Below are 57,671 nucleotides of genomic sequence, written 5' to 3' on the forward strand. Positions count from 1 at the left end.
TTCATCGCCTTTGACAGTGTGGCGGTCATTGCCATCGCCGGCATGGCGCTGGCCACACTGCTGACCCGCGTCGGCGGCTTCTGGCTCATGAGCTATGTCACCCTGTCGCCGCGGCTGGAGCGCTTTCTGCGCCATACCGCCGGCGGCGTGCTGGTCGCCATCGTGACGGCCGCCGCCATGAAGGGCGATCCCGCCATGTGGGCAGGCCTTGCCGCCGCCATCGGTGTCATGCTGATGCTGCGCAAATCGATGACCGCCATCCTGATCGGCATGGCCATCGCCATCGGCATACGGTTACTCGGACTTTTTCCGGCATGAAGCCAAAGCCGCTGTTGCTGCAGGCCGTGACCGCTGCCGACCGTCATCAGGCGGTGACAGCCGCCTGCGACAGGCTCGCTACCCACAGCGGCTGGGTCGTGGATGCACATTTCTACTCCAACAAAGCGGCGACAATCCGCTTCATGATCCCGACAGCCGCGTTGACCAACTGGCTCGACGATCTGCGAAAAGCCGGGTTATGCGTTGATGAACCAGCCCCACCTGCGCAGGACAAGGCAGAAGAGATCTCCGGCAGCCTGGCGATCACCTTCATTCACGACGAGCCGGATCTGGCGCGCGAGATTCCCAGCATTCCGGGTTAAGCGGAATCAATTGCTGGCAAGCATGTTCACGGTCAGCGCGATCACCGTGGTGTTGAAAAAGAACGACACCACGCTGTGCATCAGGGTCAGGCGCCGCATGCCGCGCGACTGCGTGGTCACATCCGAGACCTGGCAGGTCATGCCGATGACAAAGGCATAGTAAAAGAAATCACTGTAATCGGGCTCGCGCCCGCCGGGGAAGTCGAGGCCACCATGCTCCTTGCGCTTCCCGTCCCCCGGCCGGTCGCCATAGTAAAGATGCGCGTAATGCAGGGCGAGCACCGTATGGATCAGGAACCAGGCGCAGATCATGCTGGCGCCACCCAGCCCAAGGCGCAATATCCTGATGCTGCCCGTCGCATCATCCTTGGCATAGATCATCATGCCGAGCGCCAGCAGACTGATGGCTGCGGCAACCACCACCAGCAGCGAAATGATCCAGGCGCTGTCATCCAGATCACGGGCCCGCTTGCGCAGCATGGCGATGGATACACCGCTGACCGCATACCAGGTCCAGGCAAGGAACAGCAGCACGCCCGCCAGCCAGGCCGCACCGGCATGGATCATCGGGTCGTCGGGGTCGAACGGCCACAGAAAAATGGCGGCGCCGATACCCAGGCAGATCAGCAGGCGCCAGCCGGCCGACATGTGTTGCAAAATCTCAAATAGCCTGGCCATCGCATCCCCTGCCGCAGAGTCGGTGCTGGAGCAGTGTACAACGCGATGCCAGCCAAGGCAGTTCCGTCAGCGCCAGTCTGGTCTCAACGTATGGGCGTCGGATCGCCGGGCTGTGACTGCCAGTCCAGCACCTGCCAGCGGCCGGCCACCTGCTTGAGGCGATAGCGGGTCGGCGGCGCCGGTGTGGTGCCGCAATCGGGCTCGGCCAGCTGCAGGCCGCAGTTGCGGCCGGCAACAGCAATCACCGCCTCATCGGCTGCCGGCTGCTCGGCAGACGCGATGCGGTAGCTCCACCAGTAGCGCGAGGCCGTCATCGTGCGGAGAAAACCGGCAGCGCCTTCACTGCCGGCCCAGACCACGCGGCACAGATCGGTGTCGCGGCGGGCGAAACAGGCCAGCAGGGTTTCAACGGCGCATAGCGGGGTTTCAGGGCTGCCGATACAGCGGCTGTCGCTGCGGGCCACAGGGCCGATCAGGCGATACTGGCCGGCGGGATCGACAGATGGAAGCTGGGCCGAAACCGGGCCGGCCAAGGCAAGACCCAGAAGAACGGCGACGAAACTGCGCATGACGCTCCTCCCCATTTGTTATGGGGAGGAGCTTAGCACGGTTTTTTGGATTTTTCAGTGCAGGATCTGGCTGAGGAACAGCTGGGTCCGCTCGTTCTGCGGATTGGAGAAGAACTCTTCCGGCGTGTTCTGTTCGATGATCTCGCCGCGATCCATGAAGATCACGCGATCGGCCACCTTGCGGGCAAAGCCCATTTCATGGGTGACGCAGATCATGGTCATGCCGCCCTCTTCGGCCAGGCCGACCATGACATCCAGTACTTCCTTGACCATTTCCGGATCGAGCGCCGAGGTCGGCTCATCGAACAGCATGATCTTGGGGTTCATGCACAGCGAGCGCGCGATGGCGACACGCTGCTGCTGGCCGCCCGACAGTTGGCCAGGATACTTGTTGGCCTGCTCGGGGATGCGCACGCGGTTGAGATACTTCATCGCGGTCGCCTCGGCCTCGGCCTTGGGCTTTTTCAGCACCCAGATCGGACCGATGGTGAGGTTTTCCAGCACGGTGAGATGCGGGAAGAGATTGAAGTGCTGGAACACCATGCCGACCTCGCGACGGATGGCATCGATGTTCTTCAGGTCGTTGGTCAGTTCGGTGCCATCGACGATGATATGGCCCTTCTGATGCTCTTCCAGCCGGTTGATGCAGCGGATCATGGTCGACTTGCCCGAGCCCGACGGCCCGCAGACGACGATGCGTTCGCCCTTCTTGACGTTGAGGTTGATGTTCCGCAACACGTGGAATTCGCCATACCACTTGTTGACACTTTGCAGTTCGATGATCGGCGCAACCATGGTCATGGCCCCCTTAGCGCTTATGTCCGGTTGCCAGACGCTTTTCGAGATTCTGGCTGTATTTCGACATGGAATAGCAGAAGACGAAGTAGATCACCGAGACGAAGATATAGGCCTCGATGGAGAAGCCGCGCCAGGCCGGATCGGTCAGCGCCACCTTGGTGGATTGCATCAGATCGTAGATGCCGATGATCACCACCAGCGAGGTGTCCTTGAACACCGCGATGAACAGGCTGACCAGCGGCGGGATCACGATCTTCAGCGCTTGCGGCAGGATGATGAAGCCCATCTTCTGGCCATAGCTGAGGCCAAGCGAGTCGGCGCCTTCATACTGCCCCTTCGGGATCGCCTGCAGGCCGCCACGCACCACCTCCGCCAGATAGGCGGCGGCAAACAGGATGATGGCGATCTGCGCGCGCAGCAGCTTGTCGATGCTGAAGCCTTCCGGCAGGAACAGTGGCAGCATCACCGACGACATGAACAGCATCGAGATCAGCGGCACGCCGCGGATCAGCTCGATATAGAGCACGCAGAGCGTCTTGATCGCCGGCATTTTCGAGCGCCGCCCGAGCGCCAGCGCGACGCCGAAGGGAAACGCGATGGCAATGCCGAAGGTGGCGAGGATGAGGGTGAGCGGCAGGCCGCCCCACAGCGTGTCCTCGACATATTTCAGGCCGAGGATGCCGCCCCACATCAGCACAGACACCAGGATCAGCCCGCCGACCCAGATCGGCAGCAGGATCACGGTCCAGAAGCGCGGGATCGTGCTGACCACGATCATGGCGATCAGGATGATGGTGGCCAGCAGAGGCCGCCACTGCTCGTCGTAGGGATACAGGCCAAACAGCATCAGCCGGTATTTGACGCCGATGAAGGCCCAGCAGGCACCGCCACCGGCGCGGCATTCCTGCGAGGTTGCCGCCGTGAAGTTGGCCTTGATCAGGGCCCACTCGATGAACGGCGGCAACGACATCAGCAACAGCCAGACCGACAGGATGGTCAGGATGGCATTGAGCGGTGAGGAGAACAGCCGTTCCTTCACCCAGGCAATCGGCCCGGTGGTGGTGTTCGGCGGCGGCAGGGATTCGGTTGCTGTCGTCATCTTACCGCTCCACCAGCGCAATATGCTTGTTGTACCAATTCATGAAGAGCGAGATCGACAGACTGATGGCCAGATAAACCGCCATGATGATCAGGATGCCTTCGATGGCCTGCCCGGTCTGGTTCAGCGTCGTGTTGGCAATCGAGACGATATCGGGATAACCGATCGCCACCGCCAGCGAGCTGTTCTTGGTCAGGTTCAGATACTGGCTGGTCATCGGCGGGATGATGACGCGCAGCGACTGCGGCAGCACGATCAGGCGCAGCGTCTGGGTGCGGCTGAGGCCGAGCGCCCCGGCAGCCTCCCATTGGCCGTAACTGACCGCCTGGATGCCGGCGCGCACCACCTCGGCGATGAAGCCCGCGGTATAGAGCACCAGGCCGAACAGCAGGGCGGCGAATTCCGGCGTCAGTGTGGCGCCGCCGACGAAGTTGAAGCCCTGCAGCTTCGGTACATCGAGTTCCAGCGGTGCGCCGCCGATCAGCCAGCCGAGCAGCGGCATGCCGACAAGCAGGGCCAGAGCAGTGCGGTAGATCGGGAACGGCTTGCCGGTGGCGTCCTGCCGTTTCTTGGCCAGATTGGCCATGATGCCGATCAGCACGAAGGCGAGCAGGAAACCGATGGCGGCCAAATCGAAGGCGCCGTGGTCGGTCGGGGCCGGCACCTTGATGCCGCGGTTCGACATGAACACGCCGGGCATCAGGTTGATGGCAGAGCGCGGACCAGGCAGCGTCTCGGTGATCAGCGCATACCAGAAGAACAGCTGCAGCAGCAGCGGCACGTTGCGGATCACCTCGACATAGATCATCGACAGCTTGGCGATCAGCCAGTTCTTCGACAGCCGGGCGATGCCGACAATCGTGCCGATGATGGTGGCCAGGATGATGCCGATCACCGCCACACGGATGGTGTTCAGCAGGCCGACCAGAATGGCGCGGGCGTAGGTGTTTTCCGGGCCGAAAGCGATCGGCGATTCGCCGATGGCGAAGCCCGATTCACGGCCGAGGAAATCGAAGCCGGTGGAAATGTTGCGGATCGAGAGATTGTGCAGCGTGTTGGAAATCAGAAACCACGCCACTGCAACCACGATAGAAACGGCGACGACTTGATACACCACGGAACGAACATCGGGATCGTTCCAGTTCAGACGCCGCGGCGGCGCGGCTTGCGCGCCTTTACTTTGATGGTCTGCCATGTGCCCCCCATGGCTAAGAGAAACTTATAAACGCTGAAGTGAAGCGATGGGCCGGCGGTGCCCTGTACACCGCCGGCCCTGCTTACGACTTAGCGGATCGGCCAGGCGTAGAGCGCGCCGCCCTTCGACCACTGCTGATTGACACCACGTGCCAGCTTCAGCGGGCTGCCCATGCCGACATTACGTTCGAAGCTTTCGCCGTAATTGCCGACCTGCTTGATGATGTTGTAGGCCCACTTCTCGTCAAGGCCGAGCGCCTTGCCGGCACCCGGGGTGACACCCAGGATGCGCTTGATGTTCGGGTTGTCGCTCTTCAGCATCTCGTCGACATTGGCCGACGTAATGCCGTATTCCTCGGCCTCGATCATCGCGTTGAGCGCCCAGCGGACCACGACCAGCCACTGGTCGTCACCCTGACGCACCATCGGGCCGAGCGGCTCCTTGGAGATGATTTCCGGCAGGATCAGATGATCGTCGCCATTCGGCAGCTGGGTCGCGCGCGTGGCGGCCAGACCGGAGGCGTCCGTGGTGTACACGTCGCAACGGCCGGAAGCGTAAGCGGCAACGACTTCGTCCAGCTTCTCGATGACGACCGGCTTGAAGGTCATCTTCTCAGAGCGGAAGTAATCGGCGAGGTTCAGCTCGGTGGTGGTGCCCGGCTGCACGCAGACGGTGGCGCCGTTCAGCTCCTTGGCGCTCTTCACGCCGAGCTTCTTGGTCACCATGAAACCCTGGCCGTCATAGTAATTGATGCCGGCACCGATCAGACCCAGCGACGCGTCGCGGGTCAGGGTCTGCGTGGTGTTGCGCGACAGAAGGTCCACTTCGCCGGACTGCAGCGCGGTGAAGCGCTGCTGCGCAGTCAGGCCGGTATACTTCACCTTGGTGGCATCGCCGAACATCGCGGCGGCAACCGCACGGCAGACATCGACGTCGAGACCCTTCCAGACGCCTTGGCTGTCCGGGGCGGCGAAACCGCCGAGACCGGTATTCGTGCCACACTGCACAAAGCCCTTGGCCTTGACGGAATCAAAGGTGGCGCCCGCCTGCGCGCCCTGTGCGACAAACACAAGCGCCGCCGCGGCAGCGGCCGTTGCAATAAGTTTCATAGGTTAACCCTTCCCTGTTGTGACTGGGTTCTGCGTTGGGGCAGAACTGCCTAAAATTATCACGACGCTGTAAAAACCGGCAAGATAACGTCAGTTATCCACAGGATGGCCGCATACCGCGCTGCCTTGCCGGCAGTCACCACAATCAAGAATCGGGCCAAGGGGTAACGGAGTGCGCCTGCAGCAAAGGTCAGCGGGTCACCCACCACCGGAATCCAAGAAAAAAGCAGGATCCAGCCGCCCCAGCGCGCGAAGCGGGTCTCGGCTTTATGCAGGCGGTCGGGTGTGATGGGAAACCAGCGCTTGTGCTTAAAGCGCAGGCACCAGCCGCCCAGACCCCAATTTATGAGTGCACCGCACACATTGCCGGCGGTGGCGATAAGGAAAAGTTGAACGGGCGGTGCCGCCGCCATGGCATGGGCCGTCGACAGCGCCACCTCCGACGACAGCGGCACCAAAGTGGCGGCCAGCAAGGACCAGAAAAACAGGCCGCCGAGGGTGAAGCTCTGCTCTATGACGCGCTCCGGGTCTTTGCCGCGGCCGGTGTCACGACGTCAGCTTCACGGCATCGGCCTCGCCCAGATCCCACAGCAGGCCGGCCATCATCGCCAGTCCCTCGCGCATGACCGGCAACAGGATATGCTCGTTCGGCGCATGCTGCGAACAGGCGGCATAGGAATGCGGCATCCATACGGTGGGCAGGCCGAGCGTTTCGGCAAACACCTCGTTGGGCAGCGAGCCGCCCAGATTGGGCAGCAGCGCCGGCTTGCGGCCCATGGTCTTCTCGACCGAGGCCACTGCTAAATGCACATAGGGATGATCGGGATCGAGCCGCGTGGCGGTGAAGATCTCGGCCCGCGCCTGCGTCACCTGCACCTGGGGGAAACCGTGACGATCGAGATGACGGCGCAGGGCCGGCAGGAACTGCGACGAATCCGGCCCGACGACGAAGCGGATCTGGCAATGCGCAGTGGCGATGCCGGGAATCGCATTGACCGGGAATTCGGGATTGCCGGTCTTGAAGGCCAGCACATCGAAGCTGCACCAGCCATAGACGCGCTCTGCCGGCGTCAGGCCCGGTTCGCCCCACCAGGTATCGACCTGCGGCCCGTCGCTGCCGCCGCCGACTTCGCAATCGGCGAGCGCGCGCTTCACCCCGGCCGGCAGTTCCTTCGGCACCCATTCCGGCACGCGGATCTGGCCGGTGGGGCCGGCGATGCTGGCAATGGCATGGGCCAGGATGATGCCCGGATCGGCCAGCAGGCCGCCCCAGTTGCCCGAGTGATGCGCGCCCTCGCGCAGGTTCACCGTGAGGTCGAAATTCATCGCGCCACGCGCGCCGCAATACAGCGTCGGCCGTTCCGGCGACAGGCGCGGGCCATCCGAGGCCAGAAACAGGTTAGCCTGCCAGGCATCCTTCTGCGATTTGCAGAAGGCATCAAGGCCGGGCGAGCCGACTTCCTCGCCGGTTTCGATCAGCAGCACGACATTGAAGCCGAGCTTGCCGCCGCGCGCCTTCAGCACGGCGGCCATGGCGGCGATGTTCACCGTATGCTGGCCCTTGTTGTCGGCGGTGCCGCGACCGTAGAGCTTTTCGCCTTCCTGCACGATCTGCCAGGGCGACAGGCCGCTGCGCCATTGCGCGTCCTGGCCGCGGATCACATCGCCATGGCCATAGGAGAACAGTGTCTTGCTGGCGCCAGCCTCGCGGCGGATGGCGACCAGGAAAGGCCCGCCCTTGGGTGAGGGATTGGGATGCACCGTGCACTGGAAGCCGAGCGCTTCCAGCGAACCGCGCATTTCCCGTTCCAGGTAATCGCCCAGCGCCCCGGCGCGATCGGGATTCTGGCTTTCGGTGGGGATGGCGACGCGGCGGGTGAGATCGGCGAGGAAACCGCCCTCATCCAGATAGGTGGTGGCAGCGCGGATCGCGGCATCGCGGGTCATGAAACAGCCTCTTCACTCGGAAATACGAAGCGGCAATGTTAGGCCCCCTGCCCGGCTGCCGCCAAGGCCCGCCGGGCCGGACCAAAGCAAAGTTACGCAGGAAATTGGTTCGGGCGGCGTGCAGCATTCCAACGCTTACGCTCGGGGGACTTCATGCTGCGACCGCTCTGCCTGTCCATCACCAGCCTGGCCGCGCTGGCGGCGGCGCTGATCGCCGGTTTTTTCTATGCCTATCATTGTTCGGTCATGCCCGGCCTGGATGCGGCCGATCCGATGATGGCGATAGCCGCCATGCAGGCGATCAACGCCACCGTGCGTAACATGACCTTCGCCTTCAGCTTTTTTGGCGCGCTGGGCTTCGGCCTGCTCGCCAGCATCACCATGGCACTGCGTCAGCCGCGCGATCCGGCCGCCTGGCTGGTCTGGAGCGGCACGATACTCTACGGCTGCGGCGCCTTTGCCGTCACCATGGCCTTCAATGTGCCATTGAACGAAGCCCTGGCCGCCGCAGCCCCCACCGCCCAGTCAGCGGCGGCGATCTGGCAGGAGTATGCCCAGCCCTGGATCACCTGGAACACCCTGCGCATGATTGCCAGCCTGCTGGCCCTATTCTGCTTTGCTGCGGCATTATGGCTGGAAGCCGGGGCCGCCAAGTCTTCTCATTGATCCGGGGCTTTGCGATAGTTGGACCCCAGATTGGAGTCCGCCATGAAAGACGAAACCAAGCTCGCCACACTCGGCCGCGATCCGGAAGGCCATCACGGCGCCGTCAATATCCCGGTCTACCGCGCCTCGACCATCCTGCAGCCGAGCCTGAAGGCCCTGGCTGACGTGTATACCGCTCGGGCGGAAGACAAGCAGGTCACCTCCTATGGCCGTGTCGGCACGCCGCTGACCTATGCGTTTGAGAATACCGTGGCGGAACTGGAAGGCGGCTATCGCGCCATCGCCTATCCGTCGGGCGCCGGCGCCTGTTCAGGCGCCATCCTCAGCGTGGTGAAGGCCGGCGACCATATCCTGGTGGTCGACAACATCTATGGCCCGACCCGACATTTCTGCGACACCGTGCTGAAGCGGCTCGGCGTCGAGACCGAGTATTTCAAGACCGCCATCGACATGGCGAGCTTCAAGGCGCTGTTCCGCCCCAACACCACACTGGTGTTCATTGAATCACCGGGCTCGCTGACCTTCGAGATGATGGATGTGGCGGCGATCGCCGAGGTGACGCACAAGCATGGCGCCAAGCTGGCGATGGACAACACCTGGGGCACGCCGCTCTATTTCAAGAGCTTCAGCCATGGCGTCGATCTCTCGGTGCATGCCGCGACCAAGTATATCGTCGGCCATTCCGATGCCATGCTGGGCATCGTGATCGCCACCAAGGAGATGTGGCCGACCCTGCGCGACACCGCGCGCACCATCGGTGCCAATGCCGGCCCCGACGAGGTCTATCTCGGCCTGCGCGGCCTGCGCACCATGGCGGTGCGGCTGCCGCGCCATATGGAGAGCGGTCTCACCGTGGCCGACTGGCTGCGCAGCCGCGAGGAAGTCACCAGCGTGCGGCATCCTGGCCTGCCGCAGGATCCGGGCCATGGCATCTGGAAGCGCGACTTCCTCGGCGCCTGCGGCCTGTTCGCCTTCGAACTGCAGAAGAAATACAGCGATGCAGCGGTGGCCGAATTCGTCGACCATCTCGAGCTGTTCGGCATCGGCTATTCCTGGGGCGGCTATGAAAGCCTGGTCTCGGTGCCGGCGATCAAGAGCGTGCGCACCGCCGAACCCTGGCAGGATCACGGTTCGCTGATCCGCCTGCATATCGGCCTGGAGGATACCGGCGACCTGATCGCCGACCTGAAGGCCGGCTTCGACCGACTGAACAAGGCACAGGGATAAACGTGACCATTCGCCTTCTCACCCCGCAGGACCAGCCGCAGCTTGACGCCTTCCTGCGTGACCATACCGCCGAAACCATGATCCTGCGCTCCAACCTGGCGCAAAGCGGCATCGTCGACGGCACCGAACCCTATCAGGGCCGCTATGCTGCCGCCTTCGATGGCGCGCGCATCGTCGGTGCCGCCGCGCTGTATTGGCAGGGCATGCTGGCGGTCTATGCGCCGCGGCATGCTGGCGCCGTCGCCCGCATGGTGGCCGATGGCCGCGCAGTGGCCGGCATTATCGGTCCGTGGCAGCAGGCGCTGGATGCCGAGGATGCCATCGCGCAGGATGGCGCCCACCACAAGCTGCGCTCGCGTGAAATGCTGATGGCGCTGGCGCTGGACCGGCTGGTGCTGCCGCCGCCGCTGCTGCAGGGCCAGAGCCTGCACTGCCGCCGTGCCACGCCTGCGGATTACGAGCTGCTGTACCAGTGGCGGCTCGATTTCTGCTGCGAGAGCCTGGGCGCCACGCCGTCGCAGGCCCTGGCGGAAAGCGCCGCCGGCGAAGTGACTCGCTGGATTGCGGAAGGCAGCCAGTTCATCCTGCTGGACAACGGCCGGCCGGTGGCCGGCTGCTGCTTCAATGCGCGCCTGCCCGATACCGTGCAGATCGGCAATGTCTGGACCCCGCCGGAAAGCCGCAGCCGGGGCTATGGCCGGGCCGTGGTTGCCGGCGCGCTGGATCTGGCGCGGCGCGACGGCGTCACTCAGGCCGTGCTGTTCACGCCGGAGGATAACCCGGCAGCCCAGACGGCTTACCTAGCGATAGGCTTCACGCGCATCGGAGACTATGCCATTTTGCTGCTCGCCGACTGAAACCGGCTTCCGGGGAGCAAACAATGACCGAGATCCTGACTGCACAGGCCGATGGCATCCTGACCATCACCTTCAACCGGCCTGAAAAGAAGAATGCGCTGACCTCGGCGATGTATGCCACGCTGGCCGATGCACTGGAGGCCGCCGAGACTGACGCCGCCGTGCGCGTGATCCTGTTCGCCGGCAATGGTGGGGCGTTCACGGCCGGCAACGATCTGCAGGACTTCCTCAACAATCCGCCGCAGGGCGACAACACGCCGGTCTTCCGCTTCCTGCGCGCCATCAGCACGGCCAGCAAGCCGCTGGTTGCCGCCGTGACCGGCGTGGCGGTTGGCGTCGGCACCACCATGCTGCTGCATTGCGACCTGGTCTATGTCGGCGCCGGGGCCAAGCTGTCGCTGCCCTTCGTCAACCTGGCGCTGGTGCCGGAAGCCGCTTCATCGCTGCTGCTGCCGGCCATGATCGGCCATCACCGCGCCGCCGAGCTGTTCCTGCTGGGCGAACCCTTCGATGCCGATACGGCGAAGGCCTATGGCATCGCCAATGCGATCTTCCCCGATGCCCGTGTGGTGCCGGAAGCCCTGCAGATCGCACAGAAGCTGGCGGCCAAGCCGCCGACGGCGATGAAGCTGACCAAGCAGCTGCTGAAGCGCACCAAGGGCGATGTGGCCGGGCAGATGGCGCTGGAAGGCGAGCATTTCCGCAGCCAGCTGACATCGGCCGAGGCCCGCGAGGCGATGACTGCCTTTTTCGAGAAGCGGCCGCCGAAATTCGGCTGAGACTACATCCGTTTCAGATCAGAGCGCGCGGCAGTCGCGGCAGACGCCGACCACCTCGATGGTCTGGCGTTCGACCTGGAAACCCAGCGCCCGGGCATCCTGCTGGATGCGGGTGCCGAGTTCAGGATCGTTGATCTCGGTGGCGGTGCCGCACTGGCGGCAGATGAAGATTTCCTGTTGCACGGCATGGCCGGGCGCGGTGCAACCGATGAAGGCATTCAGGCTTTCTACCCGGTGCACCAGTCCCTGTTCGACCAGGAAATCGAGCGCGCGATAGACGGTGGGTGGCGCCACTTTCTGGCCATCGCCGCCCAGCTGGGCCAGCAGGTCATAGGCACCGGCCGGCTTGTGGCTCTGCCAGATCAGCTCCAGCACCCGGCGGCGGATCGGCGTAAGCCGGGCGCCGGTGTTGCTGCAATGGCTTTCGGCTGCCGCCAGCGCATCGCTGATGCAGGCGGCATGATCATGGCCATGGGAATGGGAGCTGTGCTGATGGGCGTGGCGGGACATGCCCTCAGTATAGGGCGGGGCCGGGTTCCGGCCAATGGCCCCTATTCGGCCAAAAACGCCGCGATCAGGGCGATCTGCTCCACCGTATCCAGGGCCGGGGCATGGCCGATGCCCGGCATGTCGATGCGGCGCGCCTTCGGTCCGCGCCGGGTCATTTCGGCGGCGGTTTCATCGCTCAGCAGGTCGGATACCGCGCCTCGCAGCAGCAGGGTTTTCGCCGTGATCTGGTCATAGAGCGGCCAGGCATCGCCGGTGACGGTGGCGGCCTGGCGGCCCAGCACGGCGGCGATCTGCGGATCGTAATGCGGGGTCAGACGGCCATCGGGCAGCCGGCGGGCCGAGGTTTCGGCCAGCTTCTGCCAGCCGGCATCGGTGGCAATACCGAAGGGCGCATAGATGGTGCGGAAATACTGTTCCAGCTCAGGCAGCGTGGCAAAGGCCGGCGGCGTGCCGGCATAGCTGAGGATGCGGCTGACCGCCCCGGGCGCGATGGCCGGGCCGACATCGTTGAGCACCAGGTGGCTGATGCGGTCCTTCAGCGCCGTGCCCGCCACCGCCATGCCGATCAGGCCGCCCATCGAGGTGCCGACCCAGCGCGCGGTGGTCAGGTTGAAATGATCGAACAGTTCGATGGCCTGCCGCGCATAGAAGGGCACGGTGTATTCCGCATCCGGCTGCGGGCTCCATTCGCTGAAGCCCCGGCCGATGGTGTCGACGGCCAGCAGGCGGTACTGCGCGCTGAGCGCGGCGGCCAGATCATCGAAGTCACGGGCGTTGCGGGCAAAGCCGTGCCACAGGATCACGGCCGGCGCATCCGCCCTGCCCCAGTCGAGCAGATGGACGCTGCGGCCGGCGAGCGTGAGATAGCGCGAAACCGGCGCGTTCATGAGCGCATTTGCCTGAGCTTGCCGACAATGCCGACCGGGAAGAAATAGACGCTGAGCACGAACAGGATGCCGAGCCAGAGCAGCCAGCGGTCGGCATGGAACAGGCCGGGCAGCAGGGGAATGCCGGCGGCTTCCAGCATGCCGCTGAACTGCCCCATCAGCACCTGCAGGTAATTCTGCGCCAGGATGAAGATGGTGGCGCCCAGCACGGCGCCATAGAGCGTGCCCATGCCGCCGATCACCACCATCAGCAGGATGTCGATCATGATGGCGAAGCTGAGCGTGGTGTCCGGCCCGGTATACCGCAGCCACAGTGCCATCAGCACGCCGGCCAGGGTGGCCATGCCGGCCGACAGGCAGTTGGCGATCGAGCGATAGACCACGACGCGATAGCCCAGTGCCTCGGCACGGAAATCGTTTTCGCGGATCGCCTGCAGCACCCGGCCGAAGGGCGAGTTCACCACCCGCAGCGCCAGCAGGAACAGGATGAGCGCCGACAGGAAGATCAGGTAGTAGGACAGGATGCGGCCATTGATCATCACGCCCATGACCGGTTCGTCGAACAGGCGGAAGGCCGGCCGCAGCATTTCCGGAATCCGGTAGCTGCGGCCATCTTCGCCGCCCGTGATCTCGTTGAGCTGCGAGGCCAGGATGGCGAAGGCGGATGCCACCGCCAGCGTGATCATGGCAAAGAAGATCGCCCGCACCCGCAGGCTGAACAGGCCGATCAGCAGCGCCAGCAGGATGGCGAGCACCAGGGCGACGACCACGCCGATGCCCAGCGCGCTCCAGGTGGGGCTGAAATTGTACATGGCGATCGCCACGCCATAGCCGCCGATGCCGTAGAACATCGTATGGGCAAAGGAAACAATCCCGGTATAGCCGAGCAGCAGGTCATAGCTCGCCACCAGGATGACGAAGACGCAGATCTTCGCGGCGACGTTGAGCGGCTGGCTGCCCGGGAACAGGAAGGGCGCAAAAGCCAGGCAGATCAGCACGACGAACAGCAGAACACCCAGCACGCGCGAGCGCGGATAGTCGCCGGACAGCAGGCTGTGGATCGGATTGTTGGGCAGCATCGACATATCTCCCCTCACCGCTTGGCCACGGGATAGAGGCCCTGCGGCCGCCACAGCAGGATCACCACCATCAGCAGGATGCTGCTGCCCAGTGCCAGCTTGGGCGCCAGGAAGCCGGTGTAGTTGGCCACCAGCGCCACCAGCAGCGCGCCGATGAAGCAGCCGCCGACCGAGCCCAGGCCGCCGATGATGATGACGATGAAGATCAGCACGTTCACTTCCATGCCCATGCCGGCGGTCAGCGTCTGACGATAGAAAGCCCAGAGCACGCCGCCCAGACCGGCCAGCGCCGAACCGGCGATGAAGACGCCGACGAACAGCCGGCGGATCTTGTAGCCCAGCGCCTCGACCATTTCGGCATTCTCCACGCCGGCGCGGATCAGCAGGCCGATCTTGGTGCGGTTGAGGATCAGATACATGGCGCCGAACACGGCGAGCCCCAGCACCACGGCAATCACGCGATATTTCTCCATTGCCGCATCGCCGATCACGATGGCGCCGCGCAGGCCCTCCGGCAGCCGCAACGGGATCGGGCTGGCACCCCAGATCACATGGATCATCTGTTCGGCCACGATCATGCCGCCCATGGTGATCAGGATCTGCTTCAGATGCTGGCCATAGACCGGGCGGATGACGATACGCTCGAAGGCATAGCCGAGGCCGCCGGTGACCACCATGGCAACCAGGATGCAGGCCAGCAGCACGCCGATATTGAGCAGCAGGTTGTCGGACTCCACCCAGCCGGCAAGCGGGCCCAGTGCCACCAGGCTCATATAGGCGCCGAAGGAAATGAACACGCCATGGCCGAAATTCAGCACGTCCATCAGGCCGAAAACGAGGGTCAGCCCCGAGGCCATCAGGAAGATCATCATGCCCATGGCCAGCGCCGCCACGGTGAGTGTCACCCAGGTCGACACGCTGCCGACGAAGGGCAGCGCCACCAGCATCAGCAGCGGCACCAGCAGCATCGGCAGGTAATCGATCTTCACCTTCGGCAAGATGGCGGCAGGCGTATCGGCAACAGCGGTCATTGATGCGCCTCCATGCTCAGGCCCAGCAGTTTCTGCTGCAGCGTCGCGTCTTCCGCCAGCGCCGCCATGGCCCCGGTATGGACAATGTGGCCATCATCCATCACCGCGACATGATCGCCGAGCAGCTTGGCGGCAAGAAAATTCTGCTCGACCAGCAGGATGGTGGCGCCGGTGGCTTTCAGTTCCTTGAAGGCCTGCACCATGTTCATGATGATGGCCGGTGCCAGACCCTTGGTCGGTTCATCGATCAGCAGCAGGTCGCGCGGCTCGACGATGGCACGCGCGATCGCCAGCATCTGCTTCTGCCCGCCCGACAGCACGCCGGCGGCCAGCGACCAGAATTTCTCCAGCGCCGGAAACAGGCCGAAAATCCACTTCAGACGCACCGGATCGATCTCGCCACCGCGGGCGGCGAGGATCATGTTCTCGCGCACCGTGAGGTCGGCGAAGATGCCCATATTCTCGGGCACGTAGGCGATGCCGGCCTGGGCGATCTCGGGCGTCGGCGTTTTCGTGATATCGCGACCATCGAAGGTGATGCTGCCCTGGCTGGCCTGCCACAGGCCCATGATGGTGCGCAAGGTGGTGGTCTTGCCGGCGCCATTGCGGCCCAGCAGCATGGTGAGCTGGCCGCGCGGCACGACGAGATCGACGCCATGCAGGATGTGATACTGCCCGATATGGGTGTGCACGCCCTGCAGCTTCAGCATGTCGGTCATGCGGCCGCACTCCCCTCTGGCGGCAGGCCCAGATAGGCTTGCTGCACCACGGGCGATGCGATCACCGCGGCCGGTTCGCCATCGGCGACCAGCTGGCCGTTATGTAAAACAATAATGCGATCCGCGAGACTGCGCACCACATCCATCTTGTGCTCGACCAGCAGCACGGTCTTGTCGCCGCGCGCCTTGATGCCCTGGATCAGGTCGAGGATGGTCGGCACTTCATCGACCGACATGCCAGCGGTCGGCTCGTCGAACATGAAGACGTCAGGTTCCAGCGCCAGCAGCAGGGCGACTTCCAGTTTGCGCTGGTCGCCATGGGGCAGCGCACCGGCGATGGCATTGCGCTTGTCGAGCAGGCGCACCTGCTCCAGCAGGCTGTCGGCCTTCTCGATCAGGTCGCGGCGATGGCTCCACAGCTGCAGCAGCTGCAGGCCGGCACCGGCGCGCGACTGCACGGCCAGCCGCACATTCTCCATCACGGTAAGATTCGGGAACAGGTTGGTCAGCTGAAACGCCCGGCCCATGCCGCGCTTGGTGCGCGCCGAGGCCGTCAGGCCGGTGACATCCTCGCCACGCAGCAGCACCTGGCCCGAGGTGGATTTGAGCTGGCCGGAAATCAGATTGAAATAGGTGGTCTTGCCGGCGCCATTGGGCCCGACGATGGCGGTCAGCGTGCCGGGCTGGAAGGCGCAGCTGACGGCATTGACGGCGACATGGCCGCCGAAGCGGATCGTCAGGTCGCGGGTTTCAAGTGTGGGTGTGGCGGACATCTGTCTGAACAAAAAAGACCGCCGGGACATGACGTCCCGGCGGCAGGCGTAATCAACGCTTGTTGCGGATCGGCAGCGGCATGGCCGATTCCTGGATGGTCTGCACCAGATCCAGAAGGTCGTTCTCGTCCTTGCCGTCCTTCTTGACCTTGAAGTGATACATCTGCTGCATCGCCTGGTGGTCTTCCTTGCGGAAGATCATCGTGCCCTTCGGGGTATCGAAGGCCATGCCTTCCATGGCAGCAATCAGCTTGTCGGTGTTGGTGCCACCAGCCTTCTGCACGGCGGTCAGTGCAGCCGAGGCAGCGGCGAAACCGCCGGCGGTGAAGAAGTCCGGCGGGTTGCCGTTGTTGCGCTTCTTGTGTTCGGCCACGAACCAGTCGTTGATCGGGTTCTTCGGGAAGTCGTGATAGTAATAGACGGCGCCTTCCATGCCCGGATAGGGCTTGTAGAGCTTCATCACCGGCAGGATGTTGCCGCCTGGCGCGATCTCGATGTTGAAACGCTCCGGCTTCAGGTCGGCGATCTTGGGCAGCGGATGCGGACCGGCCCAGATCACGGCAATGATGCGCTTGCCCGGCTTGTCTTTCAGCGCGTCGAACATGCGCTGCGCCGAAGCCGTGAAGTCGGTGGTCTGCTGCGGTGCGTATTCCTCGAACACGATCTTGACGTTCGGGCGGATCTGCGCGAGCGCATCCTTCATCGCCTTCACGCCATCGCGGCCGAAGGCATAGTCCTGTGCCAGCGTGGCAATGCTGACCTCACCCGAGGCCGGGAAAGAGGCGGCGCCGGCAATCGCGTCCTGAGATGAATTGCGGCCGGTGCGGAAGATATACTTGTTCCACTTCTCGCCGGTGATCGCGTCGGCCACGGCCGGCTCGACGATCAGGATCTTCTTGTGCTCCTCGGCGACCGGCAGCATGGCGAGCGCGCCGCCCGAACCTGTGGTGCCCACCGCCAGGTCGACATTGTCATCGGCATAGGCCTGCTCGAGCAGCGACTTGGCCAGGTCGGGCTTGAGCTGGTCGTCCTTGGTGATGACCACCACCTTGCGGCCCTGCCAGGTCATGGTGCCCTTGGTCAGGTATTCCAGGCCCATCATGAAGCCGGTCTCGGTCTGCTTGGCATAAGCCTCGAGCTGACCGGTCTTGCTGGTGATCAAAGCGATCTTGAGGTCGGCGGCCTGCGCCGACAGCGCCAGACCGGCGGTCAGTGCGGCGGCCACGGCCACTGTCTTCATCACGCGCTGCATGTATCTCTCCCTTGCGATGCGGGCATGGCGACGGAGACGCGAGTATTGGCATGCGACATGCGCGACATCGGCTCCTCCCTCTGCTTGGCCCGGGTTGTCCCGGTGCCGCTGGCAGACCGCGCCCGCTGGACGGCCCACAAACATGACAGTTGATTCATGTTTCATAGATTTGTACTGTCCGCCCGTTGAGCCGTCAAGCTGCATTCCGGCAAATCACCCCCGGACCGCATGCGGAGGGTTCCAAAAAAGTGAATATGACAAGAGATTCATGGCTCACATGAACGCCAGGAAACGCGCCCTGCCACTGCCCAAAACCGGCCGTGGCGAACAGACCCGCCGCAAGATTCTCGATGCCGCCCAGCGCGAGATCGGCCGGCGCGGCTTTGCCGAGGCCTCGATCAGCACGATCACGGCCGAGGCCGGCGTCGCCCAGGGCACCTTCTACATCTACTTCCGCAGCAAGGAAGATGTGATGCGCGAGCTGGTCCTGCATATGGGCCGTATGCTGCGCCACCATCTGACCGAGGCGACCGAAGGCGCCCGCGACCGCATAGAAGCCGAGCGGCTTGGTCTGCGCGCCTTCCTCGATTTCGTGCGGCGCAATCCCGATCTCTACAAGGTGGTGGAAGAGTCGCAGTTCGTCGACGAGAAGGTCTACCGCCAGTATTACACCGACTTCGCCAAATCCTATCGCATCGCACTGGCCGCCGCCGAAAAGCGCGGCGAGATCGCGCCGGGCAAGAATGACACGGCAACAGAAGTGCGCGCCTGGATGCTGATGGGTATTTCCGTCTTCCTCGGCCAGCGCTACGGGTTGTGGGATCCGAAAACACCCCTCGACCCTATCATCGATGTCGCCTCCGCCATGGTGGCGCATGGCATCGCCGCCAGGGCACCGCGCTGATGGCCGCAACGCTGCTCGATATCACCGATGGCGTGGCGCGGCTGACGCTAAACCGCCCCGAGCGGCACAACAGCCTGGTGCCGGCGCTGCTCGACAGCCTGAATACCGATCTCGAGCGTATTGCCGCCAATAAGGACATCCGTGCCGTGGTGCTGCAGGCGGCCGGCCGCAGCTTCAGCACCGGCGGCGATGTCGCCGGTTTTCAAGCCGTGCCGCGCGGCGAGCGTCGCGCCTATGCCGCAGGGCTGGTCGGCAGCCTCAACCGCGCCATCCTCGCCCTGCTCGGCCTGACGGTCCCGGTAATCGGCCGCATCCATGGTCCGTTGACGGGCGGCGCACTGGGCTTCCTGCTCGCCTGCGATCTGGTGGTGATCACGCCGCAGGCCTTCATCCAGCCCTATTATACCGAGGTCGGCTTCAGTCCCGATGGTGGCTGGACCGCCATGCTGCCCGCCCGTATCGGCTATCAGCAGGCGCGCGAGATCCAGCTGCTGAACCGCCGCATCATGGCGCTGGAAGCCGTCCAGCTCGGTCTTGCCACCACGCTGGCCGAGCCCGACAGTCTGGACAGCACCATTGAAGGCTGGCTGCTGGAGCTGCGCAGCAAGCAGCCGGGCAGCGTCGCCTGCACCAAGCGCCTGCTGGCACAAGACTGCGCCGCTGGCCTGCTGGCCGAACAACGTGCCTTCGTAGACCAGATTGACAGCGCCGAAGCCGAGGCCGGCATGGTGCGTTTCCTGGCAAAGAGCGCCTAGCCATGCAGATGGTTTTCGACATTGCCGCCCGCCGCGCTGAGCTGAGCCCTGACAAGATCGCCTTCATCGAGCGTGAAAGTGGTCGCCGCCTGACCTATCGCGACCTTGATGATCGTGCCTGCCGCTTTGCCGCCTGGCTGCAGGCGAACGGCATCGCCCGTGGCGATCGCATCGCCATCCTCTGTCAGAACAGCACCAGCTTTTTCGAGATCCTGTTTGCCTGCGGCAAGCTGGGGGCCATCCTAGTGCCGCTGAACTGGCGTCAGCCGGCACCGGAGCTGATCCCGGTGGCGCAGGATGCCGCGCCGAAGCTGCTGATCCATGATGCCGAGCATGCCGCCCTGGCGGCAGAACTGAACCTGCCGCTGCTGTCCTTCGCCGCTTACGAACAGGCTGTCGCCACCGCGGCGCCGGGCCAGTACGACACGGCATGGGAGCCGGATCGCATCTGGTACATGCTCTATACCTCGGGCACCACCGGCAAGCCCAAGGCGGTGATCCAGACACCGCGCATGGCCTATGCCAATGCGATCAATATCGGCCAGGCCATCGACCTGACCTCCAGCGATACGACGCTGAATTTCCTGCCACTGTTCCATACGGCCGGCATCAACCTACATACCCTGCCGCTGCTGATGTGGGGCGGCACCATTCAGGTGCTGAAGAAATTCGAGATCGATCCGGTGATGACCGCACTGCAGACCGGCGACTGCACGGCCTTTTTCGGTGTGCCGGCCATTTATCAGGCGATCAGCCTGCATAAGGATTTTGCCACGGCCGAGTTCACCAAGGTGCGCAGCTGGGGCTGTGGGGGCGCGCCGCTGCCGGCCAGCCTGATCGAACTGTTTGCCGGGCGCGGCGTTCTGGTCTGCAACGGCATGGGCATGACCGAGACCGGCCCCACCGTGTTCCTGATGGATCGCGCCCATGCCCAGACGAAAATTGGCTCCGTGGGCAAGCCGCAGATTCTCGCCGAAGTGCGCGTGGTGGATGACAATGACCAGCCCCTGCCCGTCGACCACGCCGGTGAGCTGCAGATCCGCGGTCCCGGCATCACGCCGGGCTACTGGAACAACGAGGCGGCGACCAGCGCCGCCTTCACCAGCGATGGCTGGCTGCGCACCGGCGATGTCGCCCGCCGCGATACGGACGGCTATTACTATATTGTCGACCGGATCAAGGACATGTTCATTTCCGGTGGCGAGAACGTCTATCCGGCCGAGGTCGAGATCGCGATCTACAAATTCCCGGGCGTCCTGGAATGCGCAGTAATCGGCGTGCCGGATGAGAAATGGGGCGAAGTCGGCTGTGCCTATGTGCTGCCCCACCCAGATGCAGCGATGGATGCCGAAGCGCTACGCGCCTTCTGCCGACAGAACTTGGCGGCCTACAAGGTGCCCAAGCATATCCGCATCATCGAGGATTTCCCGCGCACGGCCGCTGGCAAGGTGCAGAAACACGTGCTGCGCAATCGGTTTGCAGGAACGCCATGATCAGTCTCGACCGCAGCCTGAGCCAGGACGAGTTTAACCGCTTTGCCACTGTCAGCGGTGACAACAACCCGATCCATGTCGACCCGGCGTTTTCAGCCCGCACCCGCTTCGGCCGCACGGTCAGCCACGGCATGCTGCTCTATACAGTGCTGTGGGGCATGATCCAGAAGCAGTATCCCGGCGCGCGCCAGATCAGTCAGGCTTTGATGTTTCCCAATCCGGCCTATGCCGGGGATATGCACCGCTTCACCCTGACCGAGACCGCGGCGCTGGGCGGCAGCCGCGTGCTGACTACGCAGGTAACCCGCGTTGCCGATGGCGCAGTGGTGCTGGATGGCCAAACGGAGATCGCCCTGCCATGAGCGACGCATCCATCAGCCATAAGGGCATGCGGGTCGGCGATCATGCCGAAATTCGTCGCAGCTTCACCGCCGATGACCTTACCGCCTTCCAGGCACTGGCTGGCGGCACGGCGCCGCTGACCACCGTGCCCGAACCCCTGATCGGTGCGCTGTTTTCCTACCTTCTGGGTGTCGAACTGCCCGGCTTCGGCACCAATTATCTGAAGCAGGAGCTTGGCTTCGAGAAAGCCGCGCCGGTGGGCACGGAGCTGATCGCGCGGGTCGAGATCACGCGCCTGCGTCCCGACAAGCATCTGGTCGATCTCGCCACCACCTGCTCTGATGCCGCCGGCACAATTTACTGTCGCGGCCGCGCCCTGGTGCTGGCCAAGGATGTCGGGGCCTGACGGCGTGATGCATGTCCTCGACAAGGGCCACGGCCGGCCGCTGATCTTCCTGCATGGCTGGTCCAGCCATGGCGGCTATTTTGCCCCCCAGGTGGAGAGCCTGAGCAGCAGCTGCCGGCTGGTGATCCCCGATCTGCCCGGCCATCGCAACAGCTGGGCGCCGCTGAACGAACTCAATATCCGGAAATTAGCCGACGACCTGCATGCCTTGATCGTGGAGCGCAAACTGAATGACGCGGTCCTGATCGGCTGGTCGATGGGCGCCATGGTGGCATTCGACTACATCGCCCAATACGGCAGCGACCAGATCGGCGGCCTGGTCATCGAAGATATGACTGTCAAGATCACCAACGAGCCCGGCTGGCGCTTCGGCATTCGCAACGGTTTTGACGCCGCGCAGAGCGAAGCCGCGGTTGAGGCCATGCGCAACGACTGGATCTCCTACAGCCAGAATGCCATGCCGCGTCTCTTCGCCCGCGGCCGTATTCCCGATGCCAAGACCGGCGGCTGGGTCGCCAACGAGATCATGAACAATGACGGCCAGGCCATGGCGGCACTGTGGTCGTCAATGGCCCAGCAGGATTTCCGCTGCCTGTTGCCGCAACTGGCCCTGCCGGTGCTGGTACTGCATGGCGGCGAGAGCCAGCTTTACGAACCCGCCGTCGGGCAGTGGCTGGCCGCCAACATCGCCGGCGCACGGCGATACTGCTTCGACAATGCCGGCCATACGCCGCATCTCGAGGTGCCGGACGACTACAACCGCGCACTGACCAGTTTTATCACGTCCCTGTGACCGGACCGACTTCACTCTGAACCTGTAACGGCCATCACTTGCCTGCAGTCTCGCATCGGAAAACACTCGCTGCGATTTCACAGGGAGGCCGGAAGGCAATGTCGTACTGGATGAATGGCTGGCGTCTGACTGGCCTGCTGACGGCCCTCCTCAGCCTGATGGTGCTCGGCATCGTGGCCGCCGACGGCTTTTCCGTCGATGCCATCCGCACCGCGATCCGTGCCACGGCACGCACGTCGCTGCTGCTGTTCCTGCCGACCTTCATCGCCTCGGCGCTGGTCGCCTTGTGGCCTGGCAGCAAGACACGCTGGCTGCTGCGCAACCGCCGCTATATCGGCGTCGGCTTTGCCGCATCGCATGGCCTGCACGCCATTGTCATTATCGCCTTTGCCATCCGCGATCCTGCACTGTTCAGCAGCATGACCAGCATCGGCACGCTGGTCAGCGGCGGCTCGGCCTATCTGTTCATCCTGCTGATGGCGGCCACATCCTTCGACCGCGCGGTGGCGTGGCTGGGCGCGCGCAACTGGCGCATCCTGCACTGGTGCGGCGCCTGGTATATCGCGCTGTCCTTCATCATCACCAATGCCAAGCGCACACCAGACATGCCGCTCTACTGGCTGCCGGTGGTTCTGGTGCTGCTGGCCATTGCGCTGCGCATCGCCGGCTGGTGGCGCAGGCGGGGAAAACTGCGCGCGGCTAGTGTGCCGGCCTAGACCGCAGCCGCCGGACCGCCCAGCTGGCCAACGGCCAGAACAGGATGGTCATGGTGGCAACGCCAAGACCGGCGGCAATCGGGCGTTCGAAGAAGATCATCAGGTTGCCATCGGACTTGATCATCGAGGTGACGAAATTTTCCTCCAGCATGGTGCCCAGCACCACGCCCAGGATGGCGGGTGCCACCGGGAAGCCATTCTCCTCCATCACATAGGCCAGCAGGCCGAAGACCAGCGTGATGGTGACGCCGAAGACTGTGTTGTTGATGGCAAACGAGCCGACCGCGCAGAACAGCAGGATCACCGGCATCAGGATATTGCCCGGCACGCGCAGGATATTGGTCGACAGCCGGATCGCCAGCCAGCCGAGCGGCACCATGATGATATTGGCCACGATGAACACCAGGAAGATGGCGTAGACATTCTCCGGGTTGTTCAGGAACAGCGTCGGGCCGGGATTGAGTCCCTTCAGATACAGCACGCCAATGGCAATCGCCGTGATCGAGTCGCCCGGAATGCCGAAGACCAGGGCCGGAATCCAGGCCCCGGCCAGCGAGGAATTGTTGGCCGCACCGGACTCGACGATGCCTTCGACATGACCGGTACCGAATTTCTCCGGCTCCTTGGAGAATTTCTTGCTGACGGCATAGGACATCCAGGATGCCATATCGGCGCCGGCGCCCGGCTGGATGCCCACCAGCGTACCCAGCACGCTGCCACGCAGGATGGCGCCGGGATATTTCAGCAGCAAATCCCACATGCCGGTGAAGACATTGCCCAGCCGCTTGATCACCAGACGCGCCGGCGGATCGGTGTTCACGACAAAACGCAGCACTTCCGAGATGGCGAACATGCCGACCATCATCGGAATCATGCTGACCCCGCCCATCAACTCGGTATTGCCGAAAGTAAAGCGCGGATAGCCACCCGGATTCTCAAGGCCGACACAGCCGACCAGCAGGCCGATCAGCAGTGAAATGATCGCCTTCAGCACGCTGCTGCTGCCGATGAAGACGGCCGCGGACAGGCCAAGGATCACCAGCCAGAAGTATTCGAAGGATGAGAATTTCAGCGCCACCTCGGCCAGCGCCGGTGCCGCCGTGATCAGCACCGCCGTGCCGAACAGGCCGCCAATCGCCGAGAAAACCAGTCCGGCCCCCAGCGCCGTCTCGGCCTGCCCTTTCAGGGTCATCTGGTAGGCTTCATCGGTATAGGCGGCCGAAGCCGGCGTGCCGGGAATGCGCAGCAAGGCACCGGGGATGTCGCCCGAGAAGATCGCCATGGCGGTGGCGGTGACAATGGCGGCGACAGCCGGCACCGGCGGCATGAAGAAGGTGATCGGCACCAGCAGCGCGGTGGCCATTGTGGCCGTCAATCCCGGGATGGCGCCGACAAACAGGCCGAAGGCCGCCGAACACAGCATGACGAGCAGTACATAGGGATCGAATACCAGCTGGAAAGCCTGCGCGACGTAATCGACAAAACCCATGGCTCCGCTCCTTACCAGTGCAGGCCCTGCAGCAGCCCCCAGGGCAGCGGCACGCGGAGAAGTTTGTAGAAGATGGTGTGGATCAGCAGAGTCACGCCAACCGCGATCGGCAGGATCAGCACGATGCGCACGCCCAGCGACAGGAACAGTGCCGCCAGGATCAGCGTGCTGCTGATGATGAAGCCGAGAAAATTCGAGCAGAACACATAGAAAAGCAGCGCGCCGATCACGAGCAGGAAGTTCACCACATGCGGCAGCGAGCGTGTCCATGCGCCGAGGCTGACCAGGGCCTGGCGCTGGCCGCGGATGCCGCGCCAGATCAGCAGCAGCGAACAGCCGAGCAGCAGGAAAGCCAGCAGGGCCGGGAATGCCGAGGGGCCGATATTCTGCCCCGGGGTGGGTGGATACTGGCTCACGGTAACCAGGACGGCGACAGCCAGAATGGCGAGCACAAACCCGCTCAGAGCATCATGAATTCGCATTGCGCCAACCTGCCGGACGGGGAAATCTCCGGTGCGGCATTGCGCGCCGCACCGGCAGTTTTCAGAAAACGCGGATTACTTGGCGATCCCGACCGCCTTCATCACCGCGCCCAGATCGGCATCGGACTTGGCCATGAACTTGGCGTAATCCTCCGGCCCGGCCCAGATAATGCCGAAGCCGCGCTGTGCCATGAAGCCCTGGTAGTCCTTGCTGTCATAGACCTTCTTCAGCACGGCGAGCAGCTTGTCGGAGACTTCCTTCGACACGCCTTTCGGTGCGGCAATGCCGCGCCAGGCTGCCATGGTCCAGTCACTGCCCACTGCACTCTTCAGCGTCGGGACATTGGGGAACAGCGCCGAGGGCTTGGGGTCCATGATGGCCAGGCTCTTCACCTTGCCGGCTTCGATCAGCGCGCGCGCCTCGGGCAGCGAGCACGGCACGATCTGCACACCGCCGGCGATCATATCCTGCAGGCCCGGTGCTGCGCCGTTGCTCGGCACCCAGGCCACGGTGGCCGGATCGATCTTCTGGTCGCGCAGCAAACCGGCAATGGCGAGATGCCAGATGCCGCCCTGGCCGGTACCCGAAGCCTTGAACTTGCCCGGACTGGCCTTGATCGCCGCCAGCAGCTCGTTGACCGTCTTGTAGGGCGAGTCAGCCGGCACATGGATGCCAGCCGGATCGGCATTGACCAGACCGATCGGCGTGTAGGAGGACGGCGTCAGCTCGGTGAGGCCCTGCCAGTGCATCATGGCGATCTCGACCGTGATCATGCCGATGGTGTAGCCATCGGGCGCGGCCTGGGCGATGGCGGAGTGGCCGACCACGCCGCTGCCGCCGGTGCGGTTCACCACATTCACCGGCTGGCCGAGTTCCTTTTCCATCAGGCTGGCAATGATGCGCGCAGTGGCGTCGGTGCCGCCACCAGCACCCCAGGGCACGATCATGGTGATCGGACGATCCGGATAAGCTGCCTGTGCGCCGGCCGCAACGAGCATGGCCGCGCCTGCCACCAGTCCGGTGACGAATGCCTTGAACCCACGCATGGGTATCCCTCCTGCTGATTGACGTTTCCTCGATGCCTGTCGCGTCGTTCAACCGCGCGTCAGTGCACCATCAGGGTACTATCTCCCATCTGATATGTCAGAGCAATGTGGAAACGCGCGGGCCTGCCGGCGCTTTGCAGCGCAGCATCACTTGTATTGCGGGATGACAGGTAGGTTTTAGGCCAGGCCGTGGCCGCTCTGGCGCACATCCAGCCGCACGATCGCCTGTTCCAGCGCGCCGCGGTCGGTCAGATAGTAGGTCTTGTCCTTGCGCGTGACCTGACCGCCATGCAGCAGGTTGGCCAGCACGCGCGCCACCGTCTCGCGCGTGGTGGCGGCGCGGCGGGCGATCTCATGCTGCTTGGGCATCGGATAGATCATCCAGCCATCGGCATTCAGTGGATCCTGACGCGCCAGCTTCAGCAATTCGCGATACACGCGCTGGATCGCGCCCAGCGTGGCAAGATCCATGATGCGTTCGTTGTTGGCGCGGATGATCGCGGTGAGCCGGCGCATCACCTTGAGACCGACCATCGGCTCGCGTGCCACCAGCGCCTCGAAGGCCTTGGGCGGCAGGGCCGCCAGCCGGCAGGTGGTCTGCGCCACCACGCTGGCCGAACGACGCTCGCCGTCGATGGCGGCGATCTCGCCGAAATAGCTGCCGGCGGAAACCAGCGCATAGGAAATCTCGCGGCCATTGCCGGAGAAGTTCACCACCTCGACGGTGCCATCGACGACGAAATAGACATCGCGGCTGTCGCTGTTGCGATCCAGAATCTGTTCATGGGCAGCGAAGCGGCGCCACTGGCAGGCGCGCTCGACATCGGCGCGCGCGGCCGGGCTGAGTTCGCTCAGCAGTTCGATCTTTTCCAGACTGTCGGGCGCAGTGGCGCCAACGGCTGCCTTGGCCATGAAATTCCCCCTGCCCAATGATACCGACTTCAGCCTATACCGGCGTCAGCGCGCTGCGGCTGACCGCCCGAGGGCGGCAAACAGATTGAGCAGCATCTGCTTGCGGTCGAGATTGACCGATTCCCCGCGGTCGAGCAAGCGACCCAGCTGTTCCCAGTCCTCGGCCCAGCGGGCCGGTCCCTGCCATTGCGCCAGACGCTGGGCCAGGGCGGTTTCGCCGGGGAAGATTTCTGCCCAACCGACGCCGCCGATCCGGCCGGCGGCGGCGGCACGCACCAATCGCGCCAGCCACCAGCGGAACAATTCAGTCATCAGTTGAAAACCGGCACCGCTGCGGTCGCGCGCCAGGGTATCGCCAAAGGCATGCAGCTTGGCAATATCGGGCTTGGGCAGCTGGGCCACCATGTCGAGCAGGCCATGCAGCAGCTTGAGGCCGCCCTGCGCCGCCAGCGTCACCGCCCGGCCGGGCGAGCCTTCGGCCAGCACGCCAAGACCACGCCGTTCGGCCGCATCCAGATCGGGTAACAGGCCGGTCAGTGCCTGCTGCATCGCCGCCTCATCCAACGGCTTGAGCGCAAGGCGGCGGCAGCGCGAGCGGATGGTCGGCAGCAGGCTGCCCGGCGCATGGCTGACCAACAGCAGCACCGCATTCGGTGGCGGCTCTTCCAGGATCTTAAGCAGCGCATTGGCAGCATTGATGTTCATGTCATCGGCGGCATCGACGATGCAGACGCGATAGCCGCCTTCGGCAGCGGTCTTGCCAAAGCGGTCGATCACCGCACGCACGTCCTGCACCACGACATCGCCGCGCCAGCGATCATTCTTGTCGTCCCAGCTGCGCTCCACCGTGATCAGGTCGGCATGGCCGGCATTGGCGACACGACTGAAAACCGGATTGTCTTCCGGGATCGCCAGCGTGTCGGGCAGCACCGGTGCATCACCGAACAGGCTGGGTCCGGAATCGAAACCGCTGGCCGGGCCATGCGCGAGCAGGAACCGGGCGAAGCGGAAGGCCAGTGTCGATTTGCCGACCCCGCGCGGCCCGGTGATCATCCAGGCATGCGGCAGGCGGCCAGAACCCCAGGCTTCCAGCAGTGCCGTCTCGGCCGCCGCGTGGCCGAACAGGGCGGCATTGTGCCGTGGCCCCCAGGAGGCGGCGTCCTGTGGTTCGTAATCGCTCATGGGGTCAGGTTAAACTTTGCCGCCACCGCCTGCCAGAGCGCGGCAGCAACCTGGTCTGGATCGCCGCCGGCATCGATCAGGCGGCAGCGCTGCGGTTCGCGCGCCGCGATGTCGTGGAACGCCTTACGCAGCGTTTCATGAAACGCCAGGCCCATACGTTCGTATCGGTCTTCAGCCACGTCTAGGGTCTGCCTGATGCCACCCTGCATCCGGGCTTTGGCGCGGGCCAGTCCGGCTTCCACCGGCAGATCCAGCACCAGGGTCAGGTCAGGCTGGAAATCGCCCAGCACCAATTTGTGGAGATCGGCGATGGCTTCGCGACCGACCGCGCCGGCATAGCCCTGATAAGCCATCGTGGAATCGGCAAAGCGATCGGAGATTACCCAGGCGCCGCGCGCCAGCGCCGGCTTCACCGTCTTTTCAACATGGGCACGACGGGCGGCATAATGCAGCAGGGTTTCGGTCATCGCATCCCAGCGATCGGGATCGCCAGTGACCAGCAATGCGCGGATGTCTTCAGCACCCGGCGTGCCCCCCGGTTCGCGGGTCAGCACGGCCTCGATCCCATGCGCTGACAGCGTGGCAGCCAGACGTTTCACCTGGGTGGATTTGCCGGCGCCCTCGCCGCCTTCAAGCGTGATGAAGCGGCCGCGCAGGTCACCGCCCTGGGCGGTCACTGCTTCTTCGCGCCCCAGAGCAGATAGCTGACGGCGGCACTGATACGGCCACTGAAGCCGAGCTGCTGCACATCGGCACCCGCCAGCAGCGGCACTTCCATCAGCGTGGCGTCCTTGTTGGCGACAACCAGCTTGGCGACGGGCGTGCCCTTGGCGATCGGCGCCGGGATCGGATTCTCGTAAGATACCGTAACCTTGATGTTGCCCTTGGTCTGGCGCGGCAGGGTCAGGGCCAGGTTGCGGTCGATCACCAGCGGAACGCGCGGCGCATCACCGAGCCACACATCGGCCTCGTCCACCACGGCACCAGCAGTGAAGAGCTTGTAATTGTCGAACTGGCTGAAGCCGAGCTCAAGCAGGCGTTCAGCTTCGCGCGAGCGCTCGTTCATGCTCTTCAAGCCGTTGAACACCATGATCAGGCGGCGGTCGCCGCGCTTGGCCGATGCCGTTAGGCCATAGCCGGCTGCTTCGGTATGGCCGGTCTTCAGGCCATCGGCGCCCCCGTCCTTGTAGAGCAGCGGATTGCGGTTGCCCTGGGTGATCGGCTTCTTGGTCGCACCATCGATGCCGTAGGTGAACTCCTTCTCGGAGTAGAAATGGTAATACTGCGGGAAGCGGCTGATAATGTAGCGGGCCAGCAGGGCCAGATCGCGCGCCGTGGTCAGATGTTGCGGATCGGGCCAGCCGGATGCATTGCGGAAGGTGCTGTTTTTCAGGCCGATCTGACGACCGCGATCGGTCATCATCTCGGAGAACCGCTCCTCGGTGCCGGCGATGCCTTCCGCCAGCACGATGCAGGCGTCATTGCCTGACTGGATGATCACGCCGCGCAGCAGGTCTTCCACCTTCACGCGGCCACCAATCGGCACGAACATCTTCGAGCCCTGGATGCGCCAGGCTTTCTCGCTCACCGGCAGCATATCGTCCAGGCGCAGTTTGCCGGCTTCGAGCTGTTCGAACACCATCAGGGCGGTCATCAGCTTCGACATCGACGACGGCGGCATTAGCTCGTCGGCATTCTTGTCGAAGATCACCGTGCCGGTGTCGTAATCCATCAGGATCATCTGGCGGGCGAGCGTCTCGACCTGGCCGAGCTGCGCCGCAGCCGGGCGCACCACACTCACCGCGATCACCGCCGCAACAGCGACGACGACATACTTACTCCACAACGATACGCGCATTGGTTTGTCCGTTATTGATCGCCTGCTGCAGGGCCTGATCGGCCGCGGCGACCTGATTGAACGGGCCGAGGCGGACGCGGAAGAATTCCTGTCGATTGATAAAGGTCGAGCTGACATTGGCCGGGCCGAGCAACGACATCTGGGCCGCGAGCTTATGCGCATTCTCATGCAGCGTGAAGGCTCCGACCTGCACATAGATCTGGCCGCCGCGCGCCGGGCCGTTCTCGACCTTCTGCTGGTTCAAGTCAGATTTCGTCACCAGTGCGGTACCGCCAGCCGCTTGCGGATTGCCGGCATTCTGCGCTGCCAGCACCTGCATCGGCGACACCTGCGACGGCGCGGTCTGCACCACATCGGCGCTGCGGCCCTTGGCACCCGGCGGTGGCGGCAACGCCTCGGCCGAAACACCGCCGCGCGGTGCAGCCGAGGGCCGCTCGTCAGCGCCGGCGCGCGAGGCAAGCTGCGCGCCGGGCGCATCGCCGGCCAGCGGCGCCGGGCCGATATACTGCACGCGAACCTTGGCCGTGCCCTGCCGATCATACCCGAGCAACTGGGCGCTGCGGCGTGACAGGTCAATCACGCGGCCATTGGCATAGGGGCCGCGATCATTCATCCGCACGACAATGGAGCGCCCGTTTTCTAGATTGGTGACACGCACCAGCGACGGCATCGGCAGCGTCGGATGCGCCGCCGTCACCTCGTTCATATCAAAAACTTCGCCGTTGGCGGTCGCCTTGCCGTGGAACTGCTCGCCATACCACGAGCCGATACCGGTCTCGTCGTAGTTGGGATCTTCCTTCGGGTAATACCAGACACCGTTGATCTGGTACGGATTGCCAACCTTGTAGATGCCACCCTTGGCGATCGCCGCCTGGCTCGGCTGATCGCTGCGCATCACCGACTTGCTGGCATGATTGAACAGGGTGACCTCAGAACAGGCCGACAGGCCGAGCAGGAGCACAACCGGGGCTGCCCGCGTCAGGGTGCGCGTCAGGGCACGGGGCTGCGATGTGGTTCGGGAGTCCCCCCGAGCCCCCCGGTCCGAGCAAGGGATGGCGTGCCGACGACGATTCATGGCCTATATGTGGGGTATTTTAACCGTCACCCAGCCGATCGGCAAGCAGGCTCACCGTCAAAGCATAGTGATGGGCGCAGTTATACCGCAGGACCGAGCGGTAGTTGCCATAGACTAGGAAACTGGGCCCGCCGGGGCCGTCCGGCTGCACCAGGGCCCCGCTCTGCTGGGCCTTGGGCAATTCCCCGCCATCGGCCCGGCGAACGCCCAGCCGGCTCCATTCCTCGAGGGTCATGTCCCGGGTCATCTGGTCGATGGCGCGGCACCCCGACCGGCCCTCGCGGGCAAACTCACCCAGACGCTTTTGCAGATCGCTGGAGACCCGCACCTCCCGGCCCCAGGTCTGGGCGGTATTCCAGCCATGCTTGGCCAGGTAGTTGCCAATGGAGGCGAAGACATCGCCGGTGTTGTTCCAGATGTCGCGCCGGCCGTCGCCATCGAAATCCTCGGCATAGGCCAGATAGCTGCTCGGCATGAACTGGGGCTGGCCCATGGCACCAGCCCAGGAGCCTTTCATGGTCGGGAAATCGATATAGCCGCGATCCAGCATGGTCAGCGCCGCAAACAGCTCATTGCGGAAATAGCTCGATCGGCGCCGGTCGAAGGCCAGCGTGGCCAGCGAATGCACCAGCGGCACATCGGCCTTCACTGCACCATACCGCGTCTCGATGCCCCAGATCGCCAGCACGAAGCGCGGCTGTACGCCGTAACGCTGCGCCACCTGGCGCAGCAGGGCCTGATGATCGTCGCGCAGCTTCTGGCCCCGCTGCACATTCGTGGAGGTGATGACACGGTCGCGGTAGGTGGCGAAACTGAGCTTGAACTCGGCCTGGTTCCGGTCACGCTCGATAATCCGCATGATCGGCTCCACACCGGTCAGCGCAGTGCGCACCACATCGGGCTTGATGCCCTTCTGGATCGCCTCGCTGCGCACCTCGGTCAGGAAGGCCTCGAATTCGACACGGTTGAACGGCGCGACCGCTGCGGTGGCGTCTGGCGGGGCTGCCGGCGTACTGCCGGCGCTCGGGGCGGCGGCCGTGACAGCCGGGTTGGCGGCCGGCGTTTCAGCCGTCGCCGGCGTGGCGGCAGCGGCGGACTGCGCGGCAGCGGAGCCTTCGCGCGGCTGTCCCGAGGGGCGCCAGCCGCAAGCCACGACCAGACCGAAACCAAGCAGCACAACGGCCAGCCGCAAGCTTCGCATCCTCAACCCTCCGCTTCCACAATCTTCAAATGGTTCAAGGTGTTAACCTAAGTGAGCCCGATTCGCCAAGGTTCGCGGTGTGACATTTCACGGCCTGCCGTCGGCCACCCTGCGCGGCGGCAGCAGGTCATGGGTATGGCCCAGGAGCCAATAACCGGCGAGTCCCAGCCATTCCTTGGTCAGGAAATTCAGGGCAGAGAGCCGTCGCAGTGGCGTGAAATCAAACTGGACCGGCTTGCCGGTCAGGAAATCCACCGGGTAAGGCAGCACCGGCCAATTCACCGCATTGAAGCAGTTCACCGCGCGCGGCAAGTGGCGGGCCGAGGTGACCAGCAGCCAGACCTCGCCCGGCTGCGGCCTGGCAACAGAAAGCGAAAGCCGGGCGTTTTCGATGGTATTGCGGGATACGCGTTCATAGAGCACGCGGTCGGGGTCCAGGCCCATCTTGGCGAAAACCGCCGCCGCGACGTCGGATTCCGTCACCGCTCCCTCTTCGCGCGATGCAGAAGTCCCACCGCTGAACACCAGCCTGGCCTGCGGGTAGCGCGCGGCCAGTGCGGCAAAGGCCACCAGCCGGTCGGCGTTGCTGTTCAGCTCGGGCCAGCCGCGGGCAGCCATGATGGCGGGCTCCTCCGCGCCGCCCAGAACGATGATGCCATCAACCCGGGCTGGGGGCTCGGCAACCGGGAAATACTCCTCCAGGGGCCGCAGCAACCAGTCGTGCAACGGCAGCGCGCCCAGCACCAGAACCGCCAGCAGAACCGTCCCGCCCAGTGCAAAGCCGGCACGCCGCGTCGCCCGCCACCAGGACAGCGGCAGCGACAGCAGCAGCAGCGCAAACAGGATGCTGCCCGGATTGGCGAAAACGGCGAGGACTTGTCCCAGCATGAACGGAGGGGCCTTTCGAGGGGCGATTCGACCCGAATAAGTCACCCGGGCCGAATGTGTCACTTTGCGGGGGGCAGTGGTAAATATCAATCGATCCTCCTAGGAACCTTCACAGGCACCGGCATGACCGCTCTGGCCCCGCTTTCGCTGTCGACGCCCTCGCTGACCAGCCGCCTGGCTGCGCTGGTCGCCGCCAAGCCGATCGGGCCACAGGACTACCGCAGCGCCGCCCTCTTCACCCTCGATGCCCTGGCCAATGCCCTGGCCGGCCGCAAGACAGCGCCCGGCGCCATCCTGCTCGACTGGGCCGCCGCCGAGGCGCTGACCACGGGCCGCGAGGCGATGCTGCTGGGCGGCCTGACCCATATCCTGGAAGTCGACGACCTGCATCGTGCCTCGGTGGTGCATCCGGGCTGCGTGGTGGTGCCGGCGGCCTATGCGCTGGCGCGGCGACGCAAGACGCGCGGCCATGCCTTTCTCGCTGCCGTGCTGCGCGGGTTCGAAGCCTGCTGTCGCGTCGGCATGGCGGTCGGGCCGGCGCATTATCGCATCTGGCACAACACGGCGACCTGCGGCCCGTTCGGCTCGGCCTATGCTGCCGGCGACCTGCTCGGCCTCGATCATGCGGCGATGACCCATGCGCTTGGCAATGCCGGCACGCAATCTTCCGGCCTGTGGCAGTTCCTGGAGACCGGCGCGATGAGCAAGCATCTGCATGCGGGCCGCGCCGCCGAAGCCGGACTGCTGGCCGCCGATCTGGCGGCGCGCGGCTTCTCCGGCCCGCCGCATATTCTCGAAGGCGACAAGGGTTTCTTCAAGGCCACCTGCAGCGACGCAGAACCAGAGCGGCTGCTGGCCGATGCCGACGCGCCCTGGCAACTGCGCCTGACCTCGATCAAGCCATGGCCAAGCTGCCGCCACACGCATCCGACCATCGACGCCGGCCTGTCGCTGGCGCCGCGCATCGGCAACCGCAAGATCGAACGTATCCAGGTCGCGACCTATCAGGCCGCACTCGATGTCTGCGACCGCGTGGCACCCCGCAGCGAATATGAGGCGAAATTCTCGCTGCAGCATACCGCCGCCGCCGCCATCACCGACGGCCATATCGATTTTGACAGCTTCGATCCCCCTGCCCGCGCGCGCCTGGCCGAGATCGCCGCCAGGGTCGATATCGCTGCCGTGGCGCCGTTCGTTCACCGTTATCCCAGGGCCTGGGGTGCACACGTTTGCGTGAAGCTGGATGACGGAACCGAGTTGAATGCCGAGCGCGAACATGCCTTTGGCGACCCGGAAAACCCGCTTGATGACGGGGCCATGCGGGCCAAGGCGGCCATGCTGCTGGAATACGGCGGGATCGCCGCGCCGGCCGCCTTCATCGATGCCGTGCTGGCGCTGGCGGACGATGCACCGTTGCCCGACCTGCCGCCGGCAATGCTATAATTCCGCCATGAATCGTTGCCTCCTTTTGCCGGCAATGCTGATCGCGTTTTTCGCGGCGACCATGCCGGCCTGGTCGCAGGGCCAGGCACCGGGCCGCAACAATGCAGCCCGCTCCAATGCCGCCTGCTTCAATCAGAAAGAGGCCGAAGCCGAGGCCGAAGTCCGCACCGGCATTCAGCTGCGTGAAATCCTGCGCCGCTGCGCGCAGGCCGATCCGGGCGGCGCTGCCTATCTGAACGACTGGTATCTGTTCGATCAGGAGAATGGTGACAGGCTGCGAGCCGCCGTGGAACTGCGCCGCGCTGCGCTGGCTCGCATCTTCCCCAATCGCAGCCAGGCCCAGCAATGGGAGACCGATGCCGCCGTGGCGACGATGAAGCCGCTGCAGACCAATGAAGCCGTGTGCAAGAGCACCTACGACATTGTCGACCGCCTCAAGAAAGAGCAGTGGAAGGGCTTCAAGTATTACGCCCGCCTGCAGGAGAATATGCTCGTTTACGAGTTGCCCCTCTGTAAGAAGTAATTGCCGCTTTTCCCGCCGATTGCGGGATGCTTAATATTGGACAGGTACGCCGCGGAGAGATGCCCCTTGGCCCTGGACCTGGCAAAGCTGAAGATACTGGTGGTCGAGGATCATCCGCTGCTTCCCCAAAAATAAATGGATCGTGCCCCCCAAATCCTGAGGTGACAGTCATGCTGCGTTGCTCCGCTTTGCTTGCCGCCGCCCTCAGTCTTGTCATTACCCTCATGCCAGACCGCCTGCTGGCAGCCTGCCTCGGCGCGATCTCCAACCGTGCCCCAGCCGCCCGCATCATGCCAGCGGGTCTGCAACTCGCGGCCGTGCCAGCCAACAGCGCACGCCTCACCTTTGTCGGGCACGCGACTTTTCTGATCGAGAGCCCGCAGGGCGTAACGGCTGCCACCGATTACAACGACTACATCCGGCCAGCCATGCGGCCCGACATCGTCACCATGAACTATGCCCACACCACGCATTACACCAACAATCCGGAACCGGGCATCCGCCATGTCCTGCGCGGCTGGTCGTATCAGGACAAACCGGCGCGCCATAACGTGCAATACAAGGACATGCGCGTGCGCAATGTGCCGACCAACATCCGCAACTACGGGACCGGCACCGAGTATGACGGCAATTCCATCTTCATCTTCGATGTTTCCGACCTGTGCTTTGCGCATCTGGGCCATCTGCATCACAAGCTGACGCCGGGCCACCTGGCCGATATGGGCAAGATCGATGTGGTGTTCGTGCCGGTGGATGGCGGCCTGACCCTGAATATCTTCGATATGCAGGAGGTGATCCGCCAGATCGACGCGCCATTGGTGGTGCCAATGCACTATTTCAGCGAAAGCACGCTGGAGCGGTTTCTGGCCCGGCTGCGTGACTCCCACGACATCAGGCTGAATGACGGGCCCACCACACTAATTTCGCGAAATACACTCCCCAAAAAGCCATCCGTACTGGTGCTTCCGGGCCCGCATTAGCCCCTGAGGCCTCTGTTTCGCCCAAATGGGCGATCGCGGTTTCCCTCCGGCTGCAGGAAACTGCTATACTGCAGCGCCGCCCAGCCATGGCCGCGGCCTGCATGCATAACGGACTCTGCGAACTGTCATGGGCACGTTCTTCCTCATCATCACCTTCCTGCTGGTCGGCGTTCCGGGTGCTGCCTTTGTTATCCTGCAACTGATCGCCGCCCATCGCCGGCAGAGCCTGGCGGTGAATTGGAGCTCATCAGAAATCCAGCGCCGCGGTCTGCGCATTGCCGAGATGGAACGCAACACGGCAGCTGCACGCCAGACCATCGGCGAACTGATGATGAAGGTTTCGACCCTGCGGCTCACGGTCGAGCGTCTCGAAAAGCTGATCGAGAAATCAACGACCGATACCAAGGCTGCCGCCGGCAAGCCCTGAGCGACCTGCTTTCCGCATCTTCCAGACACCGCTGCGGCCTAGTATGCACCGGGTATTGGCGATAGACTCGCAATCCGTTTCACAGACCGAATCTGTCACCGCGCCCCATGGGCTTCATTCGCCAGATCGCCGAACACGAAGCCCGTCTTGAAGCCGGTAATGCCCAGCGCCTGGGGGCAGAGATTGCGTTTCCCACAGGCACTCATTCGTCCAATCGTGCAGCCGTTGCCGGTCGGGACGGCGTGCTGTTCATCGCCGATGGCCAGAATAAATGGGAAATGCAACTCGCCGGGATCATGCCGGCCGGACCGCCATGGGTGAAGACCTGGCAGGACGCCCTGCGCGACCGCCAGATGATCTGCGCCAGAGATGGCATTGCGCTCGCCCATCTGGTCATGCCCGAGAAGCAGATCCTGCTGCCGCACCTGCGCTGGGCCGAAGCGGCGCCCACCGCCTTCCCCGGCCGGCCACTGCGCCGCATCCCCTGGGATGTCGCCGGACCGATCGGGCTGATCTATCCGGAGGCCGATTTTGCCGCAGCGCGCGACTGGTCTGGCCTGTACTGGCGGCGCAATTCACATTGCCTGCCCAGCAGCTGCCTGATCGCGACGCGCAGGCTGCTGACCGCCTATGGCCTGGCGGAAAGCCTGGATGACAGCGCCATTGATGTGGTCGAGCGCCCCGCCCGTCATGACCTGATCGCGCATTTCCTCCATCCGGCACCGACCGAAGACGGCCTGGCCATCCGCCGCCCCGGCGAAACCCTGCTGCACAAGGATGGTCGGGCCGAGGGGAAAAGCCTGCGCGGATCCCGCTATGTGATCCGCAACCGGGCGGCCAAGGTGGCCGCACCGCTGGCGATCTTTGGCGACAGCTACAGCTGGGATGGCGTAGGCCTGGGTGAAGCCCTGGCCTACATGTTCCAGGAGGTGCATTTCATCTGGCAGAAAGACATCGACTGGTCCTATGTCGCCAGTCATGGCATCCGGTTCCTGCTTTGGGAAAGCGCCGAGCGTTTCCTGGGCATGCCGCCCCGGAGCTGACCCCGGGCCAGCCCTCGACGCTGTGCGCCCGGTGGGGTAAATACCGCCCCCGGGGACAGGTGGCCGAGTGGTTTAAGGCAGCGGTCTTGAAAACCGCCGTACCTGCAAGGGTACCGTGAGTTCGAATCTCACCCTGTCCGCCAATTCCCGTATGGAATCTGGTTGCCCTGCTCCTTCGGGGCCGGCGGCCCGCCGGGCGGTGCCGTCAGATTGGTCATGTAGGTTGGCGCGATCTCGTCCCCCGTCTGCCGGTCATACTCGACCAGCACATGCAGCACCAGATCGTAGGACCGGTAGCAGTCGTGCAACAGCGCCGCCATGGCCAGCAGCTGGGGCGGCGACAGCAGCGACAGCTTGGTGATGTCGCGCACGAAGATCGCATCGCCCCATACCACCTGGCTCATGCCGGCAAAGATATCATCACCCACCATCATCGGCTGGATGATGCGGCTGACGGTGGGGAAGAAACGATGGAAGAGGAACCCCTGGCTACGCAGGAAGGCCTCGACATCGCCAAACAACGGCTGGTCTGTATAGAGTGGCAGGAACTCGACTTCGGTGTGAACGATCAGCGCTTCGGACAGTCGCTTGGTGGCGTTCTGGAACACCATCAGCTCACCGCCCTGGATGTCGATCTTCAGCATGTCGAAGCCGACCGCCTCGGGCACATCATCGAGCCGCACGGTGTCGATCTCTTCGGTCTTCACCACATGGCCCCAGACCGGAAAGCCGTGAAACAGCTTGAGGACTTCGGGATTGGGCTTCAGCAGCGACGACATGCCGGAGCCGGCACAAAGATACAGGGTATGCCGGCGACCATCGCCGACGGCATGGGGCAGATAAATCTCTGACGGGCCCTTCTTCTCGTTCAACTCGGCCAGTGCTTCAGCATTGGGCTCGAACCCGACGATATCGGCATTGCCGCCCTGCAACAGCGTGGCATAGGGCGGATCGCCATCAATCGGATTAGCGCCAACATCGACAATCTTGACCCGGACGGCCGAATTGGTCAGCGCGTGAAATGAACCTGGAACAACCATGACGCCTCGCCTCGTCGAATCATGACAGGGCAAAGCCCTCCCCTAACATGACGCATAAAATATTACCGTTCGGTTTCCTGCCGGATGATCTCGCGGACAGCCTCTGAAATCCGCAGCCACTCGATAGCGCCGCCGCGATCACCACTCTCTGCAAGAATATTTGCCCGCGTCGCCGCAATCCGCAGGGCCCGCCGGCCGTGAAAACCAAACAGCAACCCCGCGGTTTTCCGAATATCCAGACCGGCGCCTATCCGCTCTTCGTCCATCGTCATGCTCTATGCCTTACGGCCTTCGTCTGTCGGGACCGGACGTTACCGCCGCGGGCATCCCCATGTGAACCTGCCGGAGGTGGCAGTTATGCTTATAGTACAACCCGCATAGCGGGAAAACCCTATGACAATGCATCAAGATAGGCTGCGGTCTGAGCAGTATCAAAGACCTGGGTCTGGGCGGATGTCAGCGCATTGGCCTGGGTGGTGCTCATCGCCTCGATATTGGTGACGCTGAGCGATCCGATTGCGGTGGTGCTGATGGCCGCAATCTGCGTGGCCTTCAGTTCGCCAATATCGGTGGTCTGCAGCCCGTCGATCTGGGTGGTGGTCAGGCCCGCGATCTGCGCCGCCGTCAGGACACCGACCTGCGTGGTGTCGAGGGCATTGAAGCTGTTCGTGATGAAGGCCGCGAGCTGGGTCGAGGTCAGGCCCGTCAGCAGCGTCGTGGTCAACGCATCAACCTGCGTATCCTGCAGGGCACTGATCTGCGTGGTGGTCAGGCCCTTCGCCTGCACCGCGCTCAGGGCGCCCAGCAACGTGGTGCCTTCGGCCTGGATCTGGGTCGTGGTCAGGGCCCCGATCTGGGCCGTGGTCAGGGCCTTCAGCTGGGTGGTGGTCAGGTCTGCAATATCACTGGTGTCCAGGCTCTGGATCTGAGTCGTGGTCAGGGCCGCCACCTGGGCCGCGGTCAGTGCCTGGGTCTGCGTCGTGTTGAGCGCATTCAGGGCGGTGGTGGTCAGGGCCTTCACCTGCGTGGATGTCAGACCGGCGATCGCCGTGCTGGTCAGCGCGACAACCTGCGTATCTTCCAGGCTGCCGATCTGCGTTACCGTCAGGCCCCTCACCTGGGTTGCCGTCAGGGCACCAAAGGACGTGGTATCGACCGCATCCAGCTGGGTGGTGCTGAGCGCCGCAATCTGCGCCGAGGTCAGACCCGATGTCCGCGTCGTATCCAGGCCGCCCAGGACCGTGACGCTGAGCGCGCCAATCTGGGTCGTGGTCAGACCGGCCACCTGGACCGAGGTCAGATCATTGAAGTCAGTACTGTCGAGCGCCGCAATCTGGATCGTCGTCAGCCCCTGCAACTGCACAACGGCCAGGGCCTGGGTCTGAGTCGTATCCAACTGCGACAGGTTGGTGGTGTTCAAGGCGCGCAGCTGCGTGCCGGTCAACGCCCTGAGCTGCGTGGTGGTCAGGTCGGCCACATCGGCGGTATCGAAATTGCTGATCTGCGTCGTGGTCAGGGCCGCGATCTGGATTGCGGAGAGCGCGCGACTCTGCGTCGTATCCAGCGCATTCAGCGCTGTGGTGGTCAGAACCGCAATCTGCGTCGGCGCCAGCCCGGTAATCGCCGTGCTGGTCAGCGCCGTCAGCTGCGTATCATACAGCAGGCTGGCCTGGGTCGTGGTCAGGCCCTTCACCTGCGTGGCCGTCAGTGCGCCCAACAGGGTCGTGCTCATCGAATCAAACTGCGTGGTGCTCAGCGCACCCAGCTGGGCCGAGGTCAGGCCGCTGACCTGCGTCGTGCTCAGTACGGCCACAGCAGCAGCGTCGATCTCCCGCACCTGCGTGGTGCTCAATGCACCCAACTGGGTCGAGGTCAGATCAGACACATCCGTGCTTTCAAGACTTGCGATCTGCGTGGTGGTCAGCGCCTTGATCTGGAAGGTGTTCAGGGTCTGTAACTGGATCGCATCCAGTGCGTTCAGATCCGAGGTTTCCAGCGCCGCAATCTGCGTGACTGTCAGCCCCTTCAGCTGGGTGGTAGTCAGGTCGGCAATATCGGCGATATCAAGCCCGGCAATCTGCGTCGTGGTCAGGGCGCCCACCTGGGCCGCGCTCAGCGCCTGGCTCTGGGTGGTGTCCAGCTGGTTCAGATTGGTGGTACTCAGGGCTTTCAGCTGAACCGTCGTCAGCGCCTTCAGCTGCGTGGTGGTCAGGTCGGCAACATCGGTGGTCTCAAGCGAAGACACCTGCGTGGTGCTCAGCGCGGCAACCTGCGTAGCGGTCAGGGCCTGGCTCTGCGTCGCATCCAGCGCATTCAGCGCCGTCGTGATCACGGCTGCAATCTGCGTGCCCGCCAGGCCGGCGATGCTGGTGGTGCTCAGTGCGGTGAACTGGGTTTCGTCCAAAGCCCCGATCTGCGTGGTGGTCAGGCCCTTGATCTGCGTCGAGGTGAAGGATGCGAATACGGTACTGACCAGAGTATCGATCTGCGTGGTGGTCAGGCCGGCAAGCTGAGCGGCCGTCAGGCCCGCAATCGCCGTGGTGCTCAACGCCTCGAACTGGGTGGTCTCCAGCGAGCCGATCTGCGTGGCAGTCAGCCCCGTCACCTGCGTGGTGGTCAGGTTGCTGAAGACCGTGGAGTCCAGACCATCAATCTGGGTTGTGGTGAGGGCGCCGATCTGCAGCGAGGTCAGTGCCTGGGTCTGCGTGGTATCCAGGGCCTGCAGGCTGGTGCTGCTCAGTGCACGCAACTGGTTGGTGCTGAGGCCGGCAACCTGCGTCGTGCTCAATTCGGCGAGGTCGGCCGCAGAGAGATCGTTCAACTGCGTGGTGGTCAGCGCCTGGATCTGCGCCGTGGTCAGGGACTGAACCTGGGTGGTATCCAGCTGTGACAGGTTGGTGCTGGTCAGGGCCTTCAGCTGGGTTGCCGTCAACGCCTTCAGCTGAGTCGTGGTCAGATCGGTGACATCGGCGGCATCAAGGTTGCTGATCTGGGTTGTGGTCAGCGCTGCAATCTGGGTGGCCGCAAAGGCCTGGCTCTGGGTTGCATCCAGTGCATTCAGCGCCGTGGTGCTGATCGCCGCGATCTGTGTGGCAACAAATCCGGTGAGCGCCGTGCTGCTCAGTGCAGTGAGCTGGGTTTCATCCAGGGCGCCGATCTGGGCTGTGGTGAGGCCCCGCGCCTGCGTCGACGTCAGATTCCCGAGAACAGTAGCATCCAGCCCATCAAGCTGGGTGGTGGTCAGTGCTGCAATCTGGGTGGCCGCCAATGCCTGCGTCTGGGTGGTATCCAGCGCATTCAGATCGGTGGTCTCCAGTGCCGCAACCTGTGCCGTGCTCAGACCCTTGATCTGCGTCGAGGTCAGGTCGGCAATGTCGGCCGCGTCCAGCCCAGCAATCTGCGTGGTGCTCAGGCTGCCGACCTGGGTGGCCGTCAGTGCCTGGCTCTGCGTGGTATCCAGTTGATTGAGGTTGGTGGTGCTCAGCGCCTTCAGCTGCGTGCCGGTCAGCGCCTTGAGCTGCGTGGTGGTCAGATCCGCCACATCCCCTGCTTCAAGGGCAGCAATCTGCGTGGTGCTGAACGCCGCCACCTGCGTGCTGGTCAGTGCCTGTGACTGCGTCGTATCCAGCGCATTCAGCGCCGTGGTGATCAGGGCGGCGATCTGGGTGCCGGCCAGGCTGCTCAGGCTGGTGGTGCTGAGTGCGCCAACCTGGGTTTCATCCAGGGCGCCGATCTGCGTGGTGGTCAGGCCCTTGAGCTGTGTCGAACTCAACGCCTCGATCACCGTGGAATCCAGCGAGTCGATCTGCGTCGTGGTCACGCCACTGAGCTGCACTGCCGTCAGGCTGGTGATAGCCGTGGTGCTGAGCGCCGCAAACTGCGTGGCGTCCAGGGAGCCGATCTGTGTTGCCGTCAGCCCCTTCACCTGCGTCGTGCTCAGATTCTCGAACACGGTGGTGTCCAGGACATCGAGCTGGGTGGTGCTCAATGCGCCGATCTGCGTCGCAGTCAGGGCCTGGGCCTGGGTGGTATCCAGGGCCTGAAGGTTGGTGCTGCTCAGGCCGCGAATCTGCGTCGTGCCGAGGCCGGCAACCTGCGTCGTGCTCAGCTCGGCGATGTCGGCCGCATCCAGACTGTTCAGCTGCGTGGTGGTCAGCGCCAAGATCTGCGTGGTGGTCAGCGCCTGGGTCTGGGGCGTATCCAGGGCATTCAGATTCGTGGTGCTCAGAGCCCTCAGCTGTGTGGCAGTCAACGCCTTCAACTGGGTGGTCGTGAGATCCGTGACATCAGCTGCATCGAATGCAGAAATCTGCGTGGTGCTGAAGGCTGCGATCTGCGTGGTGGTCAGCGCCTGGGTCTGGGTCGTGTTAAGCGCATTCAGCGCCGTGGTGATCAGCGCGGCGATCTGGGTACCGGCCAGGCTGCTCAGGCTGGTGGTGCTGAGCGCGGTAACCTGATCCTGATCCAGCGCGCCGATCTGCGTGACGGTGAGCCCCTTGAGCTGCGTCGAGGTCAGCGCATTGAAGACGGTAGAGTCCAGCGTGTCGATCTGGGTCGTGGTCAGGCCGCCGAGCTGCGCCGCTGTCAGGCCGGTGATCGCCGTGGTGCTGAGCGCCGCAAACTGAGTGACCTCCAACGAGCCGATCTGCGCCGCCGTCAGGCCGGCCACCTGTGTCGTGCTCAGACTCTCGAATACCGTTGTGTCCAGCTCATCAAGCTGGGTGGTGCTCAACGCGCCAATCTGGGTCGACGTCAGCGCCTGAGCCTGGGTGGTGTTCAGCGCCTGCAGGCTGGTGCTGCTCAGGCCGCGCACCTGGTTGGTGCTGAGGCCCGCAATCTGTGTCGTGCTCAACTCGACGATGTCGGCTGCGTCCAGCTCGTTCAGCTGCGTGGTGGTCAGCGCCTGCAGCTGCGTGGTGGTCAAGGCCTGAGTCTGGGTCGTGCTCAACGTGCTCAGGTTGGTACTGGTCAGCACTTTCAGCTGCGTGGCTGTCAAGGCCTTCAACTGGGTCGTACTCAGGTCGGCCACATCCGTGGTGTCAAGACCCTTGATCTGCGTGGTGTTCAGCGCCGCGATCTGCGTCGCACTCAGGGCCTGGCTCTGCGTCGATGTCAGCGCATTCAGCGCCGTGGTGCTGAAGGCCGCAACCTGAGTGGCCCCAAGGCTGGCCAGCGTGGTGGTGCTCAGGACCGCGACCTGCGTTTCGTCCAGCGCGCTGATCTGGGTCGTGGTCAGGCCCTTGATCTGCGTCGAGGTCAGCGCCGCAAAGGCCGTCTCATCCAGCGCATCGATCTGCGTCGTGGTCAGGCCACTGATCTGCGTGGCTGTCAGGCCGGTGATGGCCGTGGTGTTGAGCGCCGAGAACTGGGTCGCCTCCAGCGAACCAATCTGAGCGGCCGTCAGCCCCTTCACCTGCGTCGAGGTCAGGTTGCTGAACACCGTGGTATCGAGAACATCGATCTGGGTCGTGCTCAGCGCGCCGATCTGGGTCGAGCTGAGCGCCTGGGACTGAGTGGTGCTCAGCGCTTGCAGGTTTGTACTGCTCAGGCCGCGGACTTGATTGGTGCTCAGGCCGGCAATCTGCGTGGTGCTCAACTCGGCAATATCAGCGGCAGCCAGGTCATTCAGCTGCGTCGTGCTCAGCGCCTGCAGCTGCGTGGTGGTCAGGGCCTGAGTCTGGGTCGTGTCCATTGCGTTCAGGCTGGTGCTGCTCAGCGCCTTCAGCTGGGTCGCGGTCAGTGCTTTTAATTGCGTGGTGGTCAGGTCGGCTACGTCAAGAAGATCCAACCCCTTGATCTGCGTGGTGCTGAGCGCCGCAATCTGCGTCGTGGTCAGAGCCTGGGTCTGGGTCGCATCCAGCGCATTCAGCGCCGTGGTGGTCAGGGCTGCCGCCTGGGTGCCGGTCAGACTGGCCAGCGCCGTCGTGCTCAGAGCCGCCACCTGGGTATCTTCAAGCGAGGCAATCTGTGCGGCTGTCAGCCCCTTGACCTGCGTCGAGGTCAGGTTGCTGAAGATCGTGGTATCGAGGCCGTCGATCTGGGTTGTGCTCAGCGCGCCGATCTGGGTCGAAGTGAATATCTGAGTTTGCGTCGAATCCAGCGCGTTCAGATCGGTGGCTTCCAGAGCGGCAACCTGCGCCGTCGTCAGGGCTTTCAGCTGCGTGGTGGTCAGGTCGACCACATCGGCAAGCTCCAGCCCCTTGATCTGTGTGGTGGTCAGGGCCGCAATTTGGGTTGCCGTCAGCACCTGACTCTGGGTCGTATCCAGCGCATTCAACGCCGTGGTGCTGATCGCCGCCACCTGCGTGCCGACGAGGCCGGTCAGCGCCGTGGTGGTCAGTGCCGTCAGCTGCGTAGCCTCCAGCGAGGCGACCTGCGTGGTGGTCAGACCCTTGACCTGAGTCGAAGTCAGAGCCGCCAGCACGGTCGATTCAAGAGAATCGATCTGTGTCGTGGTCAAGCCACCGATCTGTGTTGCGGTCAGGCCGGAAACCGCTGTCGTGCTCAAGGCTGCGAACTGCGTGCCGTCCAGCGAACCGATCTGCGTCGAGGTCAGACCCTTCACCTGCGTCGAGGTGAGGTTGCCAAACACGGTGGCATCCAGATTATCGAGCTGGGTGACCGACAGCGCGCCGATCTGGGTCGAGGTCAGGGCCTGGGTCTGCGTGGTATCCAGCGCCGACAGGTTGGTGCTGCTGAGCGCTGCAATCTGGCTCGTGCTCAGGTTCGCGATCTGAGTGGTGCTCAACTCACCGATGTCGGTGGTTTCCAACTGGCCGATCTGCGTCGTGGTCAGGGCCTGCAGCTGCGCAGTAGTCAGGGCCTGGGTCTGCGTCGTATTCAGCTGCGACAGATTGGTGCTGGTCAGTACCTTCAGCTGTGTCGCGGTCAGCGCCTTAAGCTGCGTGGTGGTCAGATCGGCGACATCGGTGATCTCGAGACTCTTGACCTGCGTGGTGGTCAGCGCTGCAACCTGCGCAGCGGTCAACGCCTGGGCCTGCGTTGTATCCAGGCCATTCAGCGCCGTGGTGCTCAGCGCTGCGATCTGTGTGGCCGCCAGCACGGCGATTGTCGTGCTGGACAGTGCCGTGATCTGCGAATCATCCAGCGCGCCGATCTGCGCCGTGGTCAGCCCCTTCACCTGCGTCGAGGTCAGGTTGCTGAACACCGTGGAGTCCAGTGTGTCAAGCTGCGTGGTGGTCAGTGCACCGATCTGGGCAGCCGTCAGTGCCCGGGTCTGGGTAGTGTCCAGGGCCTGCAGATTGGTGGTGCTCAGATTGGCAATCTGCGTCGTGCTGAAGCCGGCAACCTGCGTCGTGCTCAGCTCGGCAATATCGGTGGTCTCAAGCTGATTGACCTGCGTCGTGGTCAGCGCCTGCAATTGCGTCGCCGTCAGCGCCTGGGTCTGGGTTGTATTCAGCGCCGACAGATTTGTGCTGCTCACCGCCTTCAACTGCGTCGCCGTCAGCGCTCTGATCTGCGTGGTGGTCAGATCGGCGATATCGGTAGTTTCGAAGCTGCCGATCTGCGTCGTGGTCAGGCCGATGATCTGCGTCGCGGTCAGGGCCTTTGACTGGGTCGCATCCAGCGCATTCAGCGCCGTTGTCGTCAGCACGCCGACCTGCGCAGCCGTCAGGTTGGAAACGGCCGTGGTGGTCAGCGCCGCCGCCTGGGTTTCATCCAGCGAGGCAATCTGGGTGGTGCTCAGCCCCTTCACCTGTGTCGAGGTCAGGGCATTGATCGCGGTGGCGTCCAGGGTGTCGATCTGGGTGGTGGTCAGGCCAGCAAGCTGGGACGCCGACAGGGCGGCCAGGGCCGTGCTGGTGAGCGCTGCGAACTGCGTGGCTTCCAGCGAACCGATCTGGGTCGCCGTCAGCCCCTTCACCTGCGTCGAGGTCAGGCTGGCAAATACCGTCGTATCCAGGGTGTCAAGCTGCGTGGTGGTCAGCCTGCCGATCTGCACCGATGTCAGGGCCTGGGTCTGGGTCGTATCCAAAGCCTGCAGATTGGTGGTGCTCAGATTGGCAATCTGCGTCGTGCTCAGGCCGGCAACCTGCGTCGTGCTCAGCTCGGCAATATCGGTGGTCTCAAGCTGATTGACCTGTGTGGTGGTCAACGCCTGCAACTGGGCCGACGTCAGCGCCTGGGTCTGTGTCGTATCGAGCTGCGACAGGTTGGTGCTGCTCAGGGTCTTCAACTGCGTCGCCGTCAGCGCCTTCAGCTGCGTGGTGGTCAGATCGGCGATATCAGTCGTTTCGAGGCTGCCGATCTGCGTCGTGGTCAGGGCCGCCACCTGCACAGCCGTCAATGCGCCGGCCTGCGTGGTATCCAGTGCGTTCAGCGCCGTCGTGCTCAGCGCCGCAATTTGCGATGCGGTCAGCCCCGCGATCGTGGTGCTGGCAAGCGAGGTGATCTGGGTTTGATTCAGCGCGCCGATCTGGGTGGTGCTCAGCCCCTTGATCTGCGTCGAGGTCAGGGCCGCAAAGGCGGTCGTATCCAGCGCATTGATCAGCGTCGAATTCAGGCCGCCGAGCTGCACCGCGGTCAGGCCGGCGATAGCGGTCGTACTCAGGGCGGCGAACTGCGTGACCTCTAGCGAACCGATCTGCGTCGAGGTCAGGCCCTTGACCTGGGTCGAGGTCAACGTGTTGAAGATCGTCGAATCCAGGGAGTCGATCTGCGTCGTGGTCAGGGCGCCGATCTGGGCCGAAGTCAGCGCCTGCTTCTGCGTCGTATCCAGCGCCAGAAGATTGGTGCTGTTCAGGCTGGCGACCTGCGTTGTGCTCAGGCCAGCCACCTGCGTCGTGCTGAGGTCGGCGATATCGGTGGCATCCAGCTGATTCAGCTGTGTCGTGGTCAGCGCCTGCAGCTGTGTCGCCGTCAGGGCCTGGGTCTGGGTTGCATCCAGCTGCGTCAGATTGGTGCTGGTCAGCGATTTCAACTGCGCTGCCGTCAGCGCCTTCACCTGCGCGGTCGTGAGATCAGCGACATCGCTGGTATCGAGATTGCTGATCTGGGTGGTGGTCAGCGCCGCGATCTGCGACGCCACCAGGGCCCCGCTCTGGGTCGCATCCAGCGCATTCAGCGCCGTGGTCGTGACGGCCGCCACCTGCGTTGTGGCAAATCCGGTGACTGCTGTGCTGGTCAGGGCGGCGACCTGAGTAGCTTCCAGTGAGGCAACCAGCGTTGTGGTCAGCCCCTTCACCTGCGTCGAACTCAGGCTGGCAAATACCGTCGTATCCAGAGCGTCGATCTGGGTGGTCGTCAGCGCACCGAGCTGCGCTGACGTCAATGCGGCTGTCTGGGTAGTGTTCAGCGCCTGCAGGGTCGTGGTGCTGAGATTAGCAATCTGGGTCGTGCTGAAGCCGGCAACCTGCGTGGTGCTCAGCTCGGCGATATCGGTGGTCTCAAGCTGATTGACCTGCGTCGTGGTCAGCGCCTGCAGCTGCGTCGCCGTCAGCGCCTGGGTCTGGGTCGTATTCAGCGCCGAAAGATTTGTGCTGCTCACCGCCTTCAGCTGCGTCGCCGTCAGTGCCTTCAGCTGGGTGGTGGTCAGGTCGGTGATATCGGTAGTTTCGAGGCTGCCGATCTGCGTCGTGGTCAGACCGGCAATCTGCGTCGCGGTCAGGGCCTTTGACTGGGTCGCATCCAGCGCATTCAGCGCTGTGGTCGTCAGCACCCCGACCTGGGCGGCCGTCAGGTTGGAGACCGCCGTGCTGGTCAGCGCCGCCGCCTGGGTTTCATCCAGCGAGGCGATCTGTGTCGTCGTCAGGCCCTTTACCTGGGTCGAACTCAGAGCGTTGATCGCGGTGGCATCCAGGGTGTCGATCTGGGTGGTGGTCAGGCCGCTCAGCTGTGTTGCCGTCAGGCCCGAAATTGCCGTGCTGCTCAGGGCACCGAACTGGGTGGCATCAAGCGAACCGATCTGACTTGCCGTCAGCCCCTTCACCTGTGTCGAGGTCAGGCTGCTGAAGACCGTAGAATCAAGCTGGTCGATCTGCGTCGTAGTAATAGAGCCAATCTGGGTCGAGGTCAGCGCCTGGGTCTGCGTCGTGCTCAGCGCCTGAAGGGTGGTGCTGCTGAGATTGGCGATCTGTGTCGTGCTCAGGCCGGCAAGCTGAGTCGTGGTGAGATCGGCAATATCGGCGACATCCAGCTGATTCAGCTGTGTGGAGGTCAGGGCCTGCAACTGCGTGGTGGTCAGCGCCTGAGTCTGGGTCGTGTCCAGCTGCGAGAGGTTGGTGCTGGTCAGCGTTTTCAGCTGTGTCGCCGTCAGCGCCTTCAGCTGCGTGGTGGTCAGGTCGGCCACATCGGCGGTATCGAAATTACCAATCTGTGTCGTGGTCAGGGCCGCAATCTGCGCGGTGGTCAGCGCGCGGGTCTGCGTGGTGTCCAGCGCATTCAGGGCCGTGGTGGTGAGTGCTGCGACCTGCGTACCGGAAAGACCTGCAATGGTGGTACTGGTGAGCGCTGTGACCTGGGTTTCATTCAGCGCGCCGAGCTGGGTTGTCGTCAGGCCCTTGATCTGCGTCGAGGTCAGAGCGGCAAAAGCGGTAGTTTCCAGTGCGTTGATCAGCGTTGAATTCAGGCCGCCGAGCTGGGCCGCACTGAGCCCGGAAATGGCAGTCGTGGTCAGCGCCCCGAATTGCGTCCCCTCCAGCGAGCCAATCTGCGTCGCGGTCAACCCCTTAACCTGGGTGGAGGTCAACGTATTGAAGATCGTCGAATCCAGCACGTCGATCTGGGTGGAGGTCAGCGCACCAACCTGTGTCGAGGTCAGCGCCTGATTCTGTGTCGTGCTGAGCGCCAGCAGGTTGGTGCTGCTCAGATTGGATATCTGCGTCGTACTCAGACCGGCAATCTGAGTGGTGGTCAGATCGGCGATATCGGCAACATCAAGCTGGTTGATCTGCGTGGTGGTCAGCGCCGCAACCTGCGTCGCGGTCAGGGCCTGCGTCTGGGTCGTATTGAGCTGGGCCAGATTCGTGCTGGTCAGGGCGCGAAGCTGCTGTGTGGTCAAAGCCTTCAGCTGCGTCGTCGTCAGATCATCGATATCCGTGGTATCGAGCGATGCGATCTGCGTCGTGGACAAAGACGCAATCTGCGTTGCGGTCAGCGCACGGCTCTGCGTCGTGTCCAGAGCATTCAGCACTGTTGTGGTCAGCGCCGCAACCTGGGTACCCGTCAGGCCGGAAATCGTCGTGCTGGTCAGCGAGGCGATCTGGGTTTCGTTCAGAGCCTTGATCTGGGTGGTGGTCAGGCCCTTGATCTGCGTTGAAGTCAACGCGGCAAAGCCGGTCGCATCAAGCGCATCGATCTGAGTTGACGTTATGCCACTCAACTGTGTAGCGCTCAGGCCGGTGATCGCGGTGGTGGTCAGGGCGCCAAACTGCGTGCCCTCCAGAGACGCGATCTGCGTCGACGTCAGCCCCTTCACCTGGGTCGAGGTCAGTGCATTGAAGACCGTGGAATCCAGGACATCAAGTTGAGTCGATGTCAGCGCACCGAGCTGCACCGACGTCAGTGCCTGATTTTGCGTAGTGGTGAGCGCAAGCAGGTTTGTGCTACTGAGATTCGATATCTGAGTGGTGTTGAGACCAGCGATCTGTGTGGTGGTCAGATCGGCGATATCGGTAGCGTCCAGCTGATTCAGCTGCGTGGTCGTCAGCGCCGCAACCTGTGTTGCGGTCAGGGCTTTCGACTGCGTGGCATCCAGTTGAGACAGGTTGGTGCTGGTCAGCGCTTTCAATTGCGCCGTCGTCAGCGCCTTTACCTGCGTTGTGGTCAGATCGCTGATGCCCGTGGTGCTGAGCGCGGCGACCTGAGTGGTGGAAAGATTGATGATCAGTGTTGTTGTCAACGCCTGGATCTGCGTCTCATCCAGTGCGTTTAAGCTGGATGTGGTCAGTGCAGCGATCTGCGTGCCGGCAAAGCTGGCGAGAGCCGTACTGCTCAAGGCAGAGATATGCGTGGTCTCCAACGTCTTGAGCTGCGTGACTGTCAGACCCTTGATTTGAGTCGTGGTCAGGGCGCCCAGCGCAGTCGTACCGATGGCATCAAGCTGCGTCGTGGTCAAACCACCAATCTGCGTCGAACTCAGGCCGACAACCTGCGTCGCACTGAGATTGCCGATTGCCTGAATCTGCGTGCTGGTCAGAGCACTGAACTGCGCAGACGTCAGGATCGATGTATCGAGAAGACCGATCTGTGTGGTGGTCAGGCCAGCAACCTGCGTCGCCGTTAGCGTCTGTGTCTGGGTCTGACTGAGCGATGACAGGATAGTTGTGCTGAGTGACTGCAGCTGATTCACGCTCAGCGCCTTCAGCTGGACCGAGGATAGCTCAGCGATGTCCGTTGATTCGAGCGCCTTGAACTGCGCGTTCGAGAAATTCTTGACCTGCGTGGTGGTCAGAGCCTGCATCTGGGTCGAATTCAACCCGATGACCGCTGTCGTGCTGAGCGCATGCAACTGCGGAACGTTCAGAGCCGCCAGCGCCGTGGTGCTTAATGCCGTTACCTGCGTGTCTTCAAGCGAGGAGAGCTGTGTTGTGGTCAGCCCCTTCACCTGCGCGGCCGTAAGGCCACTCATCGCCGTGGTGGTCAGCGCATCCAACTGTGTTTCAGTCAGGAAGGCGAGCTGTTGTGATTTCAGGCTCGCGGCCTGCGTCTCGGTCAGATCACTTAGAGCGGTCGTGGTCAGGTATTTAAGCTGTCCGCTTGTCAATGCAGCAAGCTGCGTAGCGGTCAGTTCGTCGATATCATCGCTGGTCAGTGCTGCGACCTGCGATGTGCTGAGCGCTATAATTTGCGTGGTCGTCAGTGCGCGAGTCTGGGTTGTAACCAACCCAGACAGATTGGTTGCGCCGAGCGCCTGCACCTGAGCCGCACTGAGCACGGCCAACTGACCTGCATTGAAAACTATCTGACCGGAGGTGAAATAGGAAATCTGCGCGGCAGAAAGCTGCTGGACCTGCGTTGTGGCCAACGCCGTCACCTGCGTCGTCCCGAGCGTCTGAATTTCAGTCGCAGTGAGAGCCCTAAGCTCTGTGACTGTCAGCGCCCGAATCGCCGAAGATGATAGAGTTGTAACGTCCAACTCAGTTTCTCCCTGTCAGGGAGCGATCAATGGATGATCGCATCACCCCTGACGCCTTTTTCCCATATACTTCTGCTCAGCCGCCTTGATTGCTTTCGCTGTCCACAACCGCTTGTCTTCTGGCACGGGGCGGAACTTGTGCCGCGCCGCCAACTTGGCCTGGTAGAAGCCGTTGAAATCGTCTTTCGCCAGCATTTCCTGCGCTTCATGATCTTCTTCGCAGGACATCTCGTGATAGACGTCGAGATTGGCCAGGTCCGGCTGCGGCACCACACCCCGCTCGAAGTCCTGCCACATCTGATGATACAGCCCTTCCAGGCTGCGCGTATGTGCATTCATGTCAAACAGCACCGAAGTGTCGCGCACGCGCGCCAGCTTGTCGCGGCACTTTTTGAGCGCGGCGCGATCATTGCCTAGAGCGATTGCCTTCTTGACGTAGTCTTCCGGGTCTTCGCAGACCAGTTCCGGCATGCCGACAGCGTTGACGAGGCTGCCGCAGACCCGCGACGCAAAACCGCGGCCTGAGAAGGTCAACACCGGAACGCCCATCCACAAGGCATCGGATGCGGTTGTATGCGCGCCATAGGGGAAAGTGTCGAGGAACAGGTCGGCGAGCGGATAACGCGCCAAATGCTTCGGATTGGCCAGTTTCGCCGCAAAGATGATGCGCTCGGGCGCAATGCCGCGCTGAGCGGCTGCCTCTTTCAAGGTCTGGTGCACGATATCCGAAGAGCCCAGCAGCCAGAGCACGCTGTCCGGCACACCTTCCAGGATACGCATCCAGCGGTCGAAGGTCAGTTTCCGCAGCTTGTGCCCGCCGTTGAAGCAGCAGAACACTACCGCATCCTCGGGCAGGCCCGCATCGGTACGGCTCGGCCGTTCCGGCGCGATCACGCGCTTGCGGTCGGTCGGCTGGTAACACGGCAGTCGATAGACCTTTTCAGTGTAGTAAAGCTCGTAGTCCTTCGGGATGATCCACTCGTCCGCGATGATATACTGGTGGTACGGGCTGGCCATACTGCCCGGGAAGCCGAGCCAGTTCACGATGATCGGCGCCGGCCGGTAGGACAGAACCTTGGTGCGGGCATCGCGGGTATAGCCGTTCACATCGATCAGAATGTCGATGCCGTCGGCCACCATGCGGTTGGCCGCGGTAATGTCGTCCATATCGCTGATATCGACCCAATGTTCGACAGCCGCCTGGATGCGCTTCTTGGTCGGGTCTTCCGTCTTGATGCCGCAGTAATACGCGAACACTTCGACACGATTGCGATCATGCAGTTCGAACAGCTCCGACATCAGGAAGCCGATCGCATGCTCGCGCAGGTCGGACGAGACATAGCCGACGCGCAGCCGACGCGGGGCTTTGCGCGGTTCCTGCTGCAGCCACATATACTCGCTGCCCGGCTTCGGGTCGCCGATATTGCGATTGTAGGCCCAGGCGCCGCCAAGCTGGAACAGCGGGTCATCGGAATAGGCGCCGGTCGATAGCGGACTGAATCCCTTCATGAGATCCATCCGGGTCACCCCTTCCCAGGGTTCGACCACCGGCCACTTGTTCAGGATCATCCGCTGCGACAGGAAGTGCTGCGCCACATCGGGCTGGTTCGGATCGAGGCTCAGGCCCTGCCGCAGGGTTGCCTCGGCCGCCACATGCTGCAGATTGGTTTCCAGCACGCGGCCGATCTGCTTGAAGGCCGTCTTCTTATGCTCGACCGCGGGGCCGGAGATAATCGCCAGCCGCTGGGTGATGGTATTCCATTGGCTGACGGCGGCATTGGCATCGCCCATGCGCTCCAGCACGTTCCCCAGATTGATGTAGGCCGGATAGAAGTCGGGATTGACGCTGATCGCGTGATCGTATGCGGCCTTGGCGCCAGCGAGATCGTTGCGCGCGCTCAGCAAGGTGCCGAGGTTGAAATCCGCCACATAGACAAGCGGATCGCTGGAATTGAATTTCGACCAAAGCTTGTAGACCAGAGCGGCCTGATCGAGTTCGCCGCGCGCCTGCATCTTGCCGGCAATATCGATCAACTCAGTGATAGGAACAGTCTGTTCGGCCAACCGCGCGACCAAACTTTCGAAAGAAACACCGCTCATCTCAACCCCATGCAGCTACCGCCCGTCCCGACGGGTTTTCTCTACCGGGAGTAAAGCGGGCTACCCCTTAAAAAATCACTACGGGAGAAGCGATGGGGAGGCAGGATCATCATTTTCTGATGTCCCGCCTCCCCCGCTGAGGCTTAGCCGAGGGCGTCGAGCCAGGCTTCGACCTGCGGATCGCTCAAGGCTGCGACCTGGGTCTGAGTAAAGGCCGCCGCCTGTGTCGTGGTCATCGCCAGAATGTTCGTTGTGCTCAACGAAGTGATGGCGGTGGCACTAATCGCTGCGACCTGGCTCGAGGTGAATTCCCCGATATCCGTGGTCTGAAGAGCGTCGATCTGGGTCGTGCTCAGACCCGAGATCTGCGTCGAGTTGAGTGCCTGGACCTGGGTCGTGCTCAGCTGGTTGAAGTTGGTCGTACCCAGCGCCGCAATCTGCGTCGAGAGGAACTGCGCAACCTGCGTCGTTGTCAGACCCTCGATGAAGGTGGTTTCGACACCAGACAGCTGGCTCGTCTCCAGGGCCTTGATCTGGATCGCACTCAGACCGGCAGACTGCGTCGTCGTCAGCGATGACAGGCTGGTGGTCGACAGTGTCCGGACCTGCAGGGCAGACAGAGCGTTGATCTGAGTTGAGCTCAGTTCACCGATATCTGTGGTCTGCAAGTTCGAGACCTGCGTGGTGGTCAGACCCTGGATCTGTGCCGCCGTCAGAGCCTGCGTCTGGGTCGTGTCCAGCTGCGACAGGTTGGTGCTGCTCAGCTGCTGCAACTGCGTGCTGGTCAGCGCCTTGATCTGGGTTGTGCTCAGATCGGCGATGTCAGTGGTCTCCAGCGACGCGATCTGCGTCGTGGTCAGAGCCGCCACCTGCGTAGCGCTCAATGCCTTCGACTGCGTGGTGTCGAGGGCGTTCAGCGCCGTGGTGGTCAGAGCCGCCACCTGCGCACCGGACAGGCCGGTGATCGCCGTGGTGGTCAGCGCAGACACCTGGGTCTCATCCAGCGAGCCGATCTGCGTGGTGCTCAGACCCTTCACCTGCGTCGAGTTCAGCGCACCCAGCACGGTGGTGGTCACCGAGTCGAGCTGCGTGGTGCTCAGCGCACCCAGCTGCGTCGAGGTCAGGCCTGCCGTCTGAGTCGTCGTCAGCACATCCAGGTTGGTGGTTGTGATGGCGCCGATCTGCGCGGTGGTCAGAGCCGTCAGCTGCGTCGAGGTCAGTTCACCCAGGTCGGTGGTCTCAAGCGAGCCGATCTGCGTGGTGGTCAGAGCCTTGACCTGGTTGGCCGTCAGAGCCTGCGCCTGCGTGGTGTTCAGGGCGTTCAGGTCTGTCGTCTCCAGCGCTGCCACCTGGGCGGTGCTCAGAGCCGCCACCTGGGTGGTGCTCAGATCACCGATGTCGGTGGTCTCGAGGTTGGCAACCTGCGTGGTCGACAGCGCCTGGATCTGAGCCGCGCTCAGGGCCTGGGTCTGGGTCGTATCGAGCTGCGACAGGTTGGTGCTGGTCAGCGACTTCAGCTGCGTGCTGGTCAGCGCCTTGAGCTGGGTTGTCGTCAGGTCGGCGACATCCGTGGTCTCAAGCGACGCGATCTGCGTCGTCGTCAGCGCCGCCACCTGCGTCGCGTTCAGCGCGCGGGTCTGCGTCGTGTCGAGCGCATTCAGCGCCGTGGTGGTGATGGCCGCCACCTGCGCACCGGACAGGCCGGTGATCGCCGTGCTGGTCAGCGCAGTCACCTGCGTGTCCTGCAGCGAGCCGATCTGCGTGGTGCTCAGGCCCTTCACCTGCGTCGAGTTGAGCGCACCCAGCGCCGTCGTGGTCACTTCATCGAGCTGCGTGGTGCTCAGCGCACCGATCAGCGTCGAGGTCAGGCCAGTCACCTGGGTGGTGCTCAGCTGGCTGATCGCCGTGGTGCTGATCGCCGCCACCTGGGCGGTGGTCAGAGCCGCCAGCTGCGTCGAGGTCAGTTCCTCGATGTCAGTGGTCTCAAGCGCACCGATCTGCGTGGTGGTCAGAGCCTTGATCTGGTTGGCGGTCAGGGCCTGGGCCTGCGTGGTGTTGAGCTGCAGCAGGTCCGTGGTTTCCAGAGCCGCCACCTGGGCGGTACCCAGCGCCGCGATCTGCGTCGTGCTCAGCTCACCGATATCGGTGGTCTCGAGGCTGGCAATCTGCGTCGTGGTCAGAGCCTGGAGCTGAGCCGCGCTCAGGGCCTGGGTCTGGGTCGCATCCAGCTGGTTCAGGTTGGTGGTGCTCAGCGACTTCAGCTGCGTACCGGTCAGCGCCTTGAGCTGGGTTGTCGTCAGGTCGGCGACATCCGTGGTCTCAAGCGACGCGATCTGCGTCGTGGTCAGCGCCGCGATCTGCGTGGCGTTCAGCGCCTTCGACTGCGTGGTGTCGAGAGCGTTCAGCGCCGTGGTGGTCAGAGCCGCCACCTGCGTGCCGGCCAGGCCGGTGATCGCCGTGCTGGTCAGCGCAGTCACCTGCGTGTCTTCCAGCGAGCCGATCTGCGTCGTGCTCAGGCCCTTCACCTGCGTCGAGTTGAGCGCACCCAGCGCCGTCGTGGTCACTTCATCGAGCTGCGTGGTGGTCAGCGCACCGATCAGCGTCGAGGTCAGACCCGTAACCTGGGTGGTGCTCAGCTGGCTGATCGCCGTGGTGCTGATCGCCGCAACCTGGGCGGTGGTCAGGGCGCCCAGCTGCGTCGAGGACAGTTCACCGATATCGGTGCTTTCAAGCGCGCCGATCTGCGTGGTGGTCAGCGCCTTGACCTGCGAGGCATTCAGAGCCTGGGCCTGCGTGGTGTTGAGCTGCAGCAGGTCCGTGGTCTCCAGCGCCGCCACCTGGGTGGTGTTCAGCGCCGCGATCTGCGTCGTGCTCAGATCCGCGATGTCGGTGGTCTCGAGGCTGGCAACCTGCGTGGTCGTCAGCGCCTGGACCTGAGCCGCGCTCAGGGCCTGGGCCTGGGTCGCATCCAGCTGGTTCAGGTTGGTGGTGCTCAGCGACTTCAGCTGCGTACCGGTCAGCGCCTTGATCTGGGTTGTCGTCAGGTCGGCGACATCCGTGGTCTCAAGCGCACCGATCTGCGTCGTGGTCAGAGCCGCGATCTGCGTGGCGTTCAGTGCCTTCGACTGCGTGGTGTCGAGAGCGTTCAGCGCCGTGGTGCTGATCGCCGCCACCTGCGTACCGGACAGGCCGGTGATCGCCGTGCTGGTCAGCGCAGTCACCTGCGTGTCTTCCAGCGAGCCGATCTGCGTGGTGCTCAGGCCCTTCACCTGCGTCGAGTTCAGGCCGCCCAGCGCCGTCGTGGTGACGGAGTCCAGCTGTGTGGTGGTCAAGGCGCCAAGCTGCGTCGAGGTCAGGCCGCCGATCGCCGTCGTGGTCAGCTCGGCCAGCGCCGTGGTGCTGATCGAGGCGACCTGCGTATTGGTCAGCGAGCCCAGCTGCGTCGTCGTCAGCTCGAGCACGTCGGTGCTGTCCAGCGAGCCGATCTGCGTCGTGGTCAGCGCCTTCAGCTGCGTCGCCGTCAGGGCCTGCGCCTGGGTCGTATCCAGGGCGTTCAGGTCCGTCGTCTCCAGCGCTGCCACCTGCGCGGTGGTCAGGGCCTTCAGCTGCGTCGTGCTCAGCTCACCGATATCGGTGGTCTCGAGGTTGGCAACCTGCGTG

Annotated in this window: 48 protein-coding genes and 1 tRNA gene (2 of these 49 running past the window's edge); 19 read left to right on the plus strand and 30 right to left on the minus strand. The window is 63.5% G+C overall.

The genetic code is table 11. The features are described from left to right. Positions 1–318: the 3' portion of an AzlD domain-containing protein gene (locus tag AAG821_RS11725; RefSeq protein WP_341912441.1), read on the plus strand. The gene continues 9 nt to the left of window position 1, outside the view; only the last 318 of its 327 coding nucleotides appear in the window; its start codon lies beyond the left edge, outside the window; the stop codon is at positions 316–318. After that, on the plus strand, positions 315–641 hold the full coding sequence (locus AAG821_RS11730) for a hypothetical protein (protein ID WP_341912439.1): 327 nt from the start codon (positions 315–317) through the stop codon (positions 639–641). The genes AAG821_RS11725 and AAG821_RS11730 overlap by 4 nt, the downstream gene beginning before the upstream one ends. Before the next feature lie 6 nt (positions 642–647). Here the strand turns inward: AAG821_RS11730 and AAG821_RS11735 are convergent, their stop codons facing one another. From AAG821_RS11735 to AAG821_RS11770, 8 genes are all read right to left on the minus strand, one after another. Then, the gene (locus tag AAG821_RS11735; protein ID WP_341912438.1) at positions 648–1,289 is read right to left on the minus strand and encodes a DUF1345 domain-containing protein; all 642 of its coding nucleotides are present in this window, start codon (positions 1,287–1,289) and stop codon (positions 648–650) included. A 113-nt stretch (positions 1,290–1,402) separates the two neighbouring features. Beyond that, positions 1,403–1,888, minus strand: coding sequence for a hypothetical protein (locus tag AAG821_RS11740; protein WP_341912436.1), 486 nt, complete (start codon positions 1,886–1,888; stop codon positions 1,403–1,405). 54 nt (positions 1,889–1,942) lie between these two features. Continuing rightward, positions 1,943–2,689 (minus strand): amino acid ABC transporter ATP-binding protein, encoded by a 747-nt coding sequence (locus AAG821_RS11745; protein ID WP_341912434.1) that lies wholly within the window; start codon positions 2,687–2,689, stop codon positions 1,943–1,945. 7 nt (positions 2,690–2,696) lie between these two features. Then, entirely contained in the window at positions 2,697–3,785 is a 1,089-nt protein-coding gene (locus AAG821_RS11750; RefSeq protein WP_341912432.1) for an amino acid ABC transporter permease, read from the minus strand. A gap of 1 nt (position 3,786) precedes the next feature. Further along, positions 3,787–4,980 (minus strand): amino acid ABC transporter permease, encoded by a 1,194-nt coding sequence (locus AAG821_RS11755; RefSeq protein WP_341912430.1) that lies wholly within the window; start codon positions 4,978–4,980, stop codon positions 3,787–3,789. Positions 4,981–5,069: 89 nt separating this feature from the next. Continuing rightward, positions 5,070–6,089 (minus strand): amino acid ABC transporter substrate-binding protein, encoded by a 1,020-nt coding sequence (locus tag AAG821_RS11760; RefSeq protein ID WP_341912428.1) that lies wholly within the window; start codon positions 6,087–6,089, stop codon positions 5,070–5,072. 59 nt (positions 6,090–6,148) lie between these two features. After that, entirely contained in the window at positions 6,149–6,562 is a 414-nt protein-coding gene (locus AAG821_RS11765; protein ID WP_341916283.1) for a YqaA family protein, read from the minus strand. A gap of 73 nt (positions 6,563–6,635) precedes the next feature. Next, complete coding sequence (locus AAG821_RS11770) at positions 6,636–8,036, minus strand: M20 family metallopeptidase (RefSeq protein ID WP_341912426.1); 1,401 nt, start codon at positions 8,034–8,036, stop codon at positions 6,636–6,638. Between the two features lie 153 nt (positions 8,037–8,189). Between AAG821_RS11770 and AAG821_RS11775 the strand changes: the two genes are divergently transcribed. The 4 genes from AAG821_RS11775 to AAG821_RS11790 are packed head-to-tail and all read left to right on the plus strand — an operon-like array spanning position 8,190 to position 11,565. Continuing rightward, positions 8,190–8,702, plus strand: a complete 513-nt coding sequence (locus AAG821_RS11775) for an anthrone oxygenase family protein (RefSeq protein WP_341912425.1) — start codon at positions 8,190–8,192, stop codon at positions 8,700–8,702. A 42-nt stretch (positions 8,703–8,744) separates the two neighbouring features. Continuing rightward, entirely contained in the window at positions 8,745–9,929 is a 1,185-nt protein-coding gene (gene metC / locus AAG821_RS11780; protein WP_341912424.1) for a cystathionine beta-lyase, read from the plus strand. Positions 9,930–9,931: 2 nt separating this feature from the next. After that, entirely contained in the window at positions 9,932–10,786 is an 855-nt protein-coding gene (locus AAG821_RS11785) for a GNAT family N-acetyltransferase (protein WP_341912422.1), read from the plus strand. Positions 10,787–10,809: 23 nt separating this feature from the next. After that, the gene (locus tag AAG821_RS11790; protein WP_341912420.1) at positions 10,810–11,565 is read left to right on the plus strand and encodes an enoyl-CoA hydratase; all 756 of its coding nucleotides are present in this window, start codon (positions 10,810–10,812) and stop codon (positions 11,563–11,565) included. An 18-nt stretch (positions 11,566–11,583) separates the two neighbouring features. On the opposite strand, the gene AAG821_RS11795 is transcribed toward AAG821_RS11790, so the two are convergent. The 7 genes from AAG821_RS11795 to AAG821_RS11825 are packed head-to-tail and all read right to left on the minus strand — an operon-like array spanning position 11,584 to position 17,816. Further along, positions 11,584–12,075 (minus strand): Fur family transcriptional regulator, encoded by a 492-nt coding sequence (locus AAG821_RS11795; RefSeq protein WP_341912418.1) that lies wholly within the window; start codon positions 12,073–12,075, stop codon positions 11,584–11,586. 41 nt (positions 12,076–12,116) lie between these two features. Next, positions 12,117–12,962, minus strand: a complete 846-nt coding sequence (locus tag AAG821_RS11800) for an alpha/beta hydrolase (protein WP_341912416.1) — start codon at positions 12,960–12,962, stop codon at positions 12,117–12,119. Beyond that, entirely contained in the window at positions 12,959–14,047 is a 1,089-nt protein-coding gene (locus AAG821_RS11805) for a branched-chain amino acid ABC transporter permease (RefSeq protein ID WP_341912414.1), read from the minus strand. The genes AAG821_RS11800 and AAG821_RS11805 overlap by 4 nt, the downstream gene beginning before the upstream one ends. A gap of 8 nt (positions 14,048–14,055) precedes the next feature. Further along, positions 14,056–15,072 carry a branched-chain amino acid ABC transporter permease gene (locus tag AAG821_RS11810; RefSeq protein ID WP_341912410.1) on the minus strand — a complete coding sequence of 339 codons (1,017 nt, stop codon included), beginning with the start codon at positions 15,070–15,072 and terminating at the stop codon, positions 14,056–14,058. Next, entirely contained in the window at positions 15,069–15,791 is a 723-nt protein-coding gene (locus AAG821_RS11815) for an ABC transporter ATP-binding protein (protein ID WP_341912408.1), read from the minus strand. The genes AAG821_RS11810 and AAG821_RS11815 overlap by 4 nt, the downstream gene beginning before the upstream one ends. Further along, on the minus strand, positions 15,788–16,564 hold the full coding sequence (locus AAG821_RS11820; protein WP_341912406.1) for an ABC transporter ATP-binding protein: 777 nt from the start codon (positions 16,562–16,564) through the stop codon (positions 15,788–15,790). The genes AAG821_RS11815 and AAG821_RS11820 overlap by 4 nt, the downstream gene beginning before the upstream one ends. 52 nt (positions 16,565–16,616) lie before the next feature. Beyond that, positions 16,617–17,816, minus strand: coding sequence for a substrate-binding domain-containing protein (locus AAG821_RS11825; RefSeq protein ID WP_341912404.1), 1,200 nt, complete (start codon positions 17,814–17,816; stop codon positions 16,617–16,619). Between the two features lie 277 nt (positions 17,817–18,093). Here AAG821_RS11825 and AAG821_RS11830 point away from each other — a divergent pair, with 277 nt between their 5' ends. The 7 genes from AAG821_RS11830 to AAG821_RS11860 all read left to right on the plus strand — a co-directional run bounded on the left by AAG821_RS11830 (position 18,094) and on the right by AAG821_RS11860 (position 23,225). Continuing rightward, the gene (locus tag AAG821_RS11830; protein WP_341894045.1) at positions 18,094–18,720 is read left to right on the plus strand and encodes a TetR/AcrR family transcriptional regulator; all 627 of its coding nucleotides are present in this window, start codon (positions 18,094–18,096) and stop codon (positions 18,718–18,720) included. Continuing rightward, positions 18,720–19,475, plus strand: a complete 756-nt coding sequence (locus AAG821_RS11835; protein WP_341912402.1) for an enoyl-CoA hydratase/isomerase family protein — start codon at positions 18,720–18,722, stop codon at positions 19,473–19,475. Before AAG821_RS11830 ends, AAG821_RS11835 begins: the two co-directional genes overlap by 1 nt. Before the next feature lie 2 nt (positions 19,476–19,477). Next, on the plus strand, positions 19,478–20,968 hold the full coding sequence (locus AAG821_RS11840) for a long-chain fatty acid--CoA ligase (protein WP_341912401.1): 1,491 nt from the start codon (positions 19,478–19,480) through the stop codon (positions 20,966–20,968). Then, positions 20,965–21,330: a MaoC/PaaZ C-terminal domain-containing protein gene (locus tag AAG821_RS11845; protein ID WP_341912400.1), complete on the plus strand. Its 366-nt coding sequence runs from the start codon at positions 20,965–20,967 to the stop codon at positions 21,328–21,330. Before AAG821_RS11840 ends, AAG821_RS11845 begins: the two co-directional genes overlap by 4 nt. Next, on the plus strand, positions 21,327–21,716 hold the full coding sequence (locus tag AAG821_RS11850; RefSeq protein ID WP_341912399.1) for a hypothetical protein: 390 nt from the start codon (positions 21,327–21,329) through the stop codon (positions 21,714–21,716). The genes AAG821_RS11845 and AAG821_RS11850 overlap by 4 nt, the downstream gene beginning before the upstream one ends. Then, entirely contained in the window at positions 21,703–22,509 is an 807-nt protein-coding gene (locus AAG821_RS11855) for an alpha/beta hydrolase (RefSeq protein ID WP_341912397.1), read from the plus strand. Before AAG821_RS11850 ends, AAG821_RS11855 begins: the two co-directional genes overlap by 14 nt. 98 nt (positions 22,510–22,607) lie before the next feature. Then, on the plus strand, positions 22,608–23,225 hold the full coding sequence (locus AAG821_RS11860) for a hypothetical protein (RefSeq protein WP_341912395.1): 618 nt from the start codon (positions 22,608–22,610) through the stop codon (positions 23,223–23,225). Here the strand turns inward: AAG821_RS11860 and AAG821_RS11865 are convergent. The 10 genes from AAG821_RS11865 to AAG821_RS11910 all read right to left on the minus strand — a co-directional run bounded on the left by AAG821_RS11865 (position 23,209) and on the right by AAG821_RS11910 (position 33,359). Next, positions 23,209–24,714: a tripartite tricarboxylate transporter permease gene (locus tag AAG821_RS11865; RefSeq protein WP_341912393.1), complete on the minus strand. Its 1,506-nt coding sequence runs from the start codon at positions 24,712–24,714 to the stop codon at positions 23,209–23,211. The genes AAG821_RS11860 and AAG821_RS11865 overlap by 17 nt on opposite strands. Positions 24,715–24,725: 11 nt before the next feature. Continuing rightward, complete coding sequence (locus AAG821_RS11870) at positions 24,726–25,196, minus strand: tripartite tricarboxylate transporter TctB family protein (RefSeq protein ID WP_341912391.1); 471 nt, start codon at positions 25,194–25,196, stop codon at positions 24,726–24,728. Between the two features lie 75 nt (positions 25,197–25,271). Then, entirely contained in the window at positions 25,272–26,243 is a 972-nt protein-coding gene (locus tag AAG821_RS11875; RefSeq protein ID WP_341912389.1) for a tripartite tricarboxylate transporter substrate binding protein, read from the minus strand. Between the two features lie 177 nt (positions 26,244–26,420). Beyond that, on the minus strand, positions 26,421–27,155 hold the full coding sequence (locus tag AAG821_RS11880; protein ID WP_341912388.1) for a Crp/Fnr family transcriptional regulator: 735 nt from the start codon (positions 27,153–27,155) through the stop codon (positions 26,421–26,423). 45 nt (positions 27,156–27,200) lie between these two features. Then, positions 27,201–28,337, minus strand: a complete 1,137-nt coding sequence (locus tag AAG821_RS11885) for a DNA polymerase III subunit delta' (protein ID WP_341912386.1) — start codon at positions 28,335–28,337, stop codon at positions 27,201–27,203. Continuing rightward, positions 28,334–29,014 carry a dTMP kinase gene (gene tmk / locus AAG821_RS11890; protein WP_341912384.1) on the minus strand — a complete coding sequence of 227 codons (681 nt, stop codon included), beginning with the start codon at positions 29,012–29,014 and terminating at the stop codon, positions 28,334–28,336. The genes AAG821_RS11885 and tmk overlap by 4 nt, the downstream gene beginning before the upstream one ends. Then, positions 29,011–30,195 (minus strand): D-alanyl-D-alanine carboxypeptidase family protein, encoded by a 1,185-nt coding sequence (locus AAG821_RS11895; RefSeq protein WP_341912383.1) that lies wholly within the window; start codon positions 30,193–30,195, stop codon positions 29,011–29,013. Before AAG821_RS11895 ends, tmk begins: the two co-directional genes overlap by 4 nt. Further along, positions 30,173–31,156 carry a septal ring lytic transglycosylase RlpA family protein gene (locus AAG821_RS11900; protein WP_341912381.1) on the minus strand — a complete coding sequence of 328 codons (984 nt, stop codon included), beginning with the start codon at positions 31,154–31,156 and terminating at the stop codon, positions 30,173–30,175. Before AAG821_RS11900 ends, AAG821_RS11895 begins: the two co-directional genes overlap by 23 nt. Positions 31,157–31,289: 133 nt before the next feature. Next, positions 31,290–32,462: a lytic murein transglycosylase gene (locus AAG821_RS11905; RefSeq protein WP_341912379.1), complete on the minus strand. Its 1,173-nt coding sequence runs from the start codon at positions 32,460–32,462 to the stop codon at positions 31,290–31,292. Between the two features lie 96 nt (positions 32,463–32,558). Then, complete coding sequence (locus AAG821_RS11910; protein WP_341912377.1) at positions 32,559–33,359, minus strand: YdcF family protein; 801 nt, start codon at positions 33,357–33,359, stop codon at positions 32,559–32,561. Between the two features lie 123 nt (positions 33,360–33,482). On the opposite strand from AAG821_RS11910, the gene AAG821_RS11915 reads away from it, so the two are divergent. The 6 genes from AAG821_RS11915 to AAG821_RS11940 all read left to right on the plus strand — a co-directional run bounded on the left by AAG821_RS11915 (position 33,483) and on the right by AAG821_RS11940 (position 37,918). Further along, complete coding sequence (locus tag AAG821_RS11915) at positions 33,483–34,802, plus strand: MmgE/PrpD family protein (protein WP_341912375.1); 1,320 nt, start codon at positions 33,483–33,485, stop codon at positions 34,800–34,802. A 7-nt stretch (positions 34,803–34,809) separates the two neighbouring features. Beyond that, a complete protein-coding gene (locus tag AAG821_RS11920; RefSeq protein WP_341912373.1) occupies positions 34,810–35,325 on the plus strand; it encodes a hypothetical protein in 516 nt (171 codons plus the stop codon). A 170-nt stretch (positions 35,326–35,495) separates the two neighbouring features. Then, entirely contained in the window at positions 35,496–36,305 is an 810-nt protein-coding gene (locus AAG821_RS11925; RefSeq protein ID WP_341912371.1) for an MBL fold metallo-hydrolase, read from the plus strand. A 127-nt stretch (positions 36,306–36,432) separates the two neighbouring features. Further along, complete coding sequence (locus AAG821_RS11930) at positions 36,433–36,732, plus strand: hypothetical protein (RefSeq protein ID WP_341912369.1); 300 nt, start codon at positions 36,433–36,435, stop codon at positions 36,730–36,732. A 107-nt stretch (positions 36,733–36,839) separates the two neighbouring features. Then, positions 36,840–37,775, plus strand: coding sequence for a hypothetical protein (locus tag AAG821_RS11935; RefSeq protein ID WP_341912368.1), 936 nt, complete (start codon positions 36,840–36,842; stop codon positions 37,773–37,775). Positions 37,776–37,828: 53 nt separating this feature from the next. Beyond that, positions 37,829–37,918 (plus strand) — tRNA-Ser (locus AAG821_RS11940). On the opposite strand, the gene AAG821_RS11945 is transcribed toward AAG821_RS11940, so the two are convergent. From AAG821_RS11945 to AAG821_RS11965, 5 genes are all read right to left on the minus strand, one after another. Then, positions 37,904–38,815 carry an FkbM family methyltransferase gene (locus AAG821_RS11945; RefSeq protein WP_341912366.1) on the minus strand — a complete coding sequence of 304 codons (912 nt, stop codon included), beginning with the start codon at positions 38,813–38,815 and terminating at the stop codon, positions 37,904–37,906. The two genes, AAG821_RS11940 and AAG821_RS11945, sit on opposite strands and share 15 nt — an antisense overlap. A gap of 62 nt (positions 38,816–38,877) precedes the next feature. After that, on the minus strand, positions 38,878–39,087 hold the full coding sequence (locus AAG821_RS11950; protein WP_341912363.1) for a hypothetical protein: 210 nt from the start codon (positions 39,085–39,087) through the stop codon (positions 38,878–38,880). Between the two features lie 119 nt (positions 39,088–39,206). After that, a complete protein-coding gene (locus tag AAG821_RS11955; protein ID WP_341912361.1) occupies positions 39,207–51,809 on the minus strand; it encodes a hypothetical protein in 12,603 nt (4,200 codons plus the stop codon). 144 nt (positions 51,810–51,953) lie between these two features. Continuing rightward, entirely contained in the window at positions 51,954–54,011 is a 2,058-nt protein-coding gene (locus AAG821_RS11960) for a tetratricopeptide repeat protein (RefSeq protein ID WP_341912359.1), read from the minus strand. Positions 54,012–54,154: 143 nt separating this feature from the next. Beyond that, positions 54,155–57,671: part of a heme utilization protein coding region (locus AAG821_RS11965; RefSeq protein ID WP_341916284.1), annotated on the minus strand (this coding region is incomplete at its 5' end). Its footprint extends 7 nt past the window's final position; the window shows 3,517 of its 3,524 annotated nt.

Source organism: Ferrovibrio terrae, assembly GCF_943372915.1.
In the GTDB taxonomy this organism is placed as follows: Bacteria; Pseudomonadota; Alphaproteobacteria; order Ferrovibrionales; family Ferrovibrionaceae; genus Ferrovibrio; species Ferrovibrio terrae_A.

What these genes read in the sequence shown, in the direction of transcription:
- AAG821_RS11730 (WP_341912439.1), top strand. Translation starts at nt 315, where the DNA reads ATGAAGCCAAAGCCGCTGTTGCTGCAGGCCGTGACCGCTGCCGACCGT.
- AAG821_RS11735 (WP_341912438.1), bottom strand. Translation starts at nt 1,289, where the DNA reads ATGTCGGCCGGCTGGCGCCTGCTGATCTGCCTGGGTATCGGCGCCGCC.
- AAG821_RS11740 (WP_341912436.1), bottom strand. Translation starts at nt 1,888, where the DNA reads ATGCGCAGTTTCGTCGCCGTTCTTCTGGGTCTTGCCTTGGCCGGCCCG.
- AAG821_RS11745 (WP_341912434.1), bottom strand. Translation starts at nt 2,689, where the DNA reads ATGACCATGGTTGCGCCGATCATCGAACTGCAAAGTGTCAACAAGTGG.
- AAG821_RS11750 (WP_341912432.1), bottom strand. Translation starts at nt 3,785, where the DNA reads ATGACGACAGCAACCGAATCCCTGCCGCCGCCGAACACCACCACCGGG.
- AAG821_RS11755 (WP_341912430.1), bottom strand. Translation starts at nt 4,980, where the DNA reads ATGGCAGACCATCAAAGTAAAGGCGCGCAAGCCGCGCCGCCGCGGCGT.
- AAG821_RS11760 (WP_341912428.1), bottom strand. Translation starts at nt 6,089, where the DNA reads ATGAAACTTATTGCAACGGCCGCTGCCGCGGCGGCGCTTGTGTTTGTC.
- AAG821_RS11770 (WP_341912426.1), bottom strand. Translation starts at nt 8,036, where the DNA reads ATGACCCGCGATGCCGCGATCCGCGCTGCCACCACCTATCTGGATGAG.
- AAG821_RS11775 (WP_341912425.1), top strand. Translation starts at nt 8,190, where the DNA reads ATGCTGCGACCGCTCTGCCTGTCCATCACCAGCCTGGCCGCGCTGGCG.
- metC (WP_341912424.1), top strand. Translation starts at nt 8,745, where the DNA reads ATGAAAGACGAAACCAAGCTCGCCACACTCGGCCGCGATCCGGAAGGC.
- AAG821_RS11790 (WP_341912420.1), top strand. Translation starts at nt 10,810, where the DNA reads ATGACCGAGATCCTGACTGCACAGGCCGATGGCATCCTGACCATCACC.
- AAG821_RS11795 (WP_341912418.1), bottom strand. Translation starts at nt 12,075, where the DNA reads ATGTCCCGCCACGCCCATCAGCACAGCTCCCATTCCCATGGCCATGAT.
- AAG821_RS11800 (WP_341912416.1), bottom strand. Translation starts at nt 12,962, where the DNA reads ATGAACGCGCCGGTTTCGCGCTATCTCACGCTCGCCGGCCGCAGCGTC.
- AAG821_RS11805 (WP_341912414.1), bottom strand. Translation starts at nt 14,047, where the DNA reads ATGTCGATGCTGCCCAACAATCCGATCCACAGCCTGCTGTCCGGCGAC.
- AAG821_RS11810 (WP_341912410.1), bottom strand. Translation starts at nt 15,072, where the DNA reads ATGACCGCTGTTGCCGATACGCCTGCCGCCATCTTGCCGAAGGTGAAG.
- AAG821_RS11815 (WP_341912408.1), bottom strand. Translation starts at nt 15,791, where the DNA reads ATGACCGACATGCTGAAGCTGCAGGGCGTGCACACCCATATCGGGCAG.
- AAG821_RS11820 (WP_341912406.1), bottom strand. Translation starts at nt 16,564, where the DNA reads ATGTCCGCCACACCCACACTTGAAACCCGCGACCTGACGATCCGCTTC.
- AAG821_RS11825 (WP_341912404.1), bottom strand. Translation starts at nt 17,816, where the DNA reads ATGCAGCGCGTGATGAAGACAGTGGCCGTGGCCGCCGCACTGACCGCC.
- AAG821_RS11830 (WP_341894045.1), top strand. Translation starts at nt 18,094, where the DNA reads ATGAACGCCAGGAAACGCGCCCTGCCACTGCCCAAAACCGGCCGTGGC.
- AAG821_RS11835 (WP_341912402.1), top strand. Translation starts at nt 18,720, where the DNA reads ATGGCCGCAACGCTGCTCGATATCACCGATGGCGTGGCGCGGCTGACG.
- AAG821_RS11840 (WP_341912401.1), top strand. Translation starts at nt 19,478, where the DNA reads ATGCAGATGGTTTTCGACATTGCCGCCCGCCGCGCTGAGCTGAGCCCT.
- AAG821_RS11845 (WP_341912400.1), top strand. Translation starts at nt 20,965, where the DNA reads ATGATCAGTCTCGACCGCAGCCTGAGCCAGGACGAGTTTAACCGCTTT.
- AAG821_RS11850 (WP_341912399.1), top strand. Translation starts at nt 21,327, where the DNA reads ATGAGCGACGCATCCATCAGCCATAAGGGCATGCGGGTCGGCGATCAT.
- AAG821_RS11855 (WP_341912397.1), top strand. Translation starts at nt 21,703, where the DNA reads ATGTCGGGGCCTGACGGCGTGATGCATGTCCTCGACAAGGGCCACGGC.
- AAG821_RS11860 (WP_341912395.1), top strand. Translation starts at nt 22,608, where the DNA reads ATGTCGTACTGGATGAATGGCTGGCGTCTGACTGGCCTGCTGACGGCC.
- AAG821_RS11865 (WP_341912393.1), bottom strand. Translation starts at nt 24,714, where the DNA reads ATGGGTTTTGTCGATTACGTCGCGCAGGCTTTCCAGCTGGTATTCGAT.
- AAG821_RS11870 (WP_341912391.1), bottom strand. Translation starts at nt 25,196, where the DNA reads ATGCGAATTCATGATGCTCTGAGCGGGTTTGTGCTCGCCATTCTGGCT.
- AAG821_RS11875 (WP_341912389.1), bottom strand. Translation starts at nt 26,243, where the DNA reads ATGCGTGGGTTCAAGGCATTCGTCACCGGACTGGTGGCAGGCGCGGCC.
- AAG821_RS11880 (WP_341912388.1), bottom strand. Translation starts at nt 27,155, where the DNA reads ATGGCCAAGGCAGCCGTTGGCGCCACTGCGCCCGACAGTCTGGAAAAG.
- AAG821_RS11885 (WP_341912386.1), bottom strand. Translation starts at nt 28,337, where the DNA reads ATGAGCGATTACGAACCACAGGACGCCGCCTCCTGGGGGCCACGGCAC.
- AAG821_RS11895 (WP_341912383.1), bottom strand. Translation starts at nt 30,195, where the DNA reads ATGCGCGTATCGTTGTGGAGTAAGTATGTCGTCGTCGCTGTTGCGGCG.
- AAG821_RS11910 (WP_341912377.1), bottom strand. Translation starts at nt 33,359, where the DNA reads ATGCTGGGACAAGTCCTCGCCGTTTTCGCCAATCCGGGCAGCATCCTG.
- AAG821_RS11915 (WP_341912375.1), top strand. Translation starts at nt 33,483, where the DNA reads ATGACCGCTCTGGCCCCGCTTTCGCTGTCGACGCCCTCGCTGACCAGC.
- AAG821_RS11920 (WP_341912373.1), top strand. Translation starts at nt 34,810, where the DNA reads ATGAATCGTTGCCTCCTTTTGCCGGCAATGCTGATCGCGTTTTTCGCG.
- AAG821_RS11925 (WP_341912371.1), top strand. Translation starts at nt 35,496, where the DNA reads ATGCTGCGTTGCTCCGCTTTGCTTGCCGCCGCCCTCAGTCTTGTCATT.
- AAG821_RS11930 (WP_341912369.1), top strand. Translation starts at nt 36,433, where the DNA reads ATGGGCACGTTCTTCCTCATCATCACCTTCCTGCTGGTCGGCGTTCCG.
- AAG821_RS11935 (WP_341912368.1), top strand. Translation starts at nt 36,840, where the DNA reads ATGGGCTTCATTCGCCAGATCGCCGAACACGAAGCCCGTCTTGAAGCC.
- AAG821_RS11945 (WP_341912366.1), bottom strand. Translation starts at nt 38,815, where the DNA reads ATGGTTGTTCCAGGTTCATTTCACGCGCTGACCAATTCGGCCGTCCGG.
- AAG821_RS11950 (WP_341912363.1), bottom strand. Translation starts at nt 39,087, where the DNA reads ATGACGATGGACGAAGAGCGGATAGGCGCCGGTCTGGATATTCGGAAA.
- AAG821_RS11960 (WP_341912359.1), bottom strand. Translation starts at nt 54,011, where the DNA reads ATGAGCGGTGTTTCTTTCGAAAGTTTGGTCGCGCGGTTGGCCGAACAG.